Genomic DNA, 54,072 nt, shown 5'->3' with positions numbered 1-54,072 from the left:
CGGCCACGTGCCAGTGCAACAAGACCGTCGGTAGATGTGCAGTCTGTTCCTCGTTTCGTTGCGCCTCGATCCTCAATGCCTCGCAAGCGATACAGCTTGGTAGAAAAACCAACCCAAACCCGTGCTTGACTGCGCGAGAAGTCCCGGTAAAGGAGGAGGCCGCAGGCCGGGGGACATTCGCTTCGCCGCGTACCCCGTCGGCGGGAGCGCGCCCTGAATGACGCACAACGCACCAAGCCGATCTCATTTCAGTGCGAGTGCCCATGATGGCCGTGATCGTGCGAATGATCATGGTCATCGAGCAGTTCCGGTGCGAGCACGAGCGGCTTCGGACCCTTGCTGCTGCCATGCGCGTGGTCGTGGCCGGCGCCGTGCGAATGCTCGTGCGACCCGTAGGCGCCGCCCTCGGGCTCGAAGGCTTCCTCGACCGCGACGACGATCAGGTGCATCGAGCGCAGCATGTCGGCCAGCACATGGTCGGGCTCGATCTTCAGGTGGTCGGGCTTGAGCTCGATCGGCACATGCCGGTTGCCCAGGTGATAGGCTGCGCGCGTCAGGTCGAACGGCGTGCCGTGGGCCGTGCAATGCGTGATGCGCAGCACCGGCTGCGGCGCCGCGATCACGCGGACCAGCGAGCCGTCCTCGGCCACCAGCACGTCGCCGCCGCGCACGGCGGTGCCGCGCGGCAGGAACACGCCGATCTGCCGGCCCTGCGAATCGGTGGCATCGAAACGGCTTTTCTGGCGCACGTCCCAGTCGAGCTCGATGGTGGCGGCGCGCTTGAGCAGCACGGGCGCAAGGCCGCGGCCTTGGGGCATGAGTTTGTTGGCGGTGAGCATGGTGGCTTGCGACTCCCAGTAAGGCGGAATAATATAACGTTTGTTATAACTTCGATTGAATGGAGCTTTCCATGTCCGCCCTCAAACTGACCCAGATCGGCAACTCGGTCGGAGTCATCCTGCCCAAGGAAGTGCTGGCGAGCATGAATGTCGGCAAGGGTGACACGATTTACCTGACGCAAGCCGCAGGCGGGGGGTTCACCATGACTCCGTATGACGAGGAGTTCGAGCGCCAGATGGAAGCAGCCCGCCGCATCATGAAGAAGCGGCGCAACGTGCTGCGCGAGCTCGCCAAGTGAGCGCCGCGAACGACGCCTGGGTCTGGCTCAGCCTTCAATTGATTCATGCTGTCCACGAAGAACAGCTGGCCGAGCATGGAGGTCCCGCCGGAGTACGCGACGAGGGGCTGCTCGTTTCCGCCATGGGGCGACCGCAAAACCGGGCGCTTTATGAATCGCCCGACGCGGCGGCACTGGCTGCGAGCTACGCCTTCGGGATTGCTCGCAACCATCCATTCACCGACGGCAACAAAAGAACGGCTTTCGTCGCCATGGAAGTTTTTCTGGACCTCAATGGGTTTGAGCTTCGCGCGACCGACCACGATTGCGTGCTGACCACACTCAAGCTCGCCGCCGGCCAGCTCGAGGAAGAGGCGCTTGCGGAGTGGATCCGCGCTCATCTCGCGCCTCGGAGCAGCTGACATTCAGAACAGAAAATACCGCTGCGTCAGCGGCAGCTGCACCGCCGGATCGCAGGTCAGCAGATGCCCGTCGGCGCGCACCGCATAGGTCTGCGCATCGATCTCCATCTTCGGCGTGTAGCCGTTGTGGACCAGGTCCTTCTTGCGCACATTGCGGATGTTCTTCACCGCGCTGAGGTGCTTTGCCAGGCCGTAGCGTTCCTTGATGCCCGCGGCCAGTCCGGCCTGCGAGACGAAGGTCAGCGAGCTCCTGGCCAGCGAGCCGCCGTAGCTGCCGAACATCGGGCGGTAGTGCACCGGCTGCGGCGTGGGGATCGACGCGTTGGGGTCGCCCATGGCAGCCATGGCGATGGTGCCGCCCTTGATGAGCGTGAAGGGCTTCACGCCGAAGAAGGCGGGTTTCCAGATCACGATGTCGGCCCACTTGCCGACCTCGATCGAGCCCACCTCGTGCGCAATGCCGTGCGAGATGGCGGGGTTGATCGTGTACTTGGCCACGTAGCGCCTGGCGCGGAAGTTGTCGTTGCGCTCGTTGTCCTCGGGCAGCTTGCCGCGCTGCAGCTTCATCTTGTGCGCGGTCTGCCAGCAGCGCAGCACCACTTCGCCGACGCGGCCCATGGCCTGGCTGTCGGAGCTGAACATGCTGATCGCGCCCAGGTCGTGCAGCACGTCCTCGGCGGCAATGGTCTCCTTGCGGATGCGCGACTCGGCAAAGGCCAGGTCCTCGGCAATGCCGGCGTCCAGGTGGTGGCACACCATGAGCATGTCGACGTGCTCGTCGAGCGTGTTCACGGTGTAGGGCATGGTGGGGTTGGTGGAGGAGGGCAGGAAGTTCTCCTCGCCCACCACGCGCAGGATGTCCGGCGCATGGCCGCCGCCCGCGCCTTCGGTGTGGAAGGCGCAGATCGAGCGGCCGCCCACGGCCGCGATGGTGTTCTCGACGAAGCCCGATTCGTTGAGCGTGTCGCTGTGGATCGCCACCTGCGTGTCGGTGGCGTCGGCCACGTCCAGGCAGTTGCTGATGGCCGAAGGCGTGGTGCCCCAGTCCTCGTGCAGCTTCAGGCCCATGACGCCGGCTTCGATCTGCTCGTGCAGCGCATCCGGAAGGCTCGCATTGCCCTTGCCGAGGAAGCCCAGGTTCATCGGGAACGCATCGGCCGCCTGCAGCATGCGTTCGATGTGCCAGGGGCCGGGCGTGGCGGTGGTTGCGAAGGTGCCGGTGGCGGGGCCGGTGCCGCCGCCCAGCATGGTGGTGATGCCGGAGGCGAGCGCTTCCTCGATCTGCTGCGGGCAGATGAAGTGGATGTGGCTGTCGATGCCGCCGGCCGTGACGATGTTGCCCTCGCAGCTGATGATCTCGGTGCCCGGGCCGATGACGATGTCCACGCCCGGCTGCACGTCGGGGTTGCCGGCCTTGCCGATGGCGGCGATGCGCCCGTCCTTCAGGCCGATGTCGGCCTTCACGATGCCCCAGTGGTCGAGGATCAGCGCGTTGGTCAGCACGGTGTCGACGGCTCCACCGGCCGTCGGGCCGCTGCCTTTGCCGTCGCGAGTGCGCTGCGACTGCGCCATGCCGTCGCGGATGGTCTTGCCGCCACCGAACTTCACCTCTTCGCCGTAGCCGCCGGCGCGCAGCGTGTAGTCGGCCTCGACCTCGATCAGCAGGTCGGTGTCGGCGAGCCGCACCCGGTCGCCCACGGTGGGGCCGAAGATCTCGGCGTACGCACGCCGTCCAATCGTTGCCATGGCTTAGAGCTTTCCTTGAACGAGGCCGCGAAAGCCGTAGACGATGCGATCGCCTGAAAAATCGACGAGCTCGACCGTGCGCTGCTGGCCCGGCTCGAAGCGCACCGCGGCGCCCGAGGCGATGTTCAGCCGCATGCCGCGCGCAGCCTCGCGGTCGAAGCCGAGCGCGCCATTGGTTTCGGCGAAGTGGTAGTGCGAGCCGACCTGGATCGGCCGGTCGGCGGTGTTCTGCACCACCAGCGTGAGCGTGCGGCGGCCCGGGTTGAGCGTGTGCTCGCCGTCGTCGGTGAGGAGTTCGCCAGGGATCATGGCCGGCCTCAGATGGCCTGGGCCAGCAGCGTTGCGCCCAGACCGAGCACAGCGGCGCCGGCCACGCGGGGCAGCCAGGCGTTGGCGCGCCGCAGCGCCCAGCCCATCGCGATGCCAGCGGCGTGCAGCAGCACGGTGGCGCCGACCATGCCGGCCAGCGTCAATGCGGCGCCTTGTTCGCCCGCGAGTTCGTGGCCATGCGCCACGCCGTGGAACACCGCGAACACGCCGACCACTGCCATAGCCACCACGGCCGGCAGATGCACGCGCGTGGCGACCAGCAGGCCCAGCACCAGCAGCGAGGCCGCGATCATCGGTTCGACGGCCGGCAGCTGCACGCCTGCGAGTCCCATCAGCGCGCCCACGAGCAGCATGCCCGCGAAGGCGAGCGGCGCCCACAGCAGGTCGGGCCAGGCGCGGCGCGCGGCCAGCGCGCTCCAGAGGCCGACCGCGACCATCGCCGCCAGATGGTCGGCGCCGGTCAGCGGGTGCAAAAAGCCGGTGGCAAAGCCGTGGTGCACGCCGCCATCGGCACCGGTGTGGGCGCTGGCCGCGAGCGGCAGCAGCATGGCAATGAGGGCAAGCGTCTTGGAAGCGTTGTGGCGCATGGCAGGCTTTCTTGTTCCGAGGGAGAGTCAGACGATGGGTTGGTGCACGGTGACGAGCTTGGTGCCGTCGGGAAAGGTGGCTTCCACCTGGATGTCCGGGATCATCTCGGCGATGCCGTCCATCACGTCGGCGCGGGTGAGCACGGAGCGGCCTTCGCTCATCAGCGCCGCGACGCTCTTGCCGTCGCGCGCGCCTTCCATCACGGCGGCGGAGATCAGCGCGACGGCTTCGGGGTAGTTGAGCTTCAGTCCCCGCGCCTTGCGGCGTTCGGCCAGCAGTGCTGCGGTGAAGATCAGCAGCTTGTCTTTTTCGCGCGGGGTCAGTTCCATGGGAGGCGGCTTCGGGTGGCGGGGAGGTCGGCCATTATTGGGCAGGCTTCGTCTTTGCAACAGTCGTGCCGGTGTTCGCCAAAAGACGTATGGATGGCACGAAAGATGCACCGAAACGGTGTGAACCCGGATGCCGCCACCCCCAGCCCCGACGACGCGCCCCAGCGCATCGTCAAGGTGCGGCGCGACTACAACAGCTGGGTGGCGAGCGAGACGCTCGAGGACTACGCGCTGCGCTACACGCCGCAGCGCTTTCGCAAGTGGTCTGAATGGCGCGTGGCCAACACGGCCTTCGGCGCGGCTTCGTTCCTGGTGCTGGAGGCCGTGGGCGCGACGCTGCTGGTGCAGTACGGCTTCGCCAACGCGTTCTGGGCGATCGTGGCGACGGGGCTCATCATCTTCCTGGCGGGCCTGCCGATCAGCGTGTATGCCGCGCGCTACGGCGTCGACATGGACCTGCTCACGCGTGGCGCGGGCTTCGGCTACATCGGCTCCACGCTCACCTCGCTGATCTACGCCTCGTTCACCTTCATCTTCTTCGCGCTCGAGGCGGCGGTGATGGCCTATGCGCTCGAACTCGCGCTGGGCGTGCCGCCGGTGTGGGGCTACCTGGTGTGCGCGCTGGTGGTGATTCCGCTGGTGACGCACGGCGTCTCGGCCATCAGCCGGCTGCAGCTGTGGACCCAGCCGCTCTGGCTGGTGATGCTGGTGGTGCCCTTCGTCTTCGTGCTGGTGCGCGATCCTGGTGCGTTTGCTGGCATCGTGCACTACAACGGTGTGAAGGCCGGCGCCAAGGGCTTCGACCTGCACCTGTTTGGCGCGGCGCTGACCGTCGGCATCGCCTTGATCACCCAGATGGGGGAGCAGGCCGACTACCTGCGCTTCATGCCCGCGCGCACCGCCGCAGGCGCGCGGCGCTGGTGGGCCGGCGTACTGGCCGGCGGGCCGGGCTGGGTGGTGCTGGGGGTGGTCAAGATGCTGGGCGGCGCGCTGCTGGCCTACCTGGCGATCACGCACATGGTGCCGGCCGAGCGCGCGGTCGATCCCAACCAGATGTACCTGGCGGCCTACGAGTACGTGTTTCCGAACTACGGCTGGGCGGTGGCCGCGACCGCGCTGTTCGTGGTGATCTCGCAGCTCAAGATCAACGTGACCAACGCCTATGCGGGCTCGCTGGCCTGGAGCAATTTCTTCTCGCGCGTGGCGCACAGCCATCCGGGGCGCGTGGTGTGGGTGGTGTTCAACGCGCTCATCGCCTTCATGCTGATGGAGATGAACGTGTTCGAGGCACTGGGCGACGTGCTCGGCCTGTTCGCCAACATCGCCATCGCCTGGATGATGGCGGTGGTGGCCGACCTGGTCATCAACAAGCCGCTGGGCCTGTCGCCGCCGGGCATCGAGTTCAAGCGGGCGCACCTGTGGGACATCAACCCGGTGGGCGTCGGCGCGATGGCGCTGGCCTCGGTGCTGTCGATCACCGCGCACCTGGGCGTGTTCGGGCCGCTCGCGCAGGCTTTTTCGGCGCTGATTGCGCTGGGCACGGCGCTGGTGGTGTCGCCGCTGCTGGCCTGGGCCACGGGCGGCAAGTACTACCTGGCGCGGGGCTCGGCCGGCCAGGGCGCGGTTGCCTTCGCCCCGGCCGCGGGCCCGCGCGCGGTGCGCTGGGCGCGGGTCGTGCATGCAGTGGACGAGGGCAGCTACCAGCGCCTCAAGGTGCAGCACTGCGTGATCTGCGAGCGCGAGTACGAAGGCCCCGACATGGCCCACTGTCCGGCCTACCAAGGCGCGATCTGCTCGCTGTGCTGCACGCTCGACGCGCGCTGCGGCGACCTGTGCAAGCCGCATGCGAGCCTGTCGGCGCAATGGTCCTCGGTGCTGCGCTGGCTGCTGCCGCGCTTCAGCTGGCGCTATCTCGACACCGGCCTCGGGCACTTCCTGCTGCTGATGCTGATCATCGTGCCGGTGCTGGCGGTGGTGTTCGGCGTGCTCTACCAGCAGGAGCTGCGCGCATTGGGCGAGAGCGCGCTGCAGCTGGCCTCGCAGTCAGAGCTGGCCGAGGCGCTGGCCGGCGTGCAGCAGTCGGCACTGCGCTCGGGCTTTCTCAAGGCCTACATGGCGCTGCTCGTGATTGCGGGCGTGGTGGCCTGGTGGCTGGTGCTGGCGCACCAGAGCCGCAAGGTCGCGCAGGAGGAATCGAACCGCCAGACCCATCTGCTGATGCGCGAGATCGAACTGCACCGCGCCACCGACCGCGCCTTGCAGTCGGCCAAGCAGACGGCGGAGGAAGCGCGCGAAGTCGCCGAGCAGGCCAAGCTCGCGGCCGACGAGGCGCGCCGCGCCGCCGACCAGGCCAACCAGGCCAAGAGCCGCTACATCAGCGCCATCAGCCACGAGCTGCGCACGCCGCTCAACAGCATCCTGGGCTACGCGCAGCTGATGGGCGAGGATCAGTCCGTGCCGCCGCACCGCCAGCAGGCCGTTGCGGTGATCAAGCGCGGCGGCGAACACCTGCTGTCGCTCATCGAGGGCACGCTGGCCATTGCCCACATTGAGGCCGGCAAGCTCACGCTGCATGCCAGGCCCATGCGCTTTGCCGACACGCTGCGCGAGCTGGCCGACATGTTCGAGCTGCAGGCGGCCGAGAAGGGCTTGCGGTTCCGCTTCGAGACCACGGGCAGCTTGCCCGAGGTGGTGCGCGCCGACGAGAAGCGCGTGTGCCAGATCCTCATCAACCTGCTGGGCAACGCCATCAAGTTCACGGCCGTGGGCGAGGTGAGGCTGCGGCTGTCGTATGCGCGCGAATTCGCCTCGGTCGAGATCGAGGACACCGGCCCCGGCATGACGGCCGAGGACATCGAGCGCATCTTCGAGCCCTTCACGCGCGGCGATGCGGCCGCGGCTGCGACGCCCGGCGCGGGGCTGGGCCTCACCATCGCCAAGATGCTGACCGACCTGATGGGCGGCGAGATGAAGGTGCGCAGCACGCCCGGCGAAGGCTCGCTCTTCTGCGTGCGGCTCTTCCTGCCGCGCGTGCACGACGCGGCTGGCGCCTCGGGCCGGCCGGCGCCGGTGCAGCCTGCGCGGCGCGGCTACGAAGGCCCGCGCCGGCGGCTGCTGGTGGTCGACAACGAGGAGGCCGACCGCGAGCTGCTGGGCCATGTGCTGGCGCCGCTCGGCTTCGAGCTGCGCAGCGCCGCCAGCGGCCACGATGCACTCGACCTCATTGCGGCCGGCTACCGGCCCGACGCGATGTTCGTCGACCTTGCCATGCCCGGCATCGATGGCTGGGAGACCATCCGCCGCGCGCGCAGGCTCGGCCTGGCCGATGCCAGCGTGGCCATCGTCTCGGCCAATGCCTTCGACAAGGGCCTGGAGAACGACGTGGGCATTGCACCGGAAGATTTCTTCGTCAAGCCGGTGCGCCACACGGAACTGCTCGACTGGCTCGAACGCCGCCTCGGCCTGCGATGGACCGACACCGCCGCCAAGCCCGCGCCCGCCGCCGCGGCGCGCGCCATGCAGGCGCCATCGCTTTCGAGGCTGCGTGCGCTCGACGAAGCGGTGAGCCTGGGCTACTTTCGCGGCATCATGAACCAGCTCGACGAAATCGACGCCGACGAGCCTGAATGCCTGGCCTGGACCGAAGCGCAGCGCGTGCTTGCGCGCCAGTTCCAGTTCGAGGCCATGAGCCGGGCGCTGGCTGCCGCGGTCGGCGCGGCCTGAAGAACAACCCCCATGGAAACCACTCCGCTTGCAAGAACGCTGCGCGAACAGGGCGCCAACAGCGACCTCGTGCTGATCGTCGACGACGTGCCTGACAACCTCGCGGTGCTGCACGATGCGCTCGACGAGTCGGGCTACACCGTGCTCATTGCCACCAGCGGCGAGCAGGCGCTGCAGCGCGCCGCGCAGGCCCGCCCCGACATCGTGCTGCTCGACGCGATGATGCCGGGCATCGACGGCTTCGAGGTGGCGCGCCGGCTCAAGGCCGACGCCGCGACGGCGCACATTCCCATCGTCTTCATGACCGGCCTCACCGAGACCGAGCACCTGGTGGCCGCGCTCGAGGCCGGCGGCGTCGACTACGTCACCAAGCCGATCAAGCCCAAGGAAGTGCTGGCCCGCATGAACGTACACCTGCAGGGCGCCCGCCGCGCGCGGCAGGACGCGCGCCAGGCCGGCCAGGCGCGCAATGCGCTCGACGCCTTCGGCTACGCGAGCATCACGGTGCGCCTGCCCGAAGGCAAGCTGATCTGGCAGACGGCGCTCGCGCGCGAGCTGCTGCAGCGCTACTGCGACACCCGCGCGCCCGAGACGCCGCCCGTGGTGCTCGAATGGCTGCGGCGCCATGCGCCCGAGGCCAGGCAGCAGGGCATCGAGCCGCCGGCGCTTTCGATCGTGCGGCCGAGCGTGGGGGCCACACCGAGCGCCGCCGGGCCGCCCCAAGGCGCGAGCGGCCCCCTCGGGGGGCAGCGAGGACACGCAGTGCCGAGCGTGGGGGCCACACCAACCACGAGCAGCCTCAGCCTGCGGCTGCATCGGCAGACCGGGCAGGACGACGATGGCGACGAATGGATGATCGTCATGCGCGAGATTTCCGACACTGCCGTGATCGAGGCCATGAGCCTGAGCCTGAAGCTCACGGCGCGCGAGGCCGAGGTGCTCTACTGGGTGGTCAAGGGCAAGACCAACAAGGACATCGGCGAGATCCTGGGCAGCAGCCCCGCCACGGCCAAGAAGCACCTGGAGCGGGTGTACGTGAAGCTCGGCGTCGAGACCCGCACGGCCGCCGCGGGCGTGGCCATCAAGCGCATCCGCGAGCTGCAGCCGCAGTTCGAGATCTGAGAATCCGCCTTGCGGGCGCCGCGCCGCCGCGGTGACTTTGGCCATCCCTAGAATGCCGGGGACTTCGGGATGACGGGCGATGAAAAAGAACAGACGCAGAACAACAAGGATTCGACGACTTCGGCCGCAACCCGCCTGGCTGATGGCGGCTTGCACTTTGGCCAGCGCGGCTGCCCAGGCCGCGGGCCATTTCGACGTGGACGATGCAGGCATGCTCGATCCGGGCCAGTGCCAGTACGAAGCCTGGTGGGGCCGCACCGGCACCGAGCCGGTGAACGGGCTGCACATCGGCCCGTCCTGCCGCGTCGGGCCGGTCGAGCTCGGGTTCAACGCCGACCGGCTGTCGGCGCAGGGCGTGCATTCGGTCACCGCGGGGCCGCAGCTCAAATGGAATTTCTACGGACCCGCTGCCGATGCGCCGCTGAGCGCGGCGCTGTCGCTCGGCGCCGTGTTCGACCTCCGGCGCGGCGGCCGCGCCGGCGGGCAGCTGGTGCTGCCGGTCACTTGGCGGCCGGCGGACAGCCTGCAGGTCCACGCCAACCTCGGCGCCGACTGGGCCACCGGCACGGGGGCCCGCACGCCGCGCGGCGGGCTGGCGGCGGAATGGGCGCTCGATGACAAGGTCTCGCTGATCGCCGAGCGCAGCCGCGCATCGGGGGTGTGGACCTCGCGCGTCGGCGGGCGCTTCAGCCTCACGCCGCTGGTCAGCGTGGATGTGAGCGCCTCCAGGACGGGGCCCGGCGGCGTGCGCGGCTTCGTCGTGGGGCTGAACCACGAGTTCGGCTTGAAGTAGAAGGGAGAAAAGAGGAGGCGCGCGGCTTCAGCGCAGGTAGCGCTGGATGCGCTTCTCGTCCTCCGCCAGCTGCCGGCGCATGAGCGAAAGAAAGTCGCGCGCGGTGGTGGACAGCACCTTGCCCGCGGGCAGCGCCAGCACGCACGAAAAGAACACGTCGACCGAGAGGCGGCGCACGACGAGGCCGCGCTCCGCGTAGTCGAGCGCGGTGATCGGGTTGACCAGCCCCACGCCCAGGCCGCGCACGGCCATCTCGCACACGCTGGCCGCGTAGGGCGTCTGCACCATCACCCGGAGCGACGCGCCGCGCTCGGCCAGTGCGGTTTCGAGCCCGCGGTGCGAAGGGTCCTCGGGGTTCAGTGCCAGGAAGGGCACCTGCGCGAGCTGTTCGGGCTCGACGCGCTTGAAGCGCGCCAGCGCATGGCCTTGCGGCATCACGACCACGCCGGGAAAACGCGCGAAGGTCGAGTGATCGATGCCTTCGAGCGGCAGTTCATCGGCCATCAGGCCGAAGTCGGAGACGCCCTTCGCCACGCGGTCGCGCACGTCCTTGGAGCTGAGCACCTGCAGCGACACCTGCGGCCAGGGGTTGTCGCCGCGCTGCGCCTTCAGGCGTTCCAGTGCGCGCGGCATGAAGCCCAGGCCGAAGGCCGGATAGCAGCTGAGCTCGAGCTGGTTGGTGCCGAAGTCGCGCAGGCTGCGCATGCGGTGCTCGATCGCCTCCATGCCGATGAAGACGCGTTCCACCTCGCTCCACAGCGCCTGCGCCTCGGGCGTGGGCACCAGCCGCCCGCCGGTGCGCTGGAACAGCAGCATGCCGGCCTGCGCTTCGAGCCGCTTGAGCGACTGGCTGATGGCGGGCTGCGTCACATGCAGCAGCGCCGCGGCCTTGCGGGTGGAGCCGGCGCGCATCAGGGCCCGGAACGTCTCTATTTCGGTGAAGCGCATCGATAAGTTTTCTTATCGCTTGAGTATTTCAAGCTAGATGATTTTATTTGTAGATGCCTAAGATTTCGGCACGACTTCCCCAGCCAAGACCCCGCTGAACATGCCTGCACCCGTCATCCACTTCAAGCTCGCCTCGGCTTCCGAGCCGCCCGCCGATCCGCCAGGCGCCGCGCGGACCCGTCCGCCGCGCCCGGTGAAAAACCCCCGGTTGCAGGGTTTTCGGTGCCTGCGCTGCGATGCCCCCTATCCGCTCACGCTGGCGAACGACGGCTGCCCCGCTTGCCGCGGCATGGGTGTCCACGTCGGGCTGCACGCGAGCTACCTGCCTGAGAGCGGCAGCCCCCTGCCCATGCCCTACGCGCCGGGCTTCACGCTGGGCGAGGGCGGCACGCCGCTGCTCGACATGCCGGAATTGGCGCACGAATTCGGCGTGGCGCGGCTCGCGCTCAAGGACGAATCGTGCAATCCCACGGGCTCCCACAAGGACCGCATGGCCGCGGTGGGCGTGGCCCAGGCGCTGGACTTCGGCGCCCACACGCTGGTGCTGGCCTCGTCGGGCAATGCCGCGGTCTCGGCGGCGCACTATGCATGGGCTGCGGGGCTGGGCTGCGAAGTGGCCACTTACGAGGGCCTGCCCGCCGCCTACGCGCGGCAGCTCGATGCGCTGGGTGCGCGGCGCTACGCCTTTGCCGACAACGCCGGCCGCTGGGCCTTCGTGCGCGAGCGCTCGCAGCATCCGGGCTATTTCGCGCTGACCAATTTCCGCCTGCCCGCCCTGGGCAGCGCGCCGCTCGCGATCGAGGGCTACAAGCCCATTGCGCTGGAGTGCCTGGCCGAGGGCGGCCTGCCCGACCACGTCGTGATCCCCACGGCGCGCGGCGACCTGGCCTGGGGCATCTACGCGGGCTTTCGAGACCTGCTGGCCGCCGGGCGCATTTCGCGGCTGCCGCGGCTCTGGCTGGTGGAGCCTTTTGCGCGCCTCTCGCGCGTGCTGGCCGGCGGCGCGCTCGATGGCGCGTACCCCGGCCACACCGCGCAGTTTTCCACCGCCGGCTCCACCGTGACCTTCCTGCAGTGGCAGGCGGCCGTCGCCTCGGGCGGCGGCGCGGTGGTGGTGAGCGACGACCAGGCCCGCGCCGCCCGGCAAAAGCTCACGGCGGCCGGCGTGAGCGCCGAGCTGTGCGCGGCGGCCGGGCTGGACGCGCTGCGCCAGCTGCGCGAGCGCCATGCCATTGCGGCTGACGCCCACGTGGTGCTGATGCTCACCGCCAATGCCTCGCGCGACCCGAGCTGGCCCGACCGGGCCGCCTGAACCTCCGACGCACCCCAGAAGGAATCGAAACCATGCACGCAATGCAACGCCGCGCCTTCCTGGCTGCCGGTTCGGCCGCCGCCCTGTTTGCCGCCACCGCGCAGCGCGCCTGGGCGGCCTTTCCCGACAAGCCCATCAAGCTGATCGTGCCCTGGGCCGCCGGCGGCAGCACCGACGCCATTGCCCGCGCCATGGCGCAGCGCATGAGCCAGACGATCGGCAGCTCGGTGATCGTGGACAACCGGCCCGGCGCCGCCGGCCAGATCGGCACCGAGGCGGCGGCCAAGGCCGCGCCCGACGGCTACACGCTGGCCATCGTCGAGCTGCCGCACGCCATTGCGCCCGCGGTGACGGCGCGGCTGCCCTACGACCTGCTGCGCGACTTCACGCCGGTGACGATGATCGGCACCTCGCCGCTCGTGTTCTTCGCGGGCATGGACAACGACAGCCGCGATTTCAAGACCTTCGTCAAGACCGCGGCCGCGCGGCCGATGCCGCCGGCCATCGCGCACAGCGGCGCCGGCACGGTGAGCCACCTGGCGGCCGAACTGCTGGCGAGCCGCACCGGGATCAGGTTCAACATGGTTCCCTACCGCGGCTCGGCGCCGGCGCTCACCGACGTGGCGGCGGGCACGGTGGCCGGGCACTTCGCCACGCTGGCCAGCGGCTCCAGCCTGCTGGGCGCCAACCGGATCCGCCCGCTGCTGGTGACGAGCGCGCAGCGCGTGGCCATTCCGGGGCTCAAGGAAGTGCCCGCGCTGGCGGAGAGCGGGCTCAAGGGCATGGAGATCGACCAGTGGTGGGCGCTGGTGGCGCCGGCCACCACGCCACTGGAGCTGATCGAGCGGCTGCGGCGCGAGGCGATCGCGGCGCTGGACCATGCGTCGGTGAAGGAGCGCATGGCGGTGCTCGGCGTGCAGCTGAAGGGCTCCACCACGGGCGAGCTGCGGGCCTTCATGCGTTCGGAGGCCGAGCGCTGGCAGAAGGTGGCGCACGGCATCGGGCTGCAGCCGCAATAGGCGGGGCCGCCCGGCCGTTCGAGGGGACGGCTTTTCTTGCTCAGCGTCCGGACTGCACCTTGATCCGGATCGTGTTCACGTCCCAGCCCTTGCTGCGCAGCCGCGTGACCAGCATCGGCGACAGCTGGCGCAGCTTGGCGGCCGCCGCGCTGCCGTTGACCAGCAGGCACCACACGTCGCCCTCGGCCGGGCCGGCCTGCACGGCCGGGCGCATGGCCGGCGGAATCAGCCCCTCGACCGCCCGCAGCCGCTCGCTCGCGTCGCGCGCACGGGCGATCAGGCTCGCCAGGGTGGGCGAACCTTCGGCGGCCTGCTGCAGCGTGAAGGGGGGGACGGAGCGGCGATTCATGGGTAATCCGGAGGGAGGAACAAGGGCAGCTAAAATGCCCGGTTTGCCGACGCTTGCGCCGGCAGATCCGGTCTGGAGCCGCTTGCCTTCTTCGGAGCTTGCATTCGAAGAAGATGCGCCCAACTGCTTTCACCATATCTTAGGGAATCCGGTCGCAGTGCCTGCCTGGTCAGGTGCACGCCCATCTCCACGCCAATGGCAACCAACTTCCTGACCCAGATTTTCGGCAGTCGCAACGACCGGCTCCTCAAGCAGTATCGCAAGACGGTGGAGCGCATCAATGCACTCGAACCCGAATTCGAGAAGCTCAGCGACGATGGGCTGCGCGCCAAGACCCAGGAGTTCAAGGACCGCATCGCCAAGGGCGAAACCCTCGACGACCTGCTGCCCGAAGCATTCGCCACCGTGCGCGAAGGCTCCAAGCGCGTCATGAAGATGCGCCACTTCGACGTGCAGCTGCTCGGCGGCATGGCCCTTCACAACGGCAAGATCGCCGAAATGCGCACCGGCGAGGGCAAGACCCTCACGGCCACGCTGCCGGTGTACCTGAACGCGCTGTCCGGCAAGGGCGTGCACGTGGTCACGGTGAACGACTACCTGGCCAACCGCGACGCCCAGTGGATGGGCCGCCTGTACAACTTCCTGGGCCTCACGGTCGGCATCAACCTGCCGCAGATGCCGCGCGAGGAAAAGCAGCAGGCCTACGGCAGCGACATCACCTACGGCACCAACAACGAGTACGGCTTCGACTACCTGCGCGACAACATGGTGTACGAGCCCGGCGACCGGGTGCAGCGCATGCTGAACTACGCCATCGTCGACGAGGTGGACTCCATCCTGATCGACGAGGCCCGCACGCCGCTGATCATCAGCGGCCAGGCCGAAGACCACACCGACCTCTACCTGGCCATCAACAAGGTGGTGCCCCTGCTGACCAAGCAGGAAGGCGAGGCCGATCCGCGCACGGGCGAGGGCGTCACGGTGCCGGGCGACTTCACGGTCGACGAAAAGACCCACCAGGTGTTCCTGACCGAAGACGGCCACGAGAAGGCCGAGCAGCTGCTGGGCGAATTCAAGCTGCTGCCCGAAGGCGCGTCGCTCTACGACCCGGCCAACATCACGCTGATGCACCACCTGAACGCCGCGCTGCGTGCACGGCACCTGTATCACCGCGACCAGCATTACGTGGTGCAGCAGGGCGAAGTCGTCATCGTCGACGAATTCACCGGCCGCCTGATGACGGGCCGCCGCTGGAGCGACGGCCTGCACCAGGCCGTGGAAGCCAAGGAAGGCGTGCAGATCCAGGCCGAGAACCAGACGCTGGCCTCCATCACCTTCCAGAACTACTTCCGCCTGTACGGCAAGCTGGCCGGCATGACCGGCACGGCCGACACCGAAGCCTACGAGTTCCAGGAAATCTACGGCCTCGAAACCGTCATCATTCCGCCGAACCGCCTCAGCAAGCGCGACGACCAGCTCGACCGCGTCTACAAGACCACGCGCGAGAAGTACGAGGCGGCCATCCAGGACATCCGCGAGTGCTACGAGCGCGGCCAGCCCGTGCTGGTGGGCACCTCGTCGATCGAGAACTCCGAAATCATCGACGGCCTGCTCACCCAGGCGGGCCTGCCGCACCAGGTGCTCAACGCCAAGCAGCATGCGCGCGAAGCCGACATCGTGGCGCAGGCCGGCCGCACGAAGATGATCACCATCGCGACCAACATGGCCGGCCGCGGTACCGACATCGTGCTGGGCGGCAACATCGAGAAGATGATCGAGGCCATCGAGAACGACGAAGGCCGCGACGAAGCCACCAAGGCAGCCGACATCGCGCACGTGCGCGACGAATGGACCCGGGACCACGAGTTCGTCAAGTCGCTGGGTGGCCTGCGCATCATCGCGACCGAGCGCCATGAGTCGCGCCGCATCGACAACCAGCTGCGCGGGCGTTCGGGCCGCCAGGGCGACCCGGGCTCCTCGCGCTTCTACCTGAGCCTGGACGATCCGCTGATGCGCATCTTCGCGGGCGACCGCGTCAAGGCGATCATGGACCGCCTCAAGATGCCCGACGGCGAGGCCATCGAAGCGGGCATCGTCACGCGCAGCATCGAGAGCGCGCAGCGCAAGGTCGAGGCGCGCAACTTCGACATCCGCAAGCAGCTGCTCGAGTACGACGACGTCTCGAACGATCAGCGCAAGGTGATCTACCAGCAGCGCAACGACATCCTCGACGCGGCCGATCTCTCGGCACAGATCGCGGCGCTGCGCGAAGGCTGCTTCACCGACCTCGTGCGCCAGTACGTGCCGGCCGAGTCGGTCGAGGAGCAGTGGGACCTGCAGGGCCTGGAGAAGACGCTTTCCAATGAATGGGGCATCGACATGCCCCTGAAGCAGCAGGTCGAGGCGGCCGAGGCCGTGAGCGACGAGGACATCGTCGACATGGTGGTGAAGGCCGCCAACGACAGCTTCGATGCCAAGGTGGCGCTGATCGGCCAGGAAAACTTCACCCAGTTCGAGCGCATGGTGCTGCTGCAGAGCATCGACACGCACTGGCGCGAGCACCTGGCCTCGCTCGACTACCTGCGCCAGGGCATCCACCTGCGCGGCTATGCGCAGAAGCAGCCCAAGCAGGAGTACAAGCGCGAGGCCTTCGAGCTCTTCGGCCAGCTGCTCGACTCGGTCAAGAACGAAGTCACGCGCCAGCTCATGACGGTGCGCGTGCAGTCGGGCGAGCAGCTCGAGGAGGCCGCCGATGCGCTCGAGAGCCGCGGCGAGAACGTCTCGAACATCACCTACAGCGCGCCCACCGAGACCGGCGAGGTCGAGGTGCGCCTGGACGAGGAAAACCAGCGCCGCATCGCGGCCGCGGGACTGGGGCTGGGCACGCTCGGCGCCGAGGCCGCGGCCTTCGCGCGCGTCGGCCGCAACGATCCCTGCCCCTGCGGCAGCGGCAAGAAGTACAAGCACTGCCACGGCAAGCTCAGCTGACCCAGAAACTCCAGAGAAGAGAAAACCGCCATGCCCGTGAACCTGTCCGCCCCTGATCCTGCCGCCTTGTTCGCGGTGCCCGGCGTCCGCATCGGCGTGGCCGAAGCGGGTGTGCGCAAGGCCAACCGCAAGGACCTGACCGTCGTGCTGATCGACGAAGGTTCCGCGGTCGGCGGGGTGTTCACCCAGAACCGTTTCTGCGCGGCGCCGGTGCAGGTCTGCCGCGACCACCTGGCGGCCGGCTACGGCATCCGCGCGATGGTCATCAACACCGGCAACGCCAACGCCGGCACCGGCGAAGACGGCCTGATGCGCACGCGCTCCACCTGCATCGCTCTCGCGCGCCAGCTGGAGATCGCGCCCGAGCAGATCCTGCCGTTCTCCACCGGCGTGATCATGGAGCCGCTGCCGGTGGACCGCATCGAGGCCGGCCTGCCCGCCGCGCTGGCCGACGCGGCGGAGAACCACTGGGCGCGTGCCGCCGAAGGCATCATGACCACCGACACGATCCCCAAGGCGTTCAGCCAGCGGGTCCAGGTCGGCGGCGCCACCGTCACCATCACCGGCATCAGCAAGGGCGCCGGCATGATCCGCCCGAACATGGCGACCATGCTGGGCTTCATGGCGACCGACGCGAAGATCGATCCCTCGCTGATCCAGCCGTTGGCCCGGCGCCTGGCCGACGCCTCGTTCAACCGCGTGACCATCGACGGCGATACCTCGACCAACGATTCCTTCGTGGTCATCGCCACCCAGAAGGCCGCGCACGCCGCCATCACCTCGCTCGATTCGCCCGAGGGCAAGGCCCTGGTTGACGCCATGCAGAACGTCGCGCGCCTGCTCGCGCAGGCCATCGTGCGCGATGGCGAGGGTGCCACCAAGTTCATCACCATCCAGGTCGAAGGCGGCCGCAATGCCGCCGAGTGCAAGCAGGTGGCCTATGCCGTGGCGCATTCGCCGCTGGTCAAGACGGCCTTCTATGCGAGCGACCCGAACCTCGGCCGCATCCTCGCGGCGGTCGGCTACGCGGGCATCGAGGACCTCGACCAGACCGGCATTGACCTGTTCCTGGACGACGTGCACGTGGCCGTCAAGGGCGGGCGCAATCCGTCCTACCGCGAGGAAGACGGCCAGCGCGTGATGAAGCAGAGCGAGATCACGGTGCGCATCGGCCTGGGCCGCGGCAACGCCAGCGAAACCGTGTGGACCTGCGACTTCAGCCACGAATACGTGACCATCAACGCCGACTACAGGTCATGAACGAGCAGTTCCAGAAGCTGATCGAGCGCGCCGAGCAGCTGATCGGCCGCATCGAGTCGATCCTGCCGCAGCCGCTCGCGGCCCCCGCCGACTGGAACGCGTCGATCGCCTGGCGCTACCGCCGCCGCAGCTCGGGCCATGGCGTGCTCGAGCCCGTCAGGCACGTGGCCGCCATGGCGCTCGACAGCCTGAAGGAAATCGACGTCCAGAAGGAAAAGATCGAGCGCAACACGCGCCAGTTCGTCGAGGGCAAGCCGGCCAACAACGTGCTGCTGACCGGCGCGCGCGGCACGGGCAAGTCGTCGCTGATCCGCGCCTGCCTGCAGGCCTATGCGCCGCAGGGGCTGCGCTTGATCGAGGTCGACAAGGCTGAACTCACCGACCTGCCCGACATCGTCGAGGTGGTGTCGCAGCGGCCCGAGAAATTCATCGTGTTCAGCGACGACCTGAGCTTCGACGAGGGCGAGCCGGGCTACAAGGCGCTCAAGTCCATTCTCGACGGCTCGATCGCCGCGGCCACGCCCAACGTGCTGATCTACGCGACCAGCAACCGGCGCCACCTGCTGCCCGAGTACATGAAGGACAACCTCAGCTACACCCACACCGAGGACGGCGAAGTCCATCCCGGTGAGGTGATCGAGGAAAAGATCTCGCTGTCGGAGCGCTTTGGCCTGTGGGTCAGCTTCTATCCGTTCAGCCAGAACGAATACCTGGCCATCGTCGCGCAGTGGCTGTCGTCGTTCGGCGTCGACGCCGCCGCCATCGAGGCGGCGCGGCCCGAGGCGCTGGTCTGGGCGCTGGAGCGCGGATCGCGCAGCGGCCGCGTGGCCTACCAGTTCGCGCGCGACTACGCCGGGCGGGCGACGGCATGAGTGCAGAGCAAGGCCGCAAGCACACCGAGGTGGCCGTTGGCGTGCTGATCCGGCCGGCCGACGGCGCGCTGCTGCTGTCCACCCGGCCCGAGGGCAAGGCCTATGCGGGCTTCTGGGAATTTCCGGGCGGCAAGATCGAGGCCGGCGAAACGGTGGAGCAGGCGCTGCGCCGCGAACTGGAAGAAGAACTCGGCATCACCATCGCGGGCGCCGAGGTCTGGAAGATCACCGAGCACGACTATCCGCATGCGCTGGTGCGGCTGCACTGGTGCAAGGTCACGGCCTGGAGCGGCGAGTTCGAAATGCGCGAAGGCCAGGCCATGCGCTGGCAGCAACTGCCGCTGGATGTGGCGCCGGTGCTGCCGGGCGCCTTGCCGGTGCTCGAATGGCTGACCCAGGAGCGCGGCCTGCCGGCCTCGGCGGCGCTGGCGGTCTCGACGCTGGCCTGATGGACGGGGCCGCGCGGGCGGGCGGACGCGCGCAGCCGGCGCTGCGGGCCTGGAGCACCAGATGATGCACCCCAAGTACCGCCCCGACATCGACGGCCTGCGCGCCGTGGCGGTGGCCTCGGTGCTGGCCTTCCATGCGTTTCCCGATGCATTGCCGGGGGGCTTCATCGGGGTCGACATCTTCTTCGTGATCTCGGGCTTCCTGATCACGACCATCATCATGCAGAGCCACGCGGCCGGCGACTTCAGCTACCGCGACTTCTACGCGCGGCGCATCCGGCGGATCTTTCCGGCGCTCACGCTGGTGCTGCTGGCCACGCTCGCCTTCGGCTGGTATGCGCTGCTGCCCAGGGAGTTCACCGAACTCGGCAAGCAGGCAGCGGGCGGCGCGGCCTTCATCGCCAATTTCGTCTTCTGGGGCGAGGCCGGGTACTTCGACACGGCGGCCGAGACCAAGCCGCTGCTGCACCTGTGGTCGCTGGGCATCGAGGAGCAGTTCTACATCTTCTGGCCCATGCTGCTCGCGCTGGCCTGGCGCCGGCGCTGGCCCATTCTTCGGCTGCTGTGGGTGCTCGCGGCGGTGTCGTTCCTGGTCAACGTGCTGACCATCCACCCTTACCGCACGGCGGCCTTCTACTCGCCCGCTTCGCGCTTCTGGGAGCTGATGGTGGGCGGCATCCTGGCCTGCATGCGCCTCAAGGCCGCGGGCAAGGTGCCGGCCTGGCGCAGCCACCTGCAGTCCTGCCTGGGCGTGGGGCTGATCGTGCTCGGGCTCGTGATGACCCGCAGCGACAAGGCCTTTCCAGGCTGGTGGGCGCTGCTGCCCACGCTGGGCGCGGCAAGCTGCATCGCGGCCGGGCCTGCGGGCCTGCTCAACAGGCATGTGCTCGCGAGCCGGCCGATGGTGTGGATCGGGCTCATCAGCTATCCGCTCTACCTGTGGCACTGGCCCTTGCTGGTGTATGCGCGCATCGTGGAAGAGGGCGAGCCGGCGGCGTGGATCCGCGCATGCCTGGTGCTGGCGAGCGTGGCGCTGGCCTGGTTCACCTATCGCTTCGTCGAGCGCTTCACCCGGGCGCGAGCCCAGGCCGGCATGCTGCGTTCGCTGGTGGCCGGCAGCACGGCGATTGCGGTGGCCGGCCTGCTGGCGCTGGGCGGCATGCCGCCGCGCAACGGCAGCGACCTGCTGCGCAAGGTGACCGACGCCACCGTGGACGACAACTACTACGCCGGCTTCGAGCAGCAGAAGATCGGCGCCTATCCGGTCAAGCGCGTGGGCAGCGGGCCGCGCACGGTCCTGCTGATCGGCGACAGCCACATCCTGCAGTACGCACCCCGCGCCCTGGCGCTCGCGGGCAGCGCGCCCGAGCGCATGGCGACCACGTACTTCTCGACCTATGGCGCCTGCCCGCCGGTGCCCGGCATGGTCGCCGAAGGCAACCCGGGCTGCGAGAAGGCGCGCGGCGAGATGCTGGCGCTGGCGCTCGATCCGCGGATCGACACGGTGGTGGTGGGCGGCTGCTGGAACTGCTATTTCACGGGCAACTTCCCGCTGCCCTTCTACTTTCGCGAAGGCGATGCGGCCTACCTCGTGAACAACGGCGGCGAAGGCCTCGGCCGCTCGCTGGCCTCGCTCGAGAAGCTGCTGGCCGAACTGGTGCGGCACAAGAAGAAGGTCTACCTGCTGCTGGACAACGCCGGCGGCCCCGAGTTCGAGCCGCGGCGCCTCATCGAAGGCAGCCGCATGGGGCGCATGGTGGCCCTGCACAGCACGCCCACGGCGCCCCTGCCGCCGGACCAGGCGCGGCTCAACGAGCAGCTGAAGGCCCTGGCGCGGGCCAGCGGCGCGGAGCCCATCGACGTGATGGCCAGGCTTTGCACCGGCGGGCAGTGCCTGCGGGCAACGCCCGACGACGCGCCGGTCTACAAGGACCGGGAGCATCTGCGCCCGGCCTATGTGCGCGGCCATGCGGACTACCTGGACCGCATCCTGCTCGCGCCGCAGCCGTAGCGCGCCTACTGGACTTTCTTCGGATCGCCGAAAGGCTCGTCGTCGGCCGGCGCTTCGGCCGGCATCCGGAATTCCTCGCTGGCCCAGGCGCCGAAATCGATGCCCTTGCAGCGTGCGCTGCAGAACGGGCGGTAAGGGTTGCGTTCGGCGTAGACACTGTCGCCGCCACACGAGGGGCAGCGGACGATCCGCTCGCCGATCTTGTTCACGTCGCTCATGATGGGATGGATAACCTTCGTGCTTGCCCTGCGGTGCGCGCCCTGGAGACGAGCCGGCGGCTCAGGCGCAGAGCGTGAGTTCGAATGCGACGTCGTCGCTGCTCGGGTGCAGGCGGTCGTCGGCTTCATGCCGCATCATCCGCACCGACACCATGAGCCGGTTGCCGCTGATTTCGGGAATCAGCCCCAGTTGCGGATCGATGCGCAGGCGCAGCAGCTGGAAGCTGCGCCCCTGCGGCAGGTTCTGCTGGAATTGTCCGCTGGTGGCGATGACCTTGTAGGGCACGTCGGCATCGCGCAGCAGCTTGAGCAGCAGGTAGATGGATTCGGCCAGCGGCGAGAGTGTGGCCGACCAGCGTTCGAGGTCGGCGCGGCGGCTGGCCGCGCTGCGGTGCTGCCACGCGTAGTAGGCGGGCAAATCGAATTCGCAGGTGCCGCCCGGAATGCCCGCGCGGCTGCGAATGCTCATGAGCCATTCGTTTTCGGTCAGCGACTGGCCGGCCTTGCCGGCAACGGCATTGAGCGTGGCGAAATTGCGTTCGAGCTGGCCGACCACCTGGTCGAGCACGGCCTCGGCAATGGCGGGATTGCCGCGGTAGCTGTTGAAGACGTTCTTGTGCTTGTCGAGGTCGCGCATCACGTCGGCCTTGAGGTCGGCGCGCGCGGCGACATCCATGATCTCGAAGATCGTGACCAGCGCGTAGTGGTGCGAGAGCGCGGACTCCGAGGGCACCAGCTCCCCGAGACGGCGGAACAGGTGCTCCAGCCGCAGATAGGTGCGGATGCGCTCGTTGAAGGGGTACTCGTAGAGGATCACGCGGTTCTATAGCTTTCCTGTCGAGCCATCATAGCTTCAGGGCGATTTCGAGGGAGGCGTCGGCACCACCTCGCGCACGGCCGCCAGCATGCGTTCTCCCAGCGCGAGCTGGCCGTGCATGGACATGTGGGTGTCGTTCGAGAAATAGAAGTCCCGGATCTGCGTGTGCTTTTCGCGCGTGAACGCAAAGAGATCCGGTCCTGGCAGCCCGGACGTGCGGAACCCGGCTTCGAAATCCTTCGAGTAGTCGGGCTTCAGGTACACGGTGGTCTTGTTGGGAATCACCATCCACATGATAGGAAGCTTGCTGTGCGCCTTTGTGAAATTCTTCATCCATTCCAGGTGCGCAAGGGTCAGCGGCCCATTGTCGTCATCTTCAGCGAAAAAGGGCATCTTGTCGCATGAGCGATGCGAAAAGAGCTTGCAACCATCGGGCACCGGGCGCACCCAGGTGTTCCAGTCGAAGTGGATGTCTGTTGCAGACTTTTTCGCTTTCCAGGTGTTGTAGTAGGTGGTGATGCCGGTCAGGAACTGCACGTTCCAGTTGGGCGCGGGGCTCGGCACGGTCTCGTCGGGCGTGATCAGCGGATGGTCCATGGCGTCGTAGGGCCGGATCATCTTCTGGCACTTCATGCTGTCCTTGGTACGGTCGCCGAACAGGCGTTCCACGCTCTCGATGATGATCAGCTTGCCCTTGAAGCCCGTGCGCTCGACCCACTGGTCGAAGTCGCTGCACAGCGCGTTCTCGTACTGGCCCCAGTAGGTGGTCGAGACGCGGTAGCCGGCCCTGGTGAGCACCGACTGCCAGCGGAAGGTCATGGAGAAGCTGTCCCCGATCACCATGATGTCGGCCTGGTCCACGGGCGTGCCCTTCAGGTAGGCGGGGTCCACCTTGGGCGGCGGGGCGGTCCAGCCGAATTCGCGCTCGGACAGGCGGCCGATCCGCGTGAGGTCGCCGTAAGGCACGGGGCTGGTGAGCGAAACGATCCACAGCACCATCAGGACGATGTAGCCGGTCAGGAAGAACCGCAGCCAGACTTTCGCGGGCGTCGTCATGTCGAATCAGAATTGGAAGTAGAGGAACGGGCTGTAGTTGCCCAGCTTCGAGACGCACCAGGCGAAGAGCGCGAAGGTACCGATGGCCAGCACGGCCGAGGAGCACCAGGCCATGACGCGCTGCCCCGCCACCGCCTTCGGGTGGGGAATCCAGCGCTCGAGCGTGATCGTCGGCGGCAATGCGAGGCAGATCACGATGCCCACGAGCATGGTCTGGAAGAACTCGGGCTTGCGGAACGGAACCGGCCCCAGCTCGCTGAACGCGGAAGGCGGTGCGCCATGCAGGCCGAGCATGCCCTTGTAGATGGCCATGGCCGTGTGCAGGCCGTCGGCGCGGAACACGATCCAGGCCAGCACCACGCACAGGAAGGTCAGGAACCAGCCCAGCACGTGCGCGACCGGCCCCGCCGGAATGTTGCGGCGCACCTTGGCGTTCCAGAGGTGGTTGATCATCAGGAACACGCCGTGCAGCGCGCCCCAGATCACGAAGGTCCAGGCGGCGCCGTGCCAGAGGCCGCCCAGCAGCATCGTGAGGAACAGGTTCAAGTAGCGCCGCGCCGGGCCCTTGCGGTTGCCGCCCAGCGGCACGTAGAGATAGTCGCGCAGGAAGTTCGACAGCGAGATGTGCCAGCGCCGCCAGAATTCGATGATGTTGGTCGACTTGTAGGGCGAGCGGAAATTCAGCGGAAGCTGCACGCCCAGGCACAGCGACAGGCCGACCGCCATGTCCGAATAGCCCGAGAAGTCGAAATAGATCTGCAGCGTGTAGGCGAGCGCGCCGAACCACGCGGTGTAGAGCGTGGGCTCGATGCCCTTGTGCACGCCATTGAACATCATGTCGGCGTACTGGCCCACCGGGTCGGCGATCAGCAGCTTCTTGGCGAGGCCGAAGGTGAAGATCGCAATGCCGAGCGCCACCTTGCTGGGGTCGAACCGGTAGGTGGCCGCATTGGCGAACTGCGGCATCATCTGCGCGTGGTGCAGCACCGGGCCCGCGATCAGGTGCGGAAAGTAGGTGACGAACAGCACATAGTGGATGAAGCTGCGCTCATGCACCTTGCCCTGCCAGCAGTCGACCAGGAAGGCGATCTGCGTGAAGGTGTAGAACGAGATGCCGATCGGCAGCACGATGTGCAGCAGCGGGATCTGCGACAGGCCCGCCGCGGCCAGCCCGTCGTTCACGTTCGAGACGAAGAAGTTGGCGTACTTGAAGACCGCGAGCACGCCCAGGTTGACCACCAGCGCCAGCACCAGCAGCGACTTGCGCTTGCGGTCGTCCCGCTCCGGCGCGGGCGACAGGCGCAGCCCGAACCAGTAGTTGATGCAGATCGACGCCACCAGCAGCGGCAGCGCCTTGACGCTCCACCAGCCGTAGAAGAACAGCGAGGCCAGGGCGAGAAAGCCCGCGGCGGACCGGGCGTTGCGCTTGCCGATCAGGAAGAACCCGATCAGTACCAGCGGGAAGAAGACAAAAATGAAGGGATACGAATTGAAAAGCATCGCAGGAGGTGAGGGCACTCCGGCGAGCGCCTTTTTTGTCTTGGTCGTTGTGCGGCCGCTCTGGCGGCCAGTCTCGGATTATCGCGTGCCGGGCGGAACCCACCGCTTCCAGAGACTCCGGACCTCTGCAGCGAGTTCCTCCAGCGAGAGCGACTCGTTGAAAATGACCGCGTCCGCGGCCGCCCTGCGCAGCCCGCGCGGCGCCTGCTGGGCGATCACCGCGCGCACCGCCTCGGGCGTCCAGCCGGAGCGCGCCACCACGCGCCGCAGCTGCGTTTCCTCGGTGGCATCGACCACCAGCACGCGGTCGACCCGGGCCCGCCAGCGGCCGGATTCGACCAGCAGCGGCACGTCGAAGACCACCACCGCGTCGGGGCCGGCGTTGGAGGCCATGCGCTCGGTCTCGGCGCCGATCAGCGGATGCAGGATCGATTCGAGGCGCTTTTTGGCGCTGCTGTCGGCGAACACGAGCTGACGCATCGCCGCGCGGTCGAGTCCGCCGTCCGCCGCGATGACGCCGCGGCCGAAGGCGGCCTCGAGGGCGGGCATCGCGATGCCCGCGGGCATCGCGATGCGGCGCGCGATGGCGTCGGTGTCGACCAGCACGGCGCCTTCGGCGACCAGCAGGGCCGCGACCGTGCTCTTGCCGCTTCCGATGCCGCCCGTGAGGCCGATGCGCCGCATCACGCGCTCCTCAGCGGGCGAATGCGCCGAGCGGGAAGGCGAAGGGAATCCATTGCCTCACGAGCTCCGGGCCCGCCACCAGGCAGACCAGGCCGGCACCGGCAAGAAAGGGACCGAAGGCCATCGGAATGTCCTTGTGCGCCAGCTTCCCGACAAGGCGCAGCGTGAGGCCGATCACGGCGCCCACCAGCGATGAGACCAGGATGATGGCAATGAGGTAGTCGGCCCCGAGCCAGGCGCCGAGCGCCGCCAGCAGTTTGAAGTCGCCATATCCCATGCCTTCCTTGCCCGTGGCCAGGCGATAGCCATGGTACACAAGCCACAGGCTCAGGTAGCCGAAGACGGCGCCCCAGACCGCCGAGCTCAGCGCGGTGCCGGTCCAGCCCATGGCCGCGCCGACGAGCCCGAGCCACAGCAGCGGATAGTTGAGCGCGTCGGGCAGGAACTGGGTGTCGAAGTCGATCAGGAACTGGCAGATCAGGAAGGCCGCGAACGCCGCCCAGAGCGCGCCGGTGGGCGTGAGGCCGAAGCGGTAGGCGCACAGCGCGAACAGCGCGCCCGTCACCAGCTCCACCAGCGGATAGCGCGGGCTGATGGACGTGCCGCAGGCGGCGCAGCGGCCCCGCAGCACCAGGTAGCTCAGCACCGGGATGTTCTGGTACCAGCGGATCCTGTGGCCGCAGGCGCCGCAGCGCGAGGCCGGCCGGGCGAGGTCGAAGGGCGGCAGCGCCTCGATGGCCGCGGCCGCCTTGTCCGCCGCGGCTTCGAGCCCGGCCGGCGGCTGCGCCTTGGGCCCGAACACCAGCGCCCAGAGCGACGGGACGTCCTTGGACGACATCAGGTTGGCCACGGCATCGGCCAGCCAGCCCCGGTACATCATGACCGGGGTGCGGTAGATCACCACGTTGAGAAAACTGCCGACCAGCAACCCGAGGACGCCGGCGAAAGCGGCGTCGAACTCCTGCGACACCAGCATCAAACGACCTGGCCCAACTTGAAGATCGGCAGGTACATCGACACCACGATGCCGCCGATGATCACGCCCAGGAACACGATGATGATGGGCTCCATCAGGCTCGAGAGGCCGGCCACCATGTCGTCCACCTCGGACTCGTAGAAGTCGGCGGCCTTGCCGAGCATGTGGTCGATCGAGCCGGATTCTTCGCCGATGGCCGTCATCTGGATCACCATCGAGGGGAACAGGTTGACGTTGGTCATGGCCGTCGTGAGGCTGGTGCCGGTCGAGACTTCCTGCTGGATCTTGGCCGTGGCGTCGCCGTAGACGGTGTTGCCCGAGGCGCCGCCCACCGAGTCGAGCGCCTCGACCAGCGGAACGCCGGCCGCGAACATGGTCGCAAGGGTGCGGGTCCAGCGGGCCACGCACGACTTCTCGATCAGCGTACCGAAGATCGGCACGCGCAGCAGCGCGCGGTCCATGACCCGCTGCACGCGTTCGTTGCGCTTCCAGGCCTGCAGGAAGAAGTAGGTGCCGCCGCCGACCACGCCGAAGATCAGCCACCAGTAGGAGACGAAGAATTCGCTCATGGCCATCACGAACAGCGTGGGCGCGGGCAGGTCGGCGCCGAACGAGGTGAACACCTGCTTGAAGGCCGGAATCACGAAGATCATGATGATGGCCACCACCACGAACGCGACCACCACCACGGAGGTGGGATACATCAGCGCCGACTTGATCTTCGACTTGATCGCCTCGGTCTTTTCCATGTAGGTGGCCAGGCGGTCCAGCAGGTCTTCCAGGATACCGGCCGCTTCGCCGGCTTCCACCAGGTTGCAGTAGAGGTTGTCGAAGTACTTCGGAAACTTGCGGAAGGCGGACGACAGCGAGGTGCCGGTTTCCACGTCGCTGCGGATGTCGTTGAGCAGCTTGGCCACGCTCGGGTTCGCATTGCCGCGGCCCACGATGTCGAAGGACTGCAGCAGCGGCACGCCGGCCTTCATCATGGTTGCCAGCTGGCGCGTGAAGATCGCGATGTCCTTGGGCTTGATGCTCTTGCCCGAGCGCATGCGGCGCTTCTTGATCTTGGACGCCAGGACGCCCTGGCGCCGCAGGGCGGCCTGCACCTGGTTCTCGCCGGCGGCCCGGAGCTCGCCGCGCACCAGCTTGCCGTTGCGGTCCTTGCCCTCCCACTCGTAGACAAATTCCTTGAGCGTGTTCGAGGTGCGGGTGGATGCCACTGTTGCCATTCGATCTCCGATTTCTTGCAGTGTGTTCGTTATTCGTTGGTGACCGCCACCACTTCTTCGAGTGAGGTGAGCCCTTGCATGACTTTTCGCAGGCCCGATTGCCGCAGCGAGCGCACGCCCTCGGCCTCGGACTGGCGTGCGATGTCGAGTGCGCTGCCGTCGCGCAGGATGATCGCCTGGATGGCTTCCGAGATCGGCATCACCTGGTAGATGCCGACCCGGCCCTTGTAGCCGTTGCTGCACGCCGCGCAGCCGACCGGCCGATAGGGCTTCCAGGTACCGTCGAGCTGTTCTTCCTTGAAGCCCGCATCCAGCAGCGCCTGGCGCGGCATGTCGGCCGGCGCGCGGCATACGTGGCACAGGCGCCGCGCGAGCCGCTGCGCCGTGATCAGGATCACGCTGGAGGCAATGTTGAACGGCGCAATGCCCATGTTGCGCATGCGCGTGAGCGTGGTCGGCGCGTCGTTGGTGTGCAGCGTCGAGAGCACCAGGTGGCCCGTCTGCGCGGCCTTGATCGAGATGTCGGCGGTTTCGAGGTCGCGGATTTCGCCGACCATGATGATGTCGGGATCCTGCCGCAGGAAGGCGCGCAGCGCCGCCGCGAAGGTGAGCCCGGCGCGCTCGTTGACGTTCACCTGGTTCACGCCGGGCAGGTTGATTTCGGACGGGTCTTCCGCCGTGGCGATGTTGACGCCGGGCTGGTTCAGCAGGTTCAGGCAGGTGTAGAGCGACACCGTCTTGCCCGAACCCGTGGGGCCCGTCACCAGCACCATGCCATAGGGGCGGCCGATCGCATGCAGCAGGCGCTCCTTTTCGTCGGCGTCGTAGCCCAGTGCGTCGATGCCCAGGCGCGCGCTGCTCGGGTCCAGGATACGGATCACGATCTTCTCGCCGAACAGCGTGGGCAGCGTGCTGACGCGGAAGTCGATCACGCGGTCGGGCCCGATCTTGAGCTTCATGCGGCCGTCCTGCGGCACGCGCTTCTCCGAAATGTCGAGCCGCGAGATGACCTTGATGCGCGAGGCCAGCTTGTCCTTGATGAGCGTGGGCGGGCTCGCGATCTCGCGCAACTCGCCGTCGATGCGAAAGCGCACCCGGTAGTTGTGCTCGTAGGGCTCGAAGTGGATGTCCGAGGCCCGCATGCTGACACCGTCGAGCAGCATCTTGTGCAGGAAGCGCACGACCGGCGCGTCCTCGACCTCGGCGATGGCCTGTTCGTTGGCATCGCCCGAGGTGTCCGCCGAGACGTCGTCGAACTCGAACTCGGCGCCGACGATGCTGTTGATGGTTTCCGCCGCAGTGACCGCGGCGGCTTCGATCATGCGCGAGAGCTTGTCGTATTCGGCAATGACCCAGTCCACGCCCATCTGGGAGGCGAACTTGATCTTTTCCACCGCCTGCTGGTCCGAAGGGTCGGCCGTTGCAACAATGAGACGGTTGTTGCGCTTGCTGAGAACCACGATCCGGTAGGCGTGGCACAGCTTCGGGTCGAGCAGGTCCTTGGGCAGGCGCTGGTGGTCGATGGCGTCCAGGTCCAGCAGCGGCGCGCCGAAGGCGCTGGACAGCGTGTGGGCGAGGTCGGCGGCCGAGACGGCGCCGCTGCCGGTCAGCTCGGCAATGAAGCTGGTGCGGCCGCTCAGCGACTTTTGATAGATGTCTTCCGCGGTCTTCGCAGGAAGCTTGCCGGCCGAGACCAAGGCACGCGCAAGACCCGGGAGGGCGATTTGCGTGTTTTCTTTAACAGGAAGTTCGGCAGCAGCCATTCAGCGAATTGCAAGAGATGTGAAAAAGTGCTTCACGATCATCGCTGAACCACCCGTCCCTGTAAATCGCTACGCAGCAACAGGCACGGGCATTATTTGTGCCAGCCAAAGGCTGGTCGGGGTGAGAGGATTCGAACCTCCGGCCTCTACGTCCCGAACGTAGCGCTCTACCAGGCTAAGCTACACCCCGATTGGTTGCAAAAAAAGAGAATTCGTCCTTGCCAACTCTTGTGAGGTGTTCAGGCACGTCGCTCAAGCAACTGAGCCGCCAATTGTAGCAAACCGTCGGCATGCAAATTGGACGGGAAGTCGCGCAAGGCATGAATTGCGCGTTTTGCCTCGTCGGCCGCGGCGGCGCGCGAGGCTTCCAGGGCGCCCGTGGCGTGGACGATTTCGACGATCTTGCCCAGCTGGGCGGTGTCGCCGGCCTCGATGGCCGCACGCACCAGCGTCGCCTGCGCGGGGCTGCCGCGACGCATGGCGAAGATCAGCGGCAGCGTGGTCTTGCCTTCGCGCAGGTCGTCGCCCACGTTCTTGCCCGTTTCGTGTGCGTCGCCGGCGTAGTCGAGCACGTCGTCGATCACCTGGAAGGCCGTGCCCAGGGCCTGGCCGTAGGTAGCGCAGGCTTCCTCGACTTCCGGCGTGGCGCCCGCCAGCACGGCGGCCAGCCGCGTGCTGGCCTCGAAAAGCTTGGCGGTCTTGGAGCGGATCACGCGCAGGTAGGCGGATTCGTCCAGCGTCGCGTCGTGCATGTTCATCAGCTGGAGCACTTCGCCTTCCGCGATCACGTTGGTCGCCTCCGCCAGGATCTGCATGATGCGCATGTTGTTTGCATCCAACATCATCTGGAAGGCGCGCGAATAGAGGAAGTCGCCGACCAGCACGCTGGCCGGGTTGCCGAACGATTCGTTGGCGGTCGGGCGCCCGCGCCGCAGGGTCGATTCGTCGACCACGTCGTCGTGCAGCAGGGTGGCCGTGTGGATGAACTCCACCACCGCCGCCAGGTTGAAGCGCTGCTCGCCCGTGTAGCCGAGCGCGCCGGACATGAGCAGCAGCAGCGCCGGGCGCAGGCGTTTGCCGCCCGCGGAGATGATGTACTTCGACACCTGGCTGACCAGGGGCACGCCCGTGTCGAGGCGCTGCGCGATCACACGGTCGACTTCGACCATGTCGCCGGCGATCAAATCCAGCACGGTGGCGGTGGGGGAGGTATCGGCGGCGTGGACTGGCAAGGCGTTTGCGCGCGGCGCGTCTGAATGCGAAAGTGACAGCGGCACGAGGCCGGAAGGCGCAGATTATAGGGAGGAGCGCGCGCCGTCCCGGCGGCGCCTTGGCTCAAACCATGTTAGCGCGTGCAAACCGTGCTAGAATCTTGGGCTCTGCGGAATTCGCCGTAGAGCTCATTCCTTAAGAGGTTCACATGTACGCGGTCATAAAAACCGGCGGCAAGCAGTATCGCGTTGCTTCCGGCGAAAAAATTAAAGTAGAACAGATTGCTGCGGATGTAGGCCAGGAAATCGTGATCGATCAGGTTCTTGCAGTCGGCAACGGCAGCGAAATCAAGATCGGTACGCCCCTGGTGTCCGGCGCAACGGTGACAGTCACGGTACTGTCGCACGGCAAGCACGACAAGGTCGGCATCTTCAAGATGCGCCGTCGCAAGCACTATCAGAAACGTCAAGGCCATCGCCAGCAGTTCACGGAACTGCAAATCGGCGCGATCGCTGGCTAAGGAGCAGATTCCATGGCACAGAAAAAAGGCGGCGGCTCAACGCGAAACGGGCGCGATTCCAAGCCCAAGATGCTCGGTGTGAAGGCCTTCGGCGGCGAACTGATCAGCGCAGGCTCGATCATCGTGCGCCAGCGCGGCACCCAGTTCCACCCCGGCGTGAACGTCGGCGTGGGCAAGGACCACACGCTGTTTGCACTGGTGGACGGCCACGTGTCGTTCGGTGTCAAGGGCGCACTGAACAAGCACATGGTCAACGTGACCCCGGCATAAGCCCGAGTCACTTCGATCAGCTCGAAGCCCCGCTTTGTCGGGGCTTCTTCATTTGTACACTGGATACCCCATGAAGTTCGTCGACGAAGCCTTCATCGACATCGCCGCAGGCGATGGCGGCAACGGCTGCGTGTCGTTCCGTCATGAAAAATACAAGGAATTCGGCGGCCCCAACGGCGGCGACGGCGGCCGCGGCGGCCACGTCTACGCGGTGGCCGATTCCAACCTCAACACCCTGGTCGACTTCCGCTATTCGCGCCGCCACGAGGCCAGGCGCGGCGAGCACGGCATGGGCTCCGACATGTTCGGCGCCGCGGGCGACGACATCCTGCTGAAGATGCCGGTCGGCACCATCATCAGCGACGCCGAAACCGGCGAAGTGCTGTACGAGCTGCTGAAGGAAGGCGAGGTCGTCACCATCGCCAAAGGCGGCGACGGCGGCTTCGGCAACATGCGCTTCAAGAGCGCCATCAACCGCGCGCCGCGCCAGAAGACCCCGGGCTGGCCGGGCGAGAAGAAGAGCCTCAAGCTCGAGCTCAAGGTGCTCGCCGACGTCGGCCTGCTGGGCATGCCCAACGCGGGCAAGTCGACCCTGATCAGCGCCATCTCGAACGCGCGCCCGCGCATCGCCGACTATCCCTTCACCACGCTGCACCCGAACCTCGGTGTCGTGCGCGTCGGCCCGGAGCAGAGCTTCGTGGTGGCCGACCTGCCGGGCCTGATCGAAGGCGCATCCGAAGGCGCGGGCCTCGGCCACCTGTTCCTGCGCCACCTGCAGCGCACGCGGCTCTTGCTGCACGTGATCGACATGGCGCCGTTCGACGATGCGGTCGATCCGGTCGCCCAGGCCAAGGCCATCGTCGGCGAGCTCAAGAAGTACGATGCCGCGCTCTATGAAAAGCCGCGCTGGCTGGTGCTCAACAAGCTGGACATGGTGCCCGCCGACGAGCGCGCCGCGCGCGTGAAGGACTTCGTCAAGCGCCTGCGCTTCAAGGGCCCGGTGTTCGAGATCTCCGCGCTCACGCGCGAAGGCTGCGAGCACCTGGTGCAGGCCGTGTACCAGCAGGTCAAGGCGCAGCAGGCGGCTGAACACGTGCCGGTCGAGGTCGATCCGCGCTTCGTCGAGCTGCCGCCCGATACTTCTTCCTCCTCCTCCTGACGCTCCGCACCCCGCATTCACGACCGCCACGCCCCTCCATGACCTCGAACTCCGGATCCACTGCCTTGCGGGATGCCCGCCGTATCGTCGTCAAGGTGGGCTCCAGCCTCGTGACCAACGAGGGGCGCGGTCTCGACGAGGCCGCCATCGGCGAATGGTGCCGGCAGCTGGCGGTGCTGGTGCAGGGCGGCCGCGAGGTGGTCATGGTGTCCAGCGGCGCCATTGCCGAAGGCATGAAGCGCCTGGGCTGGCGCACGCGGCCGCACGAGGTGCATGAACTGCAGGCCGCCGCGGCCGTCGGGCAGATGGGCCTGGCCCAGATGTACGAGACCAAGCTGCGCGAGAACCGGATCGGCAGCGCCCAGGTACTGCTGACCCATGCCGACCTGGCCGACCGCGAGCGCTACCTCAATGCGCGCTCGACGCTCGTCACGCTGCTCGGGCTGGGCGTGGTGCCGGTCATCAACGAGAACGACACCGTCGTCAACGACGAGATCAAGTTCGGCGACAACGACACGCTCGGCGCGCTCGTGGCCAACCTGGTCGAAGCCGATGCGCTGGTGATCCTCACGGACCAGAAGGGCCTCTACACGGCCGATCCGCGCAAGGACCCGCAGGCCAAGTTCGTGCACGAGGCCGCGGCCGGCGACCCGGCGCTCGAAGCCATGGCGGGCGGGGCGGGCTCCAGCCTCGGCCGCGGCGGCATGATCACCAAGATCCTCGCTGCCAAGCGCGCGGCCGGCTCGGGCGCCTCCACCGTGATCGCCTGGGGCCGCGAGCCCGATGCCCTGCTGCGCCTCGTGCGCGGCGAATCCATCGGCACGCTGCTGGTGGCGCAGACCGCCAAGCACCAGGCGCGCAAGCGCTGGATGGCCGACCACCTGCAGCTGCGCGGCGCGGTCACCGTCGATGCCGGCGCGGCCGCCAAGGTGCGCGCCGAGGGCAAGAGCCTGCTGCCGATCGGCATGACGGGCGTCTCGGGCGAGTTTTCGCGCGGCGACGTGATCGCCGTGCGCGACGCCGACGGCGTGGAACTCGCCCGCGGCCTGGCCAACTACTCGAGCGTGGAGGCCCGGCTTTTGTGCCGCAAGCCCTCGTCGGAATTCGAGCGGCTGCTGGGCTACGTGGCGGAGCCGGAAATGGTCCACCGCGACAACATGGTGCTGATGCGCGGCTGAGGCCGGGCCGGAATGGAAAACGAGGCCTTCAAGGAGGCCCCGTTCGATCGTTCTGCCGCCTTGCCCTATTGCAGCTGGCGCGCCGGGTCCCGCATGTTGGTGACCATGTCCTTGACCGAGACGCGGGGCGCATGGCCGCGGCACAGACCCTGCTGCGCCAGCTGCCTGGCGTAGCTCGAGTTCAGGTCGCGGAAGCTCTTCCACTCGGACCGTTCGACCTTGCTCCAGGCGCCGTTGTTGAATCGCGCGTAGCTCTTCACCTCGTCGGTCGAGCAGCGCACGCCCTCGTAGAAAGCGTTCAGCGCCGCGTCCCCGCCGCTGCGGCTGGTGGCGACCACCACGTAGCGCACCACGCCGTCGCCGGTGATGGTGATGGTGGCCGGATCGACGCCGAACTTCAGCGACATGTAGGGCGGCATTGCGATCGGCTCGAGACGCTTGACGTCGAAGGCCGGAGGCGGAGGCGCTTCGCTTTCCTTCCATTCGGCATCGGTCTCATAGCGCTTGGGCGGCGGCGGCAGGCCGGCCTGCGCCCAGTCGGGGTTGTCCGTGTCGTGCGGGCCCGATGCGCATCCGGCCAGCAGGGCCAGGCACACGGCGAGCAGGGCGCCCTCAGCGCTGCGACGGAAGGAAAGGCGCTTTGTTGTGGGGAGGAGGGGAAGGGTCATCGCTCGCAGAAGTAATGTCGGGATGCGGATCGAAACTGCCGCCGGGCGGCAGGTCCAGCCCCGCGGGCGCGCCGCCGTCTGGCATGTGGCGCTCGAACTCCCGGGCGCGCACGTTGCTGCGCAGGAAGCGGTTGCGGAAATCCTGCCGCGGCAGGTAGCGAGCAAGCTCGGTCAGTGCCATCTCGTAGACGCCGCGTTTGAATTCGACGACCACATCGAGCGGCACCCAGTAGTCGTGCCATCGCCAGGCGTCGAATTCGGGGTGGTCGGTCGCGCGCAGGTTCAGATCCCAGTCGTGACCGATCAATTGCAGCAAATACCAGATTTGCTTCTGGCCCTTGTAGTGGCCCCGTGCGTCACGGCGAATGAACCGATCCGGCACCTCGTAGCGCAACCAGTCACGGGTACGGGCCACGATGCGCACGTGCTCCGGATGGAGTCCGACTTCCTCGTGCAGTTCCCGGAACATGGCTTGCTCGGGACTTTCGCCGCGGTCGATGCCGCCTTGCGGAAACTGCCAGGAATGCGTGCGTATGCGTTTGCCCCAGAAAACCTGGTTTCTCTGGTTGAGCAGGATGATGCCGACGTTGGGCCTGAAGCCGTCCCGGTCGAGCATAATCAAACCCCAATTTTTGAACTGAGTCGATTATGCATGCCGGGTTGCACACGGCAAGCGGCCAGTTCGAGGCCCGCGGGTTCCCGGAGGTCTCTCCGCCGGCATCCGTCTTCCCCAAGATTCTTAAATCCACCAGCGCGATCCCGATGAAAGCTTCCCGATTTTTTGTCTCCACCCTCAAGGAAGCGCCCGCTGACGCCGAGGTCGCGAGCCATCGGCTCATGATGCGCGCGGGCATGATCAAGAAGCTCGGCACGGGCATCTACACCTACATGCCGATGGGGCTGCGCGTGATCCGCAAGGTCGAGGCGATCGTGCGCGAGGAAATGAACCGCGCCGGCGCGGTCGAGCTCACGATGCCCGTGGTGCAGCCGGCCGAGTTCTGGCAGGAGACCGGCCGCTTCGACAAGATGGGCCCCGAGCTGTTGCGCATCAAGGACCGGCACGACCGCGACTTCGTGGTCCAGCCCACCAGCGAAGAGGTGGTGACCGACATCGCGCGCCAGGAAATCCGCAGCTACAAGCAGCTGCCGAAGAATTTCTACCAGATCCAGACCAAGTTCCGCGACGAGCGCCGTCCGCGCTTCGGCCTGATGCGCGGGCGCGAATTCATCATGAAGGACGCCTACAGCTTCGACCGCGACCTGGATGCGGCCAAGGCCAGCTACCAGGTCATGGCCGATGCCTACCGCCGCATCTTCGACCGCTTCGGCCTGCGCTACCGCGCGGTGGCGGCCGACAGCGGCGCCATCGGCGGCGACCTGAGCGAAGAGTTCCAGGTGATTGCCGCCACCGGCGAAGACGCCATCGTTTACTGCCCCGGCAGCGACTACGCGGCCAACATGGAGAAGGCCGAGGCGCTCGCTCCGGCCGGCCCGCGCCCGGCAGCGGTCAAGGCGCTCGAGAAGACGCCCACCCCGGGCAAGAGCACCTGCGCCGACGTGGCCGAACTGCTCGGCGTGCCGCTCTCGACCACCGTCAAGTCGCTGGTGCTGGCAACGGACATCCTCGACGAGGCCGGCAACCCCAAGGGTTCGCAGGTCTGGCTGCTGCTCCTGCGCGGCGACCACGACATGAACGAGATCAAGGTCGGCAAGGTGCCGGGCCTGGACAAGGGCTTCCGCTTCGCGACGCTGGCCGAGATCGACGACCACTTCGGCTGCAAGCCCGGCTACCTCGGCCCGCTGAACCTCAAGAAGCCCGTCAGGCTCGTGGCCGACCGCGAGGTGATGGTCATGGCCGACTGGATCACCGGCGCCAACGAGGTCGACTTCCACATGACCGGCGTCAACTGGGGCCGCGACCTGCCCGAGCCCGAACTGGTGGCCGACCTGCGCAACGTGGTGGCGGGCGACGCCTCGCCCGACGGCAAGGGCGTGCTCGCGATCGAGCGCGGCATCGAGGTGGGCCACGTGTTCGTGCTCGGCACCAAGTACAGCAAGGACATGAACGCCACCTACCTGGACGAAGCCGGCAAGCCGCAGTTCCTCGAGATGGGCTGCTACGGCATCGGCATCACGCGCCTGCCGGCCGCCGCCATCGAGCAGAACCACGACGAGCGCGGCATCATCTGGCCCGACGCGCTGGCGCCGTTCACGGTGGTGGTCTGCCCGATCGGCATGGACCGCAGCCCCGAGGTCAAGGTGGCGGCCGAAGCGCTGTACGAGCAGCTGCTCGCGGCCGGCGTCGACGTGCTGCTGGACGACCGCGGCGAGCGCCCGGGCGCGATGTTCGCCGATTGGGAACTGATCGGCGTGCCGCACCGCGTGGTCATTTCCGACCGCGGCCTGAAGGAAGGCCAGCTCGAATACCAGCACCGCCGCGACACGGCGGCCACCAAGGTGCCTGCCGCGGGCATCGCCGAATTCATCGCCGGCAAGTTCGCGCAATGAGCCTGGAGGGCGGCCTCTCGCGGCGCCGGTGCCTGGTGGGCGGCGCCGCGGCGGCGGGCGCCCTGGCGGCGCTGTCGCTGCCGCAGGCCGCGCACGCCGGCGCGCAGATCGAGGAGCCGCTGATCGACTCGGTGCGCACTGCGCTGAGTTCGGCCGTGCACAACAAGGCGCCGCCGGTGCCCGAGTTCTCGAGCACCGAGGCCCGCCTGACCTACCTGCGCTGGCTGGGCGAGATGAGCGAGCGCCTCAAGAAGAAGATTGCCGACTGGCCCACGCGCAAGGAATTCCTGCAGACCGCCTGGTATGAAGCCAAGCGCTCGGGCCTGGACGTGAGCCTGGTGCTCGGGCTGATCCAGGTCGAGAGCAACTTCCGCAAGTTCGCGGTGTCCAGCGCTGGTGCGCGCGGCTACATGCAGGTCATGCCGTTCTGGACCCGCGTGATCGGCGACAGCGACCCGGCCAAGCTGTTCCACATGCAGACCAACCTGCGCTTCGGCTGCGTGATCCTGCGCCACTATCTCGACCGCGAGAACGGCGACCTGTACATGACCCTCGGGCGCTACAACGGCAGCCGCGGCAAGGCGCCGTACCCGAGCGCCGTGTTCGCGAACCAGCGCCTCTGGACCTTCGTGGACCGCGACCGCTCGGCTGCCTGAGGGCGAGCTAGGTTTTCGTGACCATGACCTGGTCGATGCGGTAGCTGTCGACGTCCATCACCTCGAAGGTGTAGCCGCCCCAGCTCACGCTGTCGGTGCGCTTGGGCACCCGCCGCAGCATCACCATCAGGAAGCCGGCCAGCGTTTCGTAGTCGTCCGGATGCGGCATCTCGTCGATGTGCAGCGCGCGCTGCACGTCCTGGATCGGCGTGACGCCGTCGATCAGCCACGAGTTCTCGTCGCGCTTCACGATCTGTTCCTCGTCGGGCATGGACACCAGGTCGCCCATCACCGTGCTCATCACGTCGTTGAGCGTGATCACGCCCACCACCAGGCTGTATTCGTTGACCACGATCGCGAAGTCTTCGTGCGCCTGCTGGAACTGCTCGAGCACCTCGGTGAGCGTGAGCCGGTCGGGAATGACCAGCGCCTTGTGCAGCGTGAGGCCCTGGTCGAACGCCAGCGGCTGGCCGCTGAGCACGCGCTGGAACATCTCCTTGGCGTCGACATAGCCGAGCACATGGTCGATGTCGCCGTCGCACACCGGGTAGGCCGAAAAAGGCTCGGCCACGATGCGCGCCCGCAGCACCGATTCGGGGTCGTCGTGCAGGAACCAGGCGATGTTGTCGCGCACCGTCATCACGCTGCTGACCAGCCGCGTGTCGAGTTCGAACACGTTGGCGATCACCTGCTGCTCGCGCACCGCGAGCACGCCCGCGCGCGCACCGGCCTCGGTCATGGCCAGGATGTCGGCCGAGGTGATCTTGTCGTCGCGCACCAGCGGCATGCCCAGCAGCTTGAAGAGCATGTCGGTGGAGCGCGTGAAGAACCACACCAGCGGCTTGAAGGCGGTGATCAGCACCATCATCGGGCCCACCATGCGAACCGCGATGCGCTCGGGGTCGCTCATGCCCAGGCGCTTGGGGAACAGGTCGGCGAACACCAGGAACACCGCGATGACGATCACGAACGAGCACAGGAAGGCCACGTTGGCCGAGGCTTCCACGCTCATCCAGCCTTCGAGGAAGCGCGCGAAGTAGGGGCTGAGCGAGCCCTCGCCGACCACGCCGCCGAGGATCGCCACCGCATTGAGGCCGATCTGCACCACGGTGAAGTAGTGGCCCGGCTGCTCCTGCACGCGCAGCACGCGCTCGGCCCGCGCATCGCCCTCGTCGGCCATCTGGCGCAGGCGCAGGCGCCGCGAGGCGGCCAGCGTGATTTCGGCAAGGGAGAAGAACGCGCTCATCGCGATCAGCAGGACGATGATGAGCAGGCTTTGGGTGAGGGTCATGGTGGCACGGCGAAGTGCACGATGGTGCCATGACCCGGAGCACATTCCAGCGAACACCGCGGAACCGGCTTTGCCGGGCCGCTGGTGTTGCCCCCGGAAGGGGGAGGGAGAAGCGACACGAAGTGCGCGCAGCCTGGGGGAGAGCCTAGACGCCGCCGTGCGGGTGGGTCGGGTCGACCCACAGGACCGATTCGGGTTTTTCTACCGGCTCGATATCGAGATTGATCGCCACCGCCTCGCCGTCGCTGCGGCACAGCACGCATTCGAGCGGCTCGGTGGCGCTGGCGTTGATTTCCTGGTGCGGCACGTAGGGCGGCACGTAGATGAAGTCGCCCGGGCCGGCCTCGGCCGTGAACTCGAGCTTCTCGCCCCAGCGCATGCGGGCCCGGCCGCGCACCACGTAGATCACCGATTCGAGGTGCCCGTGGTGATGGGCGCCGGTCTTGGCGTCGGCATGGATGGTGACGGTGCCGGCCCACAGCTTCTGCGCGCCGACGCGCGCGAAGTTGATGGCCGCGGCGCGGTTCATGCCGGGCGTCTGGGCGGTGTTGGCGTCGAGCTGGTTGGCCGCGATCACGCGCACGCCGTCGTGCTTCCAGGCCGGCGCGGCCTTGCCCTCGTGGCCGTGGTCGTGGCTCATGGAGGGCCGGAAAATCAGGCCGCGTTGCTGCCGCTGCCGCCCAGCACCTGCTGCAGCTCGCCCGACTCGTACATCTCCATCATGATGTCCGAGCCGCCGACGAATTCGCCCTTGACGTAGAGCTGGGGGATCGTGGGCCAGTTGCTGTATTCCTTGATGCCTTGGCGGATGCCATCGTCTTCGAGCACGTTGACGGTCTTGAGCGTCCTGGTGTCGACGCCGACCGCCTTGAGGATCTGGATCGCGCGGCCGGAGAAGCCGCACATCGGAAAGCTGGCGTTGCCCTTCATGAAGAGCACGAGGTCGTTGGTCTTGACGAGATCGTCGATGCGTTGCTGGGCGTCGGACATGGGAACTCCTGAAAAATGGGCTGGGGGGATTATTTCACCGTGCGCCAGATCCCGCCGGAACAGCGCTGGATGCCGGCAAGGTCGTCGCGGCTTTGCACTTCGGCAAAGCCGCGGGCCTGGAGCAGCTGGCGCACGGCCGCGGCCTGGTCGTGGCCGTGCTCGAGCAGCAGCCAGCCGCCGTCCGCCAGGTGCGCGGGGGCCTGCTGCACGATCTGGCGGATGTCGGCCAGCCCGTCGGGGCCGGCCACCAGCGCCGCCAGCGGCTCGTGCTGCAGCGCCGCCAGGTGCGGGTCGCCGGCCGCGATGTAGGGCGGATTGCTGGCAATGACCGCGTAGCCGCCGGCCGCGCCGTCGAGCCAGTGGGCCTGGCGAAAGCGCACCGGCAGGCCCAGGCGCTGCGCATTGGCCTTGGCGACGGCCAGTGCGTCGGCGCTGGCATCGACCGCGTCGACCAGCGCATCGGGGCGCGCATGCTGCAGCGCCAGCGCGATCGCGCCGCTGCCGGTGCCCAGGTCGAGCACCTGCGGCGCCTTGCGGCCTTCGAGGCATTGCAGGGCCCAGTCGACCAGCGTTTCGGTATCGGGGCGCGGCACCAGCACCCGCGCATCCACCTGCAGGCCGAGGCCGTGGAATTCCTTTTCGCCGAGCAGGTAGGCCACCGGCTCGCCCGCCAGCCGGCGCGGCAGCTGCGCCGAAAGGGCGGACCAGGCCGCTTCGGAAATGGCGTCGGTGTCGTGCGCCAGCAGCCAGGCGCGGTCGTGCGGCGCGCGGCCCAGCGCATGCAGCAGCAGCAGTTGCGCGTCGAGCCGGTCGACGCCCAGCGCCACGGCCGCGGCCAGCGCCTGGGCCACGGTGGACGGCGTGGTGGCCGTGGCCGTCATGCCGGCAGGCTCGATTCGAGCTCGGCCAGCTGCTCGGCCTCGCGCGCGGCGCGCAGCGCGTCGAGCACGTCGCCGAGGTCGCCTTCCATGATGGCCTGCAGCTTGTAGAGCGTGAGGTTGATGCGGTGGTCGGTGAGCCGGCCCTGCGGGAAGTTGTAGGTGCGGATGCGGTCGGAGCGGTCGCCGCTGCCGATCAGCCCCTTGCGCATGGCGGCGTCCTTGGCGGCGCGCTCGCTGCGGTCCTTTTCCTGGATGCGCGCCGACAGCACCTGCAGCGCCTTGGCCTTGTTGCGGTGCTGGCTGCGGTCGTCCTGGCACTCGGCCACGATGCCCGTTGGAATGTGCGTGATGCGCACGGCCGAGTCGGTCTTGTTGATGTGCTGGCCGCCGGCGCCGCTCGCGCGGTAGGTGTCGATGCGCAGGTCGGCCGGGTTGATCTGCACTGCCACGGTTTCGTCGGGCTCGGCCAGCACGGCCACGGTGCAGGCGCTGGTGTGGATGCGGCCCTGGGTCTCGGTGGCCGGCACGCGCTGCACGCGGTGGCCGCCCGATTCGAAGCGCAGGCGGCCGAACACGTCGTTGCCGGCGATGCGGATCACCACTTCCTTGTAGCCGCCGAGCTCGCTCTCGCTCTCGCTCACCACTTCGCAGCGCCAGCCGGCGCGCTCGCAGTAGCGCGTGTACATGCGCAGCAGGTCGCCCGCGAACAGCGCCGACTCGTCGCCGCCGGTGCCCGCGCGGATTTCGAGGAAGGCGTTGCGCGCGTCGTCCGGATCCTTGGGCAGCAGCAGGCGCTGCAGCTCTTCCTCGAGCTGCACGAGCTCGGCCTGCGCGGCGGCGATTTCTTCGCGGGCCATCTCGGCCATGTCGGGGTCTTCGAGCATTTCGGCCGCGCCGGCGATGTCGGCTTCGCGCTGCTTGTAGCGCTCGTAGCGGCCCGCGATCTGCGTGATCTCGGCGTGCTCGCGCGAGATGGTGCGGTACTGCGCCATGTCGCTCATGATGTCTTCGCGCGAAAGCAGGAAGTCGAGTTCGCCCAGGCGCTGGGCATAGCGTTCGAGTTGGTGGCGCAGAAAGGTCTTCACGGCGGAAAGGAGCTCGGAAAAATGGGGAAGGGCGCCGCGGTGCCGCGGCAGGGCGCATGTGGGACCGCGGCCGGCAGGGCCGGGCCGCTGGCGAGCGTCGCTAACGCTCTTTGCGCAGGAACAGGCGCGAGATGGTCTGCGCGGTGTGCTCGCGCGATGCGGCGTCGCCCGCGTGCAGTTCGGCCATGGCGCCGTGCAGCAGCTTCTGCGTGAGCCCGCGCGACATGGCCTCGAGCACCGCATCGACCGATTCGCCCTTGGCCAGCAGCTTGCGCGCGCGCGCCATCTCGGCGGCGCGCCACTCGTCGGCCTGGGCATTGAGCTGCTGGATCAGCGGCACGGTGCCGCGCTGGCCGAGCCAGTGCATGAAGCTCTGCACGCCGGCGTCGATGATGACCTCGGCCTCGGCCACGGCGGCCTGGCGGTTGGCCTGGCCCTGCTGCACCACCTGGGCGAGATCGTCGACGGTGTAGAGGTAGATGTCCTCGAGCGCCTTCACCTCGGGCTCGATGTCGCGCGGCACGGCCAGGTCGACCATGAACATCGGGCGGTGCTTGCGGGCCCTGAGTGCGCGCTCGACCGCGCCCAGGCCGATGATCGGCAGCGTGCTGGCGGTGCAGCTCACCACGATGTCGAACTCGGCCAGCCGGCTGGGCAGGTCGGCCAGCCGCATGGCCTCGCCGCCGAAGCGCGAGGCCAGCTTTTCGCCGCGCTCGAGCGTGCGGTTGGCAATGGCGATGGACTTCGGGTCCTTGGCCGCGAAATGCGTGGCGGCCAGGTCGATCATCTCGCCCGCGCCGACGAACAGCACGCGCGTCTGGTGCAGGTCTTCGAACAGCTGGCCGGCCAGCCGGACGGCCGCCGCGGCCATGCTGATGGAATGCGCGCCGATCTCGGTGGCGGTGCGCACCTCTTTCGCGACCGCGAAGGAGCGCTGGAACAGCTGGTTGAGCGTGCTGCCGAGCGCGCCGGCGGTTTCGGCCGCGCGCACGGCGTCCTTCATCTGGCCGAGGATCTGGGCTTCGCCGAGCACCATCGAATCGAGCCCGCTGGCCACGCGGAAGACGTGGCGCGCAGCCTCGTCGTCCTGCAGCGTGTAGGCATGCGAGCGCAGCAGCGCGGGCGCGACGCCGCCGCTCTCGGCCAGCCAGCCGACCGTGTGGTCGAGCGCGGCATGCTCGGCGGCGCAATAGATCTCGGTGCGGTTGCAGGTGGAGATGATCGCGGCCTCGACCTGCGGATGGCGGCCGCCGGCAAACGAACTGCGCAGGCTCTGCAGCGTGGGCGCCAGCTGATCGAGCGCGAACGCGAAACGACCGCGCAGATCGAGCGGCGCGGTCGTGTGGTTCAACCCGAGGGTCCAGACTGACATATCCACTGATTATAAAATCAGCAGCAGCCATGCGGCCGCCAAGGGGCTTGGCCGCATGCAACTCCACACAACAAGGGCGCCGCGAGCGCCCTTGGCCTTATCCGGCGGCCCTCGCTCGATACCCATTCCTACCCATGTCGCTGCTGGATCTTCTCAATCACCTGCTGAACTTCGTGGCGCCCGCGCTGGCCGTCGGCTTCCTGTGCGCGCTCATGGGCCGGGCCTTCCGGCGCAAGGCGGGCGGCAGGGCATGGTGGGCCCAGGGCGCGATCAATTCAGGCGTGGGAGCGCTGGTGCTGCTCGGCGGCGTCGTCCTTGCAGGGCGCGACGGCGCGATGGCGACCTACGCGGCGCTCGTTGTCGCCTGCGGTACAAGCCAATGGCTGGTCTCGGGCGGCTGGCGCGCGTAGTTCGCCAAGTCATGCGATGATGTTGCGTGTCCAGATGTTACCGACTGTTAGTATATGAGTCTAATCTGGTAAATATTCACATTTAGAGAGCGGGGAGAGTTGCAGGCAGCCGCTTTGAGCCAATATGCGGCAAGGCAGCCCATGGACGGTACAGATGTATTTGCATCCTCTTATTGCCAGCGTTCCCCCGGATGAGCGCGCAGCCTTCGTTCAGCGCATCGAACTTCGGTCCTACCGGCGCAACGAAGTGGTGCTGGCGGCGGACGAATGGTCCGACCGCATCTACTGCGTGGCCACCGGCCTGCTGCGGGTGGTGGTGCAGGGCAGCGGAGACAGCGGCGACGTCACGACCGACTTCATCCGGCAGGACGACTTCTTCCTGAACTCCGCCCTGATCGAGGAGCGCTACCAGGCCGGCGCGACCCTGGTGGCGGCCTTGCCCACCTCGCTGTACCTGGTGCCCACGCTCGAATTCAAGGCGCTGTGCGACCGCCATCCGGCCGTGACGATGGGCCTGCTCGACGTGGTCATGAAGCGCACCACGGTGCTGCGCAGGCAGATCCGGCAGATTTCATCGGCCTCGTCGGAGCGGCTCATCAGCCGCATCCTGCACGAGCTCACCGTGCTGGCGCCGGGCACCGACGGCGGCTACGACAAGCGCATCACCCAGTCGGTCATCGCCTCCTATTCGGGGCTTTCCAGGATGCAGGTCAACAAGACCATGCGGGACCTGGAGCGCCGCGGCCTGGTCAGGCGGGACGAGCACGGGGTGTATGTGCCGCCGCACTTCGCGTCGTCGGACTTCCAGGAGCTGCCGTCGACTGAGCCGAGTCCAACTGCCAAGGATTCCGGCGAGGTGAATCAGTCGTTCTTCTCGGAGTTGTTCGAGGCGCCGCCCAAGTCGGGCAAGACGACTCGCAAGTAGATCTGCGGCTCAGCCCACCGCCAGCCGCGTTCCCGCGGCGCTGGCGGCCTTGCGGATGCCGTCCGGCCCGTAGAAGGGCTGCGCGCCGGCCTGCAGGTAGTGCAGCGCGTTCTGCGTGAAATCGAGCTGGCTGTACACCATGGCGCCATTGCGGCGGTTGCAGGCCTTGGCCTGCTGCGCCAGCTCGACCAGTGCCGTCCAGGCGGCAAGCGAGGCCTCGCCGTCCGCCTCGGCGGCGGCATCGGCGCCCGCGCGCCCTGGCTCGAAACCCCGCGCCACCTGCGCCGATTCGCGCGCCTGGTCGAGTGCCGCCATGCGGTCGAGCAAGCCGGCCTTGCGCCTGGTGAGCGAAGGCAGCTCGGCAAAGAGGCCGTTCTTCATGGCCTCTGCCTCCCGCTCCAGCACCGACAGGAATTCCTCGATACAGGTTTTTTCGGCCAACAGGTGAAGCAGCATGGCGTTCAGAGCTTTCCGTTTTCGTGGAGCAGATCGCGCACGCTGGCGAGCAGGCCGCGGGCGATCCGGTCGGGGTGGATTTCATAGCGCCCGGCCCGGATGTCCTCGCGGATCGAGGCAACGCGCGCCGCGTCGAAATCGGAGTTGGGCGCCTCGGGCATCGAATGCACCTGGGCCGACGACGAGAGCTTCACCGCGTTCCTGCCGCCCTGGACGGCGTCGGTGCCGCTGGCGGGCGAGGACGCCGCGCCCTTGTTCGTTCGGGGGAGCGGTGTGGCCGAAGGGGCGAATGGATCGATTTTCAAGATGGTTCCTCAAAGGGCTGCCTGGTGTATCGGCAGTTCGGGCCAGAACTTTAGGGCAGTGCGCATCGAATGCGGCTACTGCGGCAGGCGGACCTGCCCTTCCTCGTCGGCCACGCCGCTGACCATGCGGCCGTCCACGGTCCTGGCCCGCACGGCCGCACCGGCGCTGGCGCTGCTCATCGCGCGTGCTTCGGTGCTGACCACATAGCCCGGGCCTTCGGCAACGACCTTGATGGTCTGGCCCTGCTGGATCACGGCCACGCCGCGCATCAGTTCGCGCCTGAGCGGCGCGCCGGACGCGATGCGGTTGGCGGCCACCACGCCCTGCAGTTCGGCAAGGTCGGTCACGACCGAGCGCGGCAGGGCGGTGAGATCGCCATTGCGGGCGATGAAGTCGCCCGCGCCCAGGGCCTGGCCGGTATCGATGTTGCGCGCGGCCACCAGGTAGCGCCCCTCGACCGCCACATGGGCCAGCACATAGCGCGTCCAGGGCTTTTGCTCCGAGTGGCAGCGCAGGCCGACCGACACCCGGCCCCACGCCGCGGCGCCGCGCGGCAGGAAGGCCTCGAGCGCATCGCAGGCGGGCAGCGGACCCGATGCTGGCGCCTCGACGCGGATGCCGACCTTGCCCGGCAGTCCGGCGGCCTGGGCCTGCAGCAGGCTGTCGACGGCGGCGCGCGCATCGCCCGTGAGCGGCGCCGCGGCCACGCACATCGCCGCGCCCAGCCCGGCCGCCAGGGCAGGCAGCACGAGCTTCAGGCGGCGTGGGCGGCAAGGGATTTTTTCCATGATGGGTGCCCGGCAATTCTAGGAAGGCGCACCCGATCCGAAGATTCGAAGTGCACGCCAAATGCCCCTTTGTTCGGGCCATTGCGAACGCAGTGCATGCATAGACTCGCTTTCCATCTGTCGCCATGCCCCGCCAGGGACGCGACGCCTCGAAAGATGGAAACACATGATCGACAAGCTGGATGCGGCGCTTCGCTTCAACCGCGAAGCACTGAACCTTCGGACGCAGCGCCAGGAAGTGCTCGCGGCCAACATCGCCCACGCCGACACGCCCAACTACAAGGCGCGTGACTTCGATTTCGCGAGCCGCCTGACACAGGCGGTCGAGCACGGCCGCGCGGCGCAGCAGCCGGTGCAGATGGCCGCCACGTCGGCGCGCCACATCCAGGCCGATGCGCCGCCCTCGATGCCCGAGCGCGACCTGCTGTACCGCGTGCCGAGCCAGGCCAGCATCGACGGCAACACGGTGGAGATGGATGCCGAGCGCATCAACTTCGCCGACAACGCGCTGCGCTACGAAGCCAACCTCACGGTGGTCAGCGCCAAGATCAAGTCGCTGCTCTCCGCTGCGCAATAAACAGGAAGGAGCCGCACATGCCGCATCCCGGTGCTTCCATGAACATCTTCAGCGTGGCGGGCTCCGCCATGGCCGCGCAGTCGCAGCGCATGAACGTGACGGCCAGCAATCTTGCCAACGCCGAGAGCGTGGCCGGCCCCGACGGCAAGCCTTACCGCGCCAAGCAGGTGGTCTTCGAAGTGGACGCCTCGGGCCAGCAGGACATCGGCGGCGTGAAGGTGGCCGGCGTCATCGAGGACCCCTCGCCGCTGAAGATGGTCTTCGACCCGAAGAACCCGCATGCCGACGCCAAGGGCTACGTGGCCATGCCCAACGTCAACGTGGTCGAGGAGATGACCAACATGATTTCCGCCTCGCGCAGCTACCAGGCCAACGTCGAGGTGCTCAACACCGCCAAGACGCTGATGGTCAAGACGCTGAGCATCGGCCAGTAACCCCCCACATCCCAACAAGAACCATGGCCATTTCCGACACCTCTTCCATCTCCGGGCTCAACGCAGCCACCGCCGCGTCGAGCGCCGGCAACGTCTCGGGAGCGGACAGCGAGCAGCGCTTCCTCAAGCTGCTGGTGACGCAGCTCAACAACCAGGACCCGCTCAACCCGATGGAGAACGCCGAGCTCACGTCGCAGCTCGGGCAGATGAGCACCGTGAGCGGCATCGAGCGGCTCAACAGCGCGCTCAGCGGACTGGTGAACCAGACCGGCGCCAACCAGGTGCTGCAGGCGGCATCGCTCATTGGCTACAACGTGCTGTCGCCCGGCAACACCATCGCCGCCACGGAGCCCAAGGCCGGCGAGGAACCGGCGGCCGTGCCCTTTGCCGTGCAGCTGCCGGCCACCGCCGGCACCGTCGAGGTGAAGATCGTCAATGCCGCGGGCAACACCGTGCGCACCTTGACGCTCGGGCCGATGACCGAGGGCGTCAACGCCGTCAGCTGGGACGGCAAGGCCGACGACGGCAGCACGGCCCCGGCGGGCGCCTACAGCTTCAGCGTCGCGGCCGCCAACAACGGCACGCGCGTGGAGGCCACTTCGCTGGTCTTCTCGCAGGTGGCCGCCGTCAAGCAGGGCGCCAGCGGCGTCACGCTCGAACTGATGTCGGGCCAGAGCATCGGCCTGGCCGACGTGCGCATGTTCCTCTGAGCAGCTGTCGCGCGCTGTCTTCCTCATCGGCAGCGGCCCGTGCGCCGCAGGCCATTTCTTCTTCTTCATTGCACTGAAACAAGGATTCGATCATGGGCTTTTCCCAAGGCATCAGCGGCCTGTCCGCAGCCGCCGCCAACCTGGACGTCATCGGCAACAACATCGCCAATTCGGGCACGGTCGGCTTCAAGTCGGGCGCGGCAACCTTCCAGGACGTGTATGCGGGCTCGCGCGTCGGCCTGGGCGTGGCGGTGTCGGGCATCGTGCAGAACTTCACGCAGGGCTCGGTGCAGACCAGCAGCCGGCCGCTGGACGTGGCGATCCTCAACGGCGACGGCTTCTTCCGCCTCAGCAGCCCGAGCGGCGAGGTGATGTATTCGCGCAATGGCCAGTTCACGCGCGACAAGGACGGCTTCATCGTCAACGCCGCGGGCCTGCGCCTGACGGGCTACGGCGTCTCCGCCACCGGCGGCCTGGACGGCGGCACGCCGGGCCCGCTGCAGGTCCAGACCACGGCCATGAGCCCGAAGGCGACCACCGCCATCAACGCCACCTTCAACCTGGACGCGCGCGGCACGGTGCCCACCAAGACGCCGTTCTCCGCCACCGATTCGGCCACCTTCAACTATTCGAACGCGCTCGGCCCGGTGTTCGATTCGCTCGGCAATCCGCACGAGCTCGGCGTCTTCTTCGTGAAGACCGGCGCCAATGCCTGGGACGTGTACGGCGCGGCCGACGGCAGCGCGCTCAATGGCGGCGCGCCGATCTCGACGATGAGCTTCGACGGCAACGGCAACCTGCTCACGCCGGCCGGCGGCAAGCTGACGCTGCCCACGATGAATTTCGGCAACGGCTCGGTGGCGCTCAACGCCACGGTGGACCTTTCGGGCACCACGCAGTTCGGCAACGTCAACGAGATCAAGACGCTCAAGCAGGACGGCTACACCTCCGGCACGCTGACCTCGTTCTCGATCAACCCCGACGGCACCATCACCGGCAAGTTCTCCAACGAACAGACCACGCTGATGGGCCAGGTGGTGCTGACCTCTTTCGCCAACCCCAACGGCCTGGAACCGATGGGCGAGAACGTCTGGGGCGAAACGCTGGCCTCGGGCCAGCCGCTCACCGGCACGCCGGGCGCGGGCACCAAGCAGGGCTCGCTCGCCTCGGGCGCGCTGGAGGCATCGAACGTCGACCTGACCTCCGAGCTCGTCAACCTGATCGTCGCGCAGCGCAGCTACCAGGCCAATGCGCAGACGGTGAAGACGCAGGATCAGGTCGTCCAGACCCTGATCAACATCCGCTGAGCCGCCCATGGACCGCATGCTGTATGTCGCGATGAGCGGCGCCAAGCAGGCCATGGAGCAGCAGGCCTCCGTCGCCAACAACATGGCGAACGCCTCCACGCCCGGGTTCCGCGCGCAGATCAACAGCTTTCGCGCGGTGCCGGTGACCGATGGCGCCGAGGCGACGACGCGCGCCTACGTGGTTGCCACCACGCCGGGCGCCGACTTCAGCCACGGTCCGCTCACGGAAACCGGCCGCGCGCTCGACGTTGCCATTCACGGCGACGGCTGGCTCGCGGTGCAGACGCCCGATGGCGGCGAGGCCTACACCCGCGTGGGCAACCTGCAGGTGAACGCCGAAGGCCAGCTCACGACCATGGGCTCGCTGCCCGTGGCCGGCGACGCCGGCGCACTGGCGGTGCCGCCCGGCTCCACCGTCGCGATCGCGGCCAACGGCCTCGTGACGGCGCGCGGTGCCGGCGACCCGGCCATCGGCATTGCCGAGGTGGGCCGGCTGAAGCTGGTCAACCCGCCCGTGGCCGACCTGGTGCGCGGCGCCGACGGCCTTTTTCGCATGCGCGAGGGCCTCGCGCCGGCCGAGCCCGATGCGGCCGTGACCGTGACCACCGGCGCGGTCGAGGGCAGCAACGTCAACGGCGTGGAGGCCATGGTGGCCATGATCGCCAACGCCCGCAGCTTCGAGATGCAGATGAAGTCGATGCACAGCGCGGACGAGAACGCGCAGTCGGCCAACAAGCTGCTGGCGTACGGCTGAGCCCGCGCCCCACCACCCATTTCCCCAAGGATTTTTTGCCATGATGCGCTCGCTCTACATCGCCAAGACCGGCCTGGATGCCCAGCAGACCCAACTCGACGTGGTGTCGAACAACCTTGCCAACGTCGGCACCACGGGCTTCAAGCGAAGCCGCGCCGTGTTCGAGGACCTGATGTACCAGAACCTGCGCCAGGTCGGCGGCCAGACCTCGGACCAGACCCGGCTGCCTTCGGGCCTGCAGGTGGGCACCGGCGTGCACGTGGTCGCCACCGAGCGCATCCACTCGCAGGGCAACCTCACCAAGACCGACAAGCCGACCGACGTGGCCATCAACGGCGGCGGCTTCTTCCAGGTGCTGATGCCCGACGGCACCACCGCCTACACGCGCGACGGCTCGTTCCAGACCGACCGCGACGGCCAGCTCGTCACGGCCAGCGGCTTTCCGGTGCAGCCGGCCATCACGCTGCCCGCCAACGCCACCAGCCTGACCATCGGCCGCGACGGCATCGTGTCGATCACGCAGGCCGGGCAGACCAACACGGTGCAGGTCGGGCAGCTGCAGCTGGCCACCTTCCTGAACCCGGCCGGCCTGCAGAGCAAGGGCGAGAACCTCTATGCGGAAACCGATGCCTCCGGCGCGCCGAACCAGGTCAACCCCGGCATCGACGGCGCGGGCATCCTGAGCCAGGGCTACGTGGAGGCTTCGAACGTCAACGTGGTCGAAGAGCTCGTGAACATGATCGCCACGCAGCGCGCCTACGAGATCAACAGCAAGGCGGTCCAGACCTCGGACCAGATGCTGCAGCGCCTGGCGCAGTTATGACCTCCCGCACCTTGTGCCTGGCGCTGTCGGTGGCTCTTGCCGTGCTGGCCTCGGGCTGCGCGCAGGTTCCGCGCGAGCCGCTGGTGCACCAGCCGATGACGGCGCGGGCGGAGAACATGGCTTCGATGCCGCGGCGTGCCAACGGCGCGATCTTCCAGGACGGTCCCGGCGGCAGCGCGCTGTTCGAGGACCGCCGGCCGCGCAACGTGGGCGACATCCTGACCATCGTCATCAGCGAGCGCGTCAACGCGAGCAAGAACTCGGGCGCAACGGCAAGCCGCACGGGCAGCCTGGCGGCCGACTTCGCCGGCATTCCGAAGCTGCTGGGTTCGCTGCTCGACGGGCAGGACGCCAAGCTGTCGGGCGGCAACAAGCTCGACGCCAAGGGCGGCGCCAACGCCAACAACACCTTCAACGGCGTGATCACGGTCACGGTGGTGGACGTGATGCGCAACGGCAACCTGCTGGTGAGTGGCGAGAAGCAGATGGGCATCAACCAGGGCACCGAGTACATCCGGTTCTCGGGCGTGGTGAACCCGCGCACGGTCTCGGGCAGCAACACCGTGCCTTCGACGCTGGTGGCCGATGCGCGCATCGAGTACACGGCCAAGGGCTACATCGACGAGGCGCAGCACATGGGATGGATGCAGCGCTTCTTCTTGAACGTCATGCCGTTCTGATGACTCACCCCCAAATCATGAATTTCTTCTGCAATGTGCGTTCGTTGATCGGCTTTGCGGCGCTGTGCGCCATCACCCTGTGTTCACCGGCGCAGGCCGAGCGGCTGAAGGAGCTCGCGAGCATCCAGGGCGTGCGCGACAACCCGCTGATCGGCTACGGCCTCATGGTCGGACTCGACGGCACGGGCGACCAGACCATGCAGACGCCGTTCACCACGCAGAGCCTCAACAACATGCTGCAGCAGCTGGGCATCACGATTCCGCAGGGCGTGAACATGCAGCTCAAGAACGTGGCGGCGGTGATGGTCACGGCCACGCTGCCTTCGTTCGCACGGCCCGGCCAGAACATCGACGTGACGGTGTCCTCGATGGGCAATGCCAAGAGCCTGCGCGGCGGCACGCTGCTGATGACGCCGCTCAAGGGCGTCGACGGGCAGGTCTATGCGATCGCGCAGGGCAACATGGTGGTCGGCGGCGCGGGCGCGTCGGCCAACGGCAGCAAGGCGCAGGTCAACCAGCTCGGCTCGGGCCGCATCCCGGCCGGCGCGCTGGTGGAGCGCAGCGTCGAGGCGCCGGTGGGCGGCGAAGGCAGCTTCACGCTGGAGCTCAACCGCTCCGACTTCGGCACGGTGCAGCTGGCGGCCGACGCCATCAACCGGCAGTTCGGCGCGGGCACGGCGCAGGCGCTCGACGCCCGCGTGATCCAGGTGCAGGCACCCGCGCCGCAGGAGCGCGTGGGCTTTCTCGCGCGGCTCGAGAGCCTCGAAGTGACGCCGACGCAGGCGGTCGCGCGCGTGGTGGTCAATGCGCGCACCGGCTCCGTGGTCATGAACCAGGCCGTGCGCGTGAACGACTGCGCGGTGGCGCACGGCAACCTCTCGGTGGTCATCAACACCGAGCCCGTGGTGAGCCAGCCCAATGCATTTTCCGGCGGCTCCACGGTGGTGGGGCAGACCTCGCAGATCTCGATCAGCCAGGGCGGCGGCGCGCTGCAGATGGTGCGCGGCGGCGCCTCGCTGGCCGATGTGATCAAGGGCCTGAACAGCCTGGGCGCCAATCCGCAGGACCTGGTGTCGATCCTGCAGGCCATGAAGTCCGCCGGCGCGCTGCGCGCCGAGCTCGAGATCATCTGAGCATCGCCATGGCCATCACCGAAAGCAGAAGCGGCGCGCTGGACCAGCGCCTTGCACTCGACGTGCAGGGTGTCGATGCCTTGCGCTACACCGTGCGCAGCTCGCCCGAAGAGGGCCTGAAGCAGGTGTCGCGCCAGTTCGAGGCACTGTTCATGAACATGGTGCTCAAGAGCATGCGCGAGGCCACGCCTTCGAGCGGCTTGCTGGAGAACCGCGACCAGAAGATCTACATGTCGATGCTCGACCAGCAGCTCGCGCAGAACCTCTCCGGGCGCGGCGTGGGACTGGCCGAGGCCATGCTCGCGCAGCTCAGCCGCGCGGCGCCCTCGGGCGAAGCAGACGGCAGCGGCAGCGAAGGCATCTCGCTCGCGCCACGCGCGGGCATCGCACTCACGCCGCAGTCGGGCATTCCGCTCGGCTCGTCGCCATCGTCATTGCCATCCGCACCGGCAAGGCCATCGGCCGCATCGGTGGACCTGGGCATCTACCAGCGCAACAGCGACCGCTCGGCCGCGGGCGCCGTGGCTTCGCTGCAGGGCAATGTCGACAGCTTCGTGCAGCGCATGGGCGGTTCCGCGCAGGTGGCGAGCGAGGCGAGCGGCGTGCCCGCGCCGCTGATCCTCGCGCAGGCCGCGCTCGAATCGGGCTGGGGCAAGCGCGAGATCCGCGCCGACGACGGCACCCAGAGCTTCAACCTGTTCGGCATCAAGGCCGACCGCAGCTGGAAGGGTCCGGTGGTGGAGACCACCACGACCGAATACGTGGACGGCGAGCCGCAGCGCGTGCGCGCGAAGTTCAGGGCCTACGCCTCCTACGACGAGGCCTTCACCGATTACGCCCGGTTCATCACGCGCAACCCGCGCTACGCCGGCGTGCTGGCCGCCGACACGCCGGCCGAGGCCGCGCACGGCCTGCAGAAGGCCGGCTACGCCACCGATCCCCAGTACGGGCAGAAGCTCGTTCGCATCATGCAGAAGTTCAGCTGAAGGAATCCATATGGCAGAGATCATGACCCCTCCACAACACCGGGGCGCCGCGGCGCCTGCCACCTCGAGCCGGCTGGAGGTGGTGACCTTCACGCTGGGCCAGGAGGAATACGGCATCGACATCCAGAAGGTGCAGGAGCTGCGCGGCTACGACGCGGTGACGCGCATCGCGAACGCGCCGGAGTACATCAAGGGCGTGGTGAACCTGCGCGGGATCATCGTCCCGATCATCGACATGCGCATCAAGTTCAGGCTGGGCACGCCCAGCTACGACCAGTTCACGGTGGTGATCGTGCTGAACATTGCAGGGCGCGTGGTGGGCATGGTGGTGGACAGCGTGTCGGACGTGATCACCTTGAGCGCGGAGCAGAT

At 67.7% G+C, this 54,072-nt stretch carries 57 protein-coding genes and 1 tRNA gene; 30 read left to right on the top strand and 28 right to left on the bottom strand.

Translation table 11 applies throughout. The features are described 5' to 3' along the window. Positions 1-248: 248 nt before the first annotated feature. Entirely contained in the window at positions 249-839 is a 591-nt protein-coding gene (ureE, locus tag AC1DSC_RS30790) for an urease accessory protein UreE (protein ID WP_369663462.1), read from the bottom strand. 71 nt (positions 840-910) lie between these two features. On the opposite strand from ureE, the gene AC1DSC_RS30785 reads away from it, so the two are divergent. Together AC1DSC_RS30785 and AC1DSC_RS30780 are read left to right on the top strand one after the other, a co-directional pair. After that, positions 911-1,138: an AbrB/MazE/SpoVT family DNA-binding domain-containing protein gene (locus tag AC1DSC_RS30785; protein WP_015867019.1), complete on the top strand. Its 228-nt coding sequence runs from the start codon at positions 911-913 to the stop codon at positions 1,136-1,138. After that, positions 1,135-1,539, top strand: coding sequence for a type II toxin-antitoxin system death-on-curing family toxin (locus AC1DSC_RS30780; protein WP_015867018.1), 405 nt, complete (start codon positions 1,135-1,137; stop codon positions 1,537-1,539). Before AC1DSC_RS30785 ends, AC1DSC_RS30780 begins: the two co-directional genes overlap by 4 nt. A 3-nt stretch (positions 1,540-1,542) precedes the next feature. Here AC1DSC_RS30780 and ureC read toward each other — a convergent pair whose 3' ends face one another. Genes ureC through AC1DSC_RS30760 form a run of 4 tightly spaced genes read right to left on the bottom strand, consistent with a single transcriptional unit; the run spans position 1,543 to position 4,532 of the window. Continuing rightward, positions 1,543-3,285, bottom strand: a complete 1,743-nt coding sequence (gene ureC, locus AC1DSC_RS30775) for an urease subunit alpha (RefSeq protein WP_369663461.1) — start codon at positions 3,283-3,285, stop codon at positions 1,543-1,545. 3 nt (positions 3,286-3,288) lie between these two features. Further along, on the bottom strand, positions 3,289-3,594 hold the full coding sequence (locus tag AC1DSC_RS30770; RefSeq protein WP_056594107.1) for an urease subunit beta: 306 nt from the start codon (positions 3,592-3,594) through the stop codon (positions 3,289-3,291). A gap of 8 nt (positions 3,595-3,602) precedes the next feature. Beyond that, positions 3,603-4,202 (bottom strand): HupE/UreJ family protein, encoded by a 600-nt coding sequence (locus AC1DSC_RS30765; RefSeq protein WP_369663460.1) that lies wholly within the window; start codon positions 4,200-4,202, stop codon positions 3,603-3,605. Between the two features lie 27 nt (positions 4,203-4,229). Next, complete coding sequence (locus AC1DSC_RS30760) at positions 4,230-4,532, bottom strand: urease subunit gamma (protein WP_018906796.1); 303 nt, start codon at positions 4,530-4,532, stop codon at positions 4,230-4,232. Between the two features lie 105 nt (positions 4,533-4,637). Between AC1DSC_RS30760 and AC1DSC_RS30755 the strand changes: the two genes are divergently transcribed. The 3 genes from AC1DSC_RS30755 (at position 4,638) to AC1DSC_RS30745 (ending at position 10,170) form a co-directional block, all read left to right on the top strand. Continuing rightward, complete coding sequence (locus AC1DSC_RS30755) at positions 4,638-8,255, top strand: hybrid sensor histidine kinase/response regulator (protein ID WP_369663459.1); 3,618 nt, start codon at positions 4,638-4,640, stop codon at positions 8,253-8,255. A gap of 12 nt (positions 8,256-8,267) precedes the next feature. Continuing rightward, complete coding sequence (locus AC1DSC_RS30750; protein WP_369663458.1) at positions 8,268-9,377, top strand: response regulator transcription factor; 1,110 nt, start codon at positions 8,268-8,270, stop codon at positions 9,375-9,377. A gap of 142 nt (positions 9,378-9,519) precedes the next feature. Then, the gene (locus AC1DSC_RS30745; RefSeq protein ID WP_369663457.1) at positions 9,520-10,170 is read left to right on the top strand and encodes a hypothetical protein; all 651 of its coding nucleotides are present in this window, start codon (positions 9,520-9,522) and stop codon (positions 10,168-10,170) included. Between the two features lie 27 nt (positions 10,171-10,197). Here AC1DSC_RS30745 and AC1DSC_RS30740 read toward each other — a convergent pair whose 3' ends face one another. Further along, entirely contained in the window at positions 10,198-11,118 is a 921-nt protein-coding gene (locus tag AC1DSC_RS30740) for a LysR substrate-binding domain-containing protein (RefSeq protein ID WP_018906800.1), read from the bottom strand. A gap of 100 nt (positions 11,119-11,218) precedes the next feature. Between AC1DSC_RS30740 and AC1DSC_RS30735 the strand changes: the two genes are divergently transcribed. Together AC1DSC_RS30735 and AC1DSC_RS30730 are read left to right on the top strand one after the other, a co-directional pair. Next, entirely contained in the window at positions 11,219-12,430 is a 1,212-nt protein-coding gene (locus AC1DSC_RS30735; RefSeq protein WP_369663456.1) for a pyridoxal-phosphate dependent enzyme, read from the top strand. 32 nt (positions 12,431-12,462) lie between these two features. Then, positions 12,463-13,449, top strand: a complete 987-nt coding sequence (locus tag AC1DSC_RS30730; protein WP_062365615.1) for a tripartite tricarboxylate transporter substrate-binding protein — start codon at positions 12,463-12,465, stop codon at positions 13,447-13,449. A 40-nt stretch (positions 13,450-13,489) separates the two neighbouring features. Here the strand turns inward: AC1DSC_RS30730 and AC1DSC_RS30725 are convergent, their stop codons facing one another. Then, positions 13,490-13,798 (bottom strand): DciA family protein, encoded by a 309-nt coding sequence (locus AC1DSC_RS30725; RefSeq protein WP_015867007.1) that lies wholly within the window; start codon positions 13,796-13,798, stop codon positions 13,490-13,492. A 195-nt stretch (positions 13,799-13,993) separates the two neighbouring features. On the opposite strand from AC1DSC_RS30725, the gene secA reads away from it, so the two are divergent. The 5 genes from secA (at position 13,994) to AC1DSC_RS30700 (ending at position 21,378) form a co-directional block, all read left to right on the top strand. Continuing rightward, positions 13,994-16,786: a preprotein translocase subunit SecA gene (secA, locus tag AC1DSC_RS30720; protein ID WP_015867006.1), complete on the top strand. Its 2,793-nt coding sequence runs from the start codon at positions 13,994-13,996 to the stop codon at positions 16,784-16,786. A 30-nt stretch (positions 16,787-16,816) separates the two neighbouring features. Beyond that, entirely contained in the window at positions 16,817-18,046 is a 1,230-nt protein-coding gene (gene argJ / locus AC1DSC_RS30715; RefSeq protein WP_018906804.1) for a bifunctional glutamate N-acetyltransferase/amino-acid acetyltransferase ArgJ, read from the top strand. After that, complete coding sequence (locus AC1DSC_RS30710) at positions 18,043-18,918, top strand: ATP-binding protein (RefSeq protein ID WP_015867004.1); 876 nt, start codon at positions 18,043-18,045, stop codon at positions 18,916-18,918. Before argJ ends, AC1DSC_RS30710 begins: the two co-directional genes overlap by 4 nt. After that, a complete protein-coding gene (locus AC1DSC_RS30705; RefSeq protein WP_015867003.1) occupies positions 18,915-19,367 on the top strand; it encodes a (deoxy)nucleoside triphosphate pyrophosphohydrolase in 453 nt (150 codons plus the stop codon). The genes AC1DSC_RS30710 and AC1DSC_RS30705 overlap by 4 nt, the downstream gene beginning before the upstream one ends. Before the next feature lie 61 nt (positions 19,368-19,428). Further along, positions 19,429-21,378 carry an acyltransferase family protein gene (locus AC1DSC_RS30700; protein ID WP_369663455.1) on the top strand — a complete coding sequence of 650 codons (1,950 nt, stop codon included), beginning with the start codon at positions 19,429-19,431 and terminating at the stop codon, positions 21,376-21,378. Between the two features lie 5 nt (positions 21,379-21,383). On the opposite strand, the gene AC1DSC_RS30695 is transcribed toward AC1DSC_RS30700, so the two are convergent. The 10 genes from AC1DSC_RS30695 to AC1DSC_RS30650 form a co-directional block, all read right to left on the bottom strand. Further along, positions 21,384-21,596, bottom strand: a complete 213-nt coding sequence (locus AC1DSC_RS30695; protein ID WP_015867001.1) for a DNA gyrase inhibitor YacG — start codon at positions 21,594-21,596, stop codon at positions 21,384-21,386. 61 nt (positions 21,597-21,657) lie between these two features. Next, positions 21,658-22,413 carry a cell division protein ZapD gene (gene zapD / locus AC1DSC_RS30690; protein ID WP_015867000.1) on the bottom strand — a complete coding sequence of 252 codons (756 nt, stop codon included), beginning with the start codon at positions 22,411-22,413 and terminating at the stop codon, positions 21,658-21,660. A gap of 36 nt (positions 22,414-22,449) precedes the next feature. Beyond that, the gene (locus AC1DSC_RS30685) at positions 22,450-23,469 is read right to left on the bottom strand and encodes an alginate O-acetyltransferase AlgX-related protein (RefSeq protein WP_015866999.1); all 1,020 of its coding nucleotides are present in this window, start codon (positions 23,467-23,469) and stop codon (positions 22,450-22,452) included. 6 nt (positions 23,470-23,475) lie between these two features. Then, positions 23,476-24,969, bottom strand: a complete 1,494-nt coding sequence (locus AC1DSC_RS30680; RefSeq protein WP_369663454.1) for an MBOAT family O-acyltransferase — start codon at positions 24,967-24,969, stop codon at positions 23,476-23,478. 78 nt (positions 24,970-25,047) lie between these two features. Then, positions 25,048-25,653 carry a dephospho-CoA kinase gene (coaE, locus tag AC1DSC_RS30675; RefSeq protein WP_369663453.1) on the bottom strand — a complete coding sequence of 202 codons (606 nt, stop codon included), beginning with the start codon at positions 25,651-25,653 and terminating at the stop codon, positions 25,048-25,050. Positions 25,654-25,663: 10 nt separating this feature from the next. Continuing rightward, entirely contained in the window at positions 25,664-26,629 is a 966-nt protein-coding gene (locus AC1DSC_RS30670; protein ID WP_369663452.1) for a prepilin peptidase, read from the bottom strand. Then, positions 26,629-27,858 (bottom strand): type II secretion system F family protein, encoded by a 1,230-nt coding sequence (locus AC1DSC_RS30665; RefSeq protein ID WP_015866995.1) that lies wholly within the window; start codon positions 27,856-27,858, stop codon positions 26,629-26,631. The genes AC1DSC_RS30670 and AC1DSC_RS30665 overlap by 1 nt, the downstream gene beginning before the upstream one ends. Before the next feature lie 29 nt (positions 27,859-27,887). After that, a complete protein-coding gene (gene pilB, locus AC1DSC_RS30660) occupies positions 27,888-29,621 on the bottom strand; it encodes a type IV-A pilus assembly ATPase PilB (RefSeq protein ID WP_015866994.1) in 1,734 nt (577 codons plus the stop codon). A 113-nt stretch (positions 29,622-29,734) separates the two neighbouring features. Beyond that, positions 29,735-29,811: transfer RNA gene (locus tag AC1DSC_RS30655), tRNA-Pro, on the bottom strand. A 49-nt stretch (positions 29,812-29,860) separates the two neighbouring features. Next, entirely contained in the window at positions 29,861-30,853 is a 993-nt protein-coding gene (locus AC1DSC_RS30650; protein WP_021008896.1) for a polyprenyl synthetase family protein, read from the bottom strand. A gap of 188 nt (positions 30,854-31,041) precedes the next feature. On the opposite strand from AC1DSC_RS30650, the gene rplU reads away from it, so the two are divergent. The 4 genes from rplU (at position 31,042) to proB (ending at position 33,960) form a co-directional block, all read left to right on the top strand. Then, positions 31,042-31,353, top strand: coding sequence for a 50S ribosomal protein L21 (gene rplU / locus AC1DSC_RS30645; RefSeq protein WP_015866992.1), 312 nt, complete (start codon positions 31,042-31,044; stop codon positions 31,351-31,353). A 12-nt stretch (positions 31,354-31,365) separates the two neighbouring features. Then, entirely contained in the window at positions 31,366-31,623 is a 258-nt protein-coding gene (rpmA, locus tag AC1DSC_RS30640) for a 50S ribosomal protein L27 (RefSeq protein WP_015866991.1), read from the top strand. A 70-nt stretch (positions 31,624-31,693) separates the two neighbouring features. After that, positions 31,694-32,782 carry an Obg family GTPase CgtA gene (cgtA, locus tag AC1DSC_RS30635; protein ID WP_015866990.1) on the top strand — a complete coding sequence of 363 codons (1,089 nt, stop codon included), beginning with the start codon at positions 31,694-31,696 and terminating at the stop codon, positions 32,780-32,782. Positions 32,783-32,820: 38 nt separating this feature from the next. Continuing rightward, positions 32,821-33,960: a glutamate 5-kinase gene (gene proB, locus AC1DSC_RS30630; RefSeq protein ID WP_015866989.1), complete on the top strand. Its 1,140-nt coding sequence runs from the start codon at positions 32,821-32,823 to the stop codon at positions 33,958-33,960. A 65-nt stretch (positions 33,961-34,025) separates the two neighbouring features. Here proB and AC1DSC_RS30625 read toward each other — a convergent pair whose 3' ends face one another. Together AC1DSC_RS30625 and AC1DSC_RS30620 are read right to left on the bottom strand one after the other, a co-directional pair. Continuing rightward, a complete protein-coding gene (locus AC1DSC_RS30625) occupies positions 34,026-34,556 on the bottom strand; it encodes a CNP1-like family protein (protein WP_015866988.1) in 531 nt (176 codons plus the stop codon). A gap of 16 nt (positions 34,557-34,572) precedes the next feature. Then, the gene (locus tag AC1DSC_RS30620; RefSeq protein ID WP_015866987.1) at positions 34,573-35,244 is read right to left on the bottom strand and encodes an RNA pyrophosphohydrolase; all 672 of its coding nucleotides are present in this window, start codon (positions 35,242-35,244) and stop codon (positions 34,573-34,575) included. Between the two features lie 146 nt (positions 35,245-35,390). On the opposite strand from AC1DSC_RS30620, the gene AC1DSC_RS30615 reads away from it, so the two are divergent. Beyond that, positions 35,391-37,136 (top strand): proline--tRNA ligase, encoded by a 1,746-nt coding sequence (locus tag AC1DSC_RS30615; RefSeq protein ID WP_369663451.1) that lies wholly within the window; start codon positions 35,391-35,393, stop codon positions 37,134-37,136. Next, positions 37,133-37,792, top strand: coding sequence for a lytic transglycosylase domain-containing protein (locus AC1DSC_RS30610; RefSeq protein ID WP_018906810.1), 660 nt, complete (start codon positions 37,133-37,135; stop codon positions 37,790-37,792). Before AC1DSC_RS30615 ends, AC1DSC_RS30610 begins: the two co-directional genes overlap by 4 nt. Before the next feature lie 7 nt (positions 37,793-37,799). On the opposite strand, the gene paeA is transcribed toward AC1DSC_RS30610, so the two are convergent. From paeA to hemA, 6 genes are all read right to left on the bottom strand, one after another. Continuing rightward, positions 37,800-39,083, bottom strand: coding sequence for a polyamine export protein PaeA (gene paeA / locus AC1DSC_RS30605; RefSeq protein WP_015866984.1), 1,284 nt, complete (start codon positions 39,081-39,083; stop codon positions 37,800-37,802). Between the two features lie 145 nt (positions 39,084-39,228). Continuing rightward, positions 39,229-39,723: a cupin domain-containing protein gene (locus AC1DSC_RS30600; RefSeq protein WP_027731018.1), complete on the bottom strand. Its 495-nt coding sequence runs from the start codon at positions 39,721-39,723 to the stop codon at positions 39,229-39,231. A 14-nt stretch (positions 39,724-39,737) separates the two neighbouring features. Beyond that, on the bottom strand, positions 39,738-40,073 hold the full coding sequence (grxD, locus tag AC1DSC_RS30595; protein ID WP_027730704.1) for a Grx4 family monothiol glutaredoxin: 336 nt from the start codon (positions 40,071-40,073) through the stop codon (positions 39,738-39,740). Between the two features lie 29 nt (positions 40,074-40,102). Further along, complete coding sequence (gene prmC / locus AC1DSC_RS30590; RefSeq protein ID WP_369663450.1) at positions 40,103-40,954, bottom strand: peptide chain release factor N(5)-glutamine methyltransferase; 852 nt, start codon at positions 40,952-40,954, stop codon at positions 40,103-40,105. Next, positions 40,951-42,039: a peptide chain release factor 1 gene (gene prfA / locus AC1DSC_RS30585; RefSeq protein ID WP_015866980.1), complete on the bottom strand. Its 1,089-nt coding sequence runs from the start codon at positions 42,037-42,039 to the stop codon at positions 40,951-40,953. The genes prmC and prfA overlap by 4 nt, the downstream gene beginning before the upstream one ends. A gap of 100 nt (positions 42,040-42,139) precedes the next feature. After that, positions 42,140-43,411 carry a glutamyl-tRNA reductase gene (gene hemA / locus AC1DSC_RS30580; protein ID WP_369663449.1) on the bottom strand — a complete coding sequence of 424 codons (1,272 nt, stop codon included), beginning with the start codon at positions 43,409-43,411 and terminating at the stop codon, positions 42,140-42,142. 134 nt (positions 43,412-43,545) lie between these two features. On the opposite strand from hemA, the gene AC1DSC_RS30575 reads away from it, so the two are divergent. After that, entirely contained in the window at positions 43,546-43,821 is a 276-nt protein-coding gene (locus AC1DSC_RS30575; RefSeq protein WP_278878741.1) for a hypothetical protein, read from the top strand. Positions 43,822-43,975: 154 nt separating this feature from the next. Beyond that, positions 43,976-44,746 (top strand): Crp/Fnr family transcriptional regulator, encoded by a 771-nt coding sequence (locus AC1DSC_RS30570; RefSeq protein WP_369663448.1) that lies wholly within the window; start codon positions 43,976-43,978, stop codon positions 44,744-44,746. Positions 44,747-44,755: 9 nt separating this feature from the next. On the opposite strand, the gene AC1DSC_RS30565 is transcribed toward AC1DSC_RS30570, so the two are convergent. From AC1DSC_RS30565 to flgA, 3 genes are all read right to left on the bottom strand, one after another. After that, a complete protein-coding gene (locus AC1DSC_RS30565) occupies positions 44,756-45,202 on the bottom strand; it encodes a flagella synthesis protein FlgN (RefSeq protein WP_369663447.1) in 447 nt (148 codons plus the stop codon). A gap of 5 nt (positions 45,203-45,207) precedes the next feature. Beyond that, the gene (flgM, locus tag AC1DSC_RS30560; protein WP_369663446.1) at positions 45,208-45,507 is read right to left on the bottom strand and encodes a flagellar biosynthesis anti-sigma factor FlgM; all 300 of its coding nucleotides are present in this window, start codon (positions 45,505-45,507) and stop codon (positions 45,208-45,210) included. Between the two features lie 75 nt (positions 45,508-45,582). Beyond that, a complete protein-coding gene (gene flgA, locus AC1DSC_RS30555; RefSeq protein ID WP_369663445.1) occupies positions 45,583-46,296 on the bottom strand; it encodes a flagellar basal body P-ring formation chaperone FlgA in 714 nt (237 codons plus the stop codon). 166 nt (positions 46,297-46,462) lie between these two features. Here flgA and flgB point away from each other — a divergent pair, with 166 nt between their 5' ends. From flgB to AC1DSC_RS30505, 10 genes are all read left to right on the top strand, one after another. Beyond that, positions 46,463-46,873, top strand: coding sequence for a flagellar basal body rod protein FlgB (gene flgB, locus AC1DSC_RS30550; RefSeq protein ID WP_369663444.1), 411 nt, complete (start codon positions 46,463-46,465; stop codon positions 46,871-46,873). 17 nt (positions 46,874-46,890) lie between these two features. After that, a complete protein-coding gene (gene flgC / locus AC1DSC_RS30545; protein WP_015866972.1) occupies positions 46,891-47,307 on the top strand; it encodes a flagellar basal body rod protein FlgC in 417 nt (138 codons plus the stop codon). Positions 47,308-47,330: 23 nt separating this feature from the next. Next, positions 47,331-48,017 carry a flagellar hook assembly protein FlgD gene (locus tag AC1DSC_RS30540; protein ID WP_478131994.1) on the top strand — a complete coding sequence of 229 codons (687 nt, stop codon included), beginning with the start codon at positions 47,331-47,333 and terminating at the stop codon, positions 48,015-48,017. Between the two features lie 92 nt (positions 48,018-48,109). Continuing rightward, entirely contained in the window at positions 48,110-49,324 is a 1,215-nt protein-coding gene (gene flgE, locus AC1DSC_RS30535) for a flagellar hook protein FlgE (protein ID WP_015866970.1), read from the top strand. A gap of 7 nt (positions 49,325-49,331) precedes the next feature. Next, a complete protein-coding gene (locus AC1DSC_RS30530) occupies positions 49,332-50,078 on the top strand; it encodes a flagellar basal body rod protein FlgF (RefSeq protein WP_278878777.1) in 747 nt (248 codons plus the stop codon). Positions 50,079-50,118: 40 nt separating this feature from the next. Further along, on the top strand, positions 50,119-50,901 hold the full coding sequence (gene flgG / locus AC1DSC_RS30525) for a flagellar basal-body rod protein FlgG (RefSeq protein WP_015866968.1): 783 nt from the start codon (positions 50,119-50,121) through the stop codon (positions 50,899-50,901). Beyond that, on the top strand, positions 50,898-51,581 hold the full coding sequence (locus tag AC1DSC_RS30520; protein ID WP_369663443.1) for a flagellar basal body L-ring protein FlgH: 684 nt from the start codon (positions 50,898-50,900) through the stop codon (positions 51,579-51,581). The genes flgG and AC1DSC_RS30520 overlap by 4 nt, the downstream gene beginning before the upstream one ends. Beyond that, on the top strand, positions 51,581-52,714 hold the full coding sequence (locus AC1DSC_RS30515; protein ID WP_369663442.1) for a flagellar basal body P-ring protein FlgI: 1,134 nt from the start codon (positions 51,581-51,583) through the stop codon (positions 52,712-52,714). The genes AC1DSC_RS30520 and AC1DSC_RS30515 overlap by 1 nt, the downstream gene beginning before the upstream one ends. An 8-nt stretch (positions 52,715-52,722) precedes the next feature. After that, positions 52,723-53,700 (top strand): flagellar assembly peptidoglycan hydrolase FlgJ, encoded by a 978-nt coding sequence (gene flgJ, locus AC1DSC_RS30510; protein ID WP_369663441.1) that lies wholly within the window; start codon positions 52,723-52,725, stop codon positions 53,698-53,700. A gap of 22 nt (positions 53,701-53,722) precedes the next feature. Further along, positions 53,723-54,072 (top strand): chemotaxis protein CheW (locus AC1DSC_RS30505; protein WP_478131993.1); only part of this gene is annotated, 350 nt, incomplete at its 3' end.

The organism is Variovorax sp. 01N425, assembly GCF_056399465.1.
The sequence above is the reverse complement of the archived record's forward strand: the minus strand, read 5'-3'. Positions and strand labels throughout refer to the sequence as shown.

Coding starts and splice junctions, on each gene's coding strand:
- cgtA (WP_015866990.1), top strand. CDS start 31,694: ATGAAGTTCGTCGACGAAGCCTTCATCGACATCGCCGCAGGCGATGGC.
- AC1DSC_RS30575 (WP_278878741.1), top strand. CDS start 43,546: ATGTCGCTGCTGGATCTTCTCAATCACCTGCTGAACTTCGTGGCGCCC.
- AC1DSC_RS30740 (WP_018906800.1), bottom strand. CDS start 11,118: ATGCGCTTCACCGAAATAGAGACGTTCCGGGCCCTGATGCGCGCCGGC.
- hemA (WP_369663449.1), bottom strand. CDS start 43,411: ATGTCAGTCTGGACCCTCGGGTTGAACCACACGACCGCGCCGCTCGAT.
- AC1DSC_RS30750 (WP_369663458.1), top strand. CDS start 8,268: ATGGAAACCACTCCGCTTGCAAGAACGCTGCGCGAACAGGGCGCCAAC.
- flgJ (WP_369663441.1), top strand. CDS start 52,723: ATGGCCATCACCGAAAGCAGAAGCGGCGCGCTGGACCAGCGCCTTGCA.
- AC1DSC_RS30770 (WP_056594107.1), bottom strand. CDS start 3,594: ATGATCCCTGGCGAACTCCTCACCGACGACGGCGAGCACACGCTCAAC.
- rpmA (WP_015866991.1), top strand. CDS start 31,366: ATGGCACAGAAAAAAGGCGGCGGCTCAACGCGAAACGGGCGCGATTCC.
- AC1DSC_RS30530 (WP_278878777.1), top strand. CDS start 49,332: ATGGACCGCATGCTGTATGTCGCGATGAGCGGCGCCAAGCAGGCCATG.
- argJ (WP_018906804.1), top strand. CDS start 16,817: ATGCCCGTGAACCTGTCCGCCCCTGATCCTGCCGCCTTGTTCGCGGTG.
- AC1DSC_RS30620 (WP_015866987.1), bottom strand. CDS start 35,244: ATGCTCGACCGGGACGGCTTCAGGCCCAACGTCGGCATCATCCTGCTC.
- coaE (WP_369663453.1), bottom strand. CDS start 25,653: ATGCGGCGCATCGGCCTCACGGGCGGCATCGGAAGCGGCAAGAGCACG.
- AC1DSC_RS30520 (WP_369663443.1), top strand. CDS start 50,898: ATGACCTCCCGCACCTTGTGCCTGGCGCTGTCGGTGGCTCTTGCCGTG.
- AC1DSC_RS30725 (WP_015867007.1), bottom strand. CDS start 13,798: ATGAATCGCCGCTCCGTCCCCCCCTTCACGCTGCAGCAGGCCGCCGAA.
- AC1DSC_RS30515 (WP_369663442.1), top strand. CDS start 51,581: ATGACTCACCCCCAAATCATGAATTTCTTCTGCAATGTGCGTTCGTTG.
- flgA (WP_369663445.1), bottom strand. CDS start 46,296: ATGGAAAAAATCCCTTGCCGCCCACGCCGCCTGAAGCTCGTGCTGCCT.
- AC1DSC_RS30695 (WP_015867001.1), bottom strand. CDS start 21,596: ATGAGCGACGTGAACAAGATCGGCGAGCGGATCGTCCGCTGCCCCTCG.
- pilB (WP_015866994.1), bottom strand. CDS start 29,621: ATGGCTGCTGCCGAACTTCCTGTTAAAGAAAACACGCAAATCGCCCTC.
- AC1DSC_RS30565 (WP_369663447.1), bottom strand. CDS start 45,202: ATGCTGCTTCACCTGTTGGCCGAAAAAACCTGTATCGAGGAATTCCTG.
- ureC (WP_369663461.1), bottom strand. CDS start 3,285: ATGGCAACGATTGGACGGCGTGCGTACGCCGAGATCTTCGGCCCCACC.
- AC1DSC_RS30680 (WP_369663454.1), bottom strand. CDS start 24,969: ATGCTTTTCAATTCGTATCCCTTCATTTTTGTCTTCTTCCCGCTGGTA.
- AC1DSC_RS30670 (WP_369663452.1), bottom strand. CDS start 26,629: ATGCTGGTGTCGCAGGAGTTCGACGCCGCTTTCGCCGGCGTCCTCGGG.
- rplU (WP_015866992.1), top strand. CDS start 31,042: ATGTACGCGGTCATAAAAACCGGCGGCAAGCAGTATCGCGTTGCTTCC.
- flgG (WP_015866968.1), top strand. CDS start 50,119: ATGATGCGCTCGCTCTACATCGCCAAGACCGGCCTGGATGCCCAGCAG.
- AC1DSC_RS30730 (WP_062365615.1), top strand. CDS start 12,463: ATGCACGCAATGCAACGCCGCGCCTTCCTGGCTGCCGGTTCGGCCGCC.
- grxD (WP_027730704.1), bottom strand. CDS start 40,073: ATGTCCGACGCCCAGCAACGCATCGACGATCTCGTCAAGACCAACGAC.
- AC1DSC_RS30665 (WP_015866995.1), bottom strand. CDS start 27,858: ATGGCAACAGTGGCATCCACCCGCACCTCGAACACGCTCAAGGAATTT.
- AC1DSC_RS30705 (WP_015867003.1), top strand. CDS start 18,915: ATGAGTGCAGAGCAAGGCCGCAAGCACACCGAGGTGGCCGTTGGCGTG.
- AC1DSC_RS30755 (WP_369663459.1), top strand. CDS start 4,638: ATGCACCGAAACGGTGTGAACCCGGATGCCGCCACCCCCAGCCCCGAC.
- flgB (WP_369663444.1), top strand. CDS start 46,463: ATGATCGACAAGCTGGATGCGGCGCTTCGCTTCAACCGCGAAGCACTG.
- paeA (WP_015866984.1), bottom strand. CDS start 39,083: ATGACCCTCACCCAAAGCCTGCTCATCATCGTCCTGCTGATCGCGATG.
- AC1DSC_RS30760 (WP_018906796.1), bottom strand. CDS start 4,532: ATGGAACTGACCCCGCGCGAAAAAGACAAGCTGCTGATCTTCACCGCA.
- AC1DSC_RS30615 (WP_369663451.1), top strand. CDS start 35,391: ATGAAAGCTTCCCGATTTTTTGTCTCCACCCTCAAGGAAGCGCCCGCT.
- AC1DSC_RS30610 (WP_018906810.1), top strand. CDS start 37,133: ATGAGCCTGGAGGGCGGCCTCTCGCGGCGCCGGTGCCTGGTGGGCGGC.
- proB (WP_015866989.1), top strand. CDS start 32,821: ATGACCTCGAACTCCGGATCCACTGCCTTGCGGGATGCCCGCCGTATC.
- AC1DSC_RS30735 (WP_369663456.1), top strand. CDS start 11,219: ATGCCTGCACCCGTCATCCACTTCAAGCTCGCCTCGGCTTCCGAGCCG.
- AC1DSC_RS30685 (WP_015866999.1), bottom strand. CDS start 23,469: ATGACGACGCCCGCGAAAGTCTGGCTGCGGTTCTTCCTGACCGGCTAC.
- ureE (WP_369663462.1), bottom strand. CDS start 839: ATGCTCACCGCCAACAAACTCATGCCCCAAGGCCGCGGCCTTGCGCCC.
- AC1DSC_RS30785 (WP_015867019.1), top strand. CDS start 911: ATGTCCGCCCTCAAACTGACCCAGATCGGCAACTCGGTCGGAGTCATC.
- prmC (WP_369663450.1), bottom strand. CDS start 40,954: ATGACGGCCACGGCCACCACGCCGTCCACCGTGGCCCAGGCGCTGGCC.
- AC1DSC_RS30600 (WP_027731018.1), bottom strand. CDS start 39,723: ATGAGCCACGACCACGGCCACGAGGGCAAGGCCGCGCCGGCCTGGAAG.
- AC1DSC_RS30700 (WP_369663455.1), top strand. CDS start 19,429: ATGATGCACCCCAAGTACCGCCCCGACATCGACGGCCTGCGCGCCGTG.
- AC1DSC_RS30540 (WP_478131994.1), top strand. CDS start 47,331: ATGGCCATTTCCGACACCTCTTCCATCTCCGGGCTCAACGCAGCCACC.
- AC1DSC_RS30745 (WP_369663457.1), top strand. CDS start 9,520: ATGGCGGCTTGCACTTTGGCCAGCGCGGCTGCCCAGGCCGCGGGCCAT.
- flgE (WP_015866970.1), top strand. CDS start 48,110: ATGGGCTTTTCCCAAGGCATCAGCGGCCTGTCCGCAGCCGCCGCCAAC.
- flgC (WP_015866972.1), top strand. CDS start 46,891: ATGCCGCATCCCGGTGCTTCCATGAACATCTTCAGCGTGGCGGGCTCC.
- AC1DSC_RS30710 (WP_015867004.1), top strand. CDS start 18,043: ATGAACGAGCAGTTCCAGAAGCTGATCGAGCGCGCCGAGCAGCTGATC.
- secA (WP_015867006.1), top strand. CDS start 13,994: ATGGCAACCAACTTCCTGACCCAGATTTTCGGCAGTCGCAACGACCGG.
- AC1DSC_RS30570 (WP_369663448.1), top strand. CDS start 43,976: ATGTATTTGCATCCTCTTATTGCCAGCGTTCCCCCGGATGAGCGCGCA.
- AC1DSC_RS30765 (WP_369663460.1), bottom strand. CDS start 4,202: ATGCGCCACAACGCTTCCAAGACGCTTGCCCTCATTGCCATGCTGCTG.